Genomic DNA, 56,446 nt, shown 5'->3' on the forward strand with positions numbered 1-56,446 from the left:
CCACGCTGTTCGGTCACGAAAAAGGTTCGTTCACCGGCGCCATCGCGGCCCAGGCCGGCAAGTTCGAGCAAGCCGATGGCGGCACCATTTTGCTGGATGAAATTTCTGAAATGCCCATGGGGCTGCAGGCCAAGTTGTTGCGGGTGTTGCAAGAGCGGGAAGTGGAGCGGGTCGGTGCGCGCAAGCCCATCAGTCTGGACATCCGTGTGGTGGCGACCACCAACCGTGACCTGGCCGGCGAAGTGGCGGCGGGGCGTTTCCGGGAAGACCTTTACTATCGCCTGTCGGTATTTCCGCTGGCCTGGCGCCCTTTGCGCGAGCGCACGGCCGATATCCTGCCGCTGGCCGAGCGCTTGCTGGCCAAGCACGTCAACAAAATGAAGCATGCGGCCGCCCGGTTGTCGCCCCAGGCCCAGGCTTTCCTGATTGCCTACCCCTGGCCCGGTAACGTGCGAGAGTTGGATAACGCCATTCAGCGGGCCTTGATCCTGCAGCAGGGCGGTTTGATCCAGCCGGAAGATTTCTGCCTGAGCGGGCCGGTGGCCTGTGCGCCGTTGCCTGCGCTGTCGCCTTCATCGGCACCGACGCTCGTTCCCCCGATGGAAGTGGAAGGGGAGTCGGCGGGCGCCTTGGGAGACGACCTGCGTCGTCGTGAATTCCAGATGATCATCGATACCCTGCGCGCCGAGCGTGGCCGCCGCAAGGAGGCCGCCGAGCGCCTGGGGATCAGTCCGCGTACCCTGCGCTATAAGCTGGCGCAAATGCGTGACGCTGGAATGGACGTCGAGGCCTACCTCTTCGCCAGTTGAAATCCTTGTGGGAGCGAGCTTGCTCGCGATAGCGGTCGATCAGTCAGATTGATGTTGAATGTGAATGAGGCATCGCGAGCAAGCTCGCTCCCACAGAGGGGCGCGCATTTGTTTCTTTCGGCCATGGAGCTGGCACCCTTGTTGCTAACACCTGTATACCCGCTGAGTAAGTGTCAAAAAAATGCGGGCCGCCAGAGAGAGTAGACCATGAGCCAAGGTATTGAATTTAATCGGTTGATGCTGGACATGCGATCCATGCAGATGGACGCCATGGCCCAGCCCAAATCGGTCGCGGTCCCACAGGTGGGCGGCAGCAGCTTTTCCGACATGCTCGGTCAGGCCGTCAATAAAGTGAACGATACGCAGCAGGCATCGAACCAATTGGCCAGTGCTTTCGAAATTGGCAAAAGTGGTGTCGACCTGACCGACGTAATGATCTCTTCGCAGAAAGCCACTGTCTCGTTCCAGGCGTTGACCCAGGTTCGCAACAAACTGGTCCAAGCCTATCAAGACATCATGCAGATGCCGGTCTAAGGAAACTATTGAGTCATGGCAGAAGCAGCCGCTGATAACGTTCCGGCCAAGGCCACTCCGATAGACGGCAAACCGCCGCTGTTCGGTCTGTCCTTCCTGGAAAACCTCTCCGAGATGACCATGTTGCGTCAGGTGGGCCTGTTGGTGGGTCTGGCTGCAAGCGTGGCGATTGGTTTTGCCGTGGTGCTGTGGTCCCAGCAGCCGGACTACCGTCCTTTGTACGGCAGCCTGGAAGGCCTGGACGCCAAGCAAGTCATGGAAACCCTGGCTTCCGCCGACATTCCTTACACCGTTGAGCCTAATTCCGGTGCCTTGCTGGTCAAGGCCGATGACGTCGCTCGTGCGCGCCTCAAGCTCGCCGCCGCCGGCGTGACGCCTACCGATGGCAATATCGGTTTCGAGATTCTCGACAAGGATCAGGGCCTGGGCACCAGCCAGTTCATGGAGGCGACCCGTTATCGTCGCGGCCTGGAAGGCGAGCTGGCACGCACCATCTCCAGCCTGAACAACGTCAAGGGTGCCCGCGTGCACCTGGCTATTCCGAAAAGTTCGGTGTTTGTGCGCGATGAGCGCAAGCCAAGTGCTTCGGTCCTGGTGGAACTGTACTCGGGCCGCTCCCTGGAGCCAGGCCAGGTGCTCGCCATCATTAATCTGGTGGCGACCAGCGTACCTGAGTTGAGTAAGTCGCAAATCACTGTGGTCGACCAGAAAGGCAACCTATTGTCTGATCAGGCGGAAAACTCCGAACTGACCATGGCCGGCAAGCAGTTCGATTACAGCCGCCGCATGGAAGGCATGCTGACCCAGCGGGTGCACAACATCCTGCAACCGATCCTGGGTAATGATCGCTATAAGGCAGAGGTTTCGGCCGATCTGGATTTCAGTGCCGTCGAGTCGACGTCCGAGCAGTTCAACCCGGATCAACCGGCGTTGCGCAGCGAACAATCGGTGAACGAACAGCGTACCGCCAGCAATGGCCCGCAAGGTGTGCCGGGGGCCCTGAGCAACCAGCCTCCGTCGCCGGCCAGCGCGCCGCAGACCACTGGTGGCGCCACCGCGGCCGCCGGCATGGTGCAACCGGGCCAGCCACTGATCGACGCAAATGGCCAGCAGATCATGGACCCGGCCACCGGCCAGCCGATGCTGGCGCCGTATCCGGCCGACAAGCGTCAACAGTCGACCAAGAACTTCGAGCTTGACCGTTCCATCAGTCATACCAAGCAACAGCAGGGCCGTTTGAATCGCCTGTCGGTGGCTGTGGTGGTGGACGATCAGGTCAAGGTCAACCCGGCCAACGGCGAAACCAGCCGTGCACCGTGGAGCGCCGACGAATTGGCGCGCTTTACCCGATTGGTGCAGGACGCGGTGGGTTTCGATGCCAGCCGTGGCGACAGCGTCAGCGTGATCAACGTGCCATTCTCCTCGGAGCGCGCTGAAGTCATTGCCGATATTCCGTTTTATTCGCAACCCTGGTTCTGGGATGTGGTCAAGCAAGTATTGGGTGTGCTGTTCATCCTGATCCTGGTGTTTGGCGTGCTGCGCCCGGTGCTCAACAACATTACCGGTGGCGGCAAGAACAAGCAGTTGGCTGGCTTGGGTGATGTAGAGCTGGGAGGCATGGGCGGCCTGGATGGCGAATTGGCCAACGATCGCGTCAGCCTCGGCGGGCCGCAGAGTATTCTGCTGCCAAGCCCGAGCGAAGGCTATGACGCTCAGTTGAACGCCATCAAGAGTCTGGTGGCAGAAGACCCGGGTCGTGTGGCCCAGGTCGTGAAAGAGTGGATTAACGCAGATGAGTGATAATCGAGCCGCTGTTGCCAAATTGTCCCGGGTCGACAAAGCCGCGATTTTGCTGCTGTCCCTGGGGTCGACCGACGCCGCCCAAGTGCTGCGCCACATGGGACCCAAGGAGGTCCAGCGTGTGGGCGTAGCCATGGCGCAGATGGGCAATGTGCACCGTGAGCAGGTCGAACAGGTCATGAGCGAATTCGTCGACATCGTCGGCGATCAGACCAGCCTGGGCGTCGGTTCCGATGACTACGTGCGCAAGATGCTGACCCAGGCGTTGGGTGAGGACAAGGCCAACGGTCTCATCGATCGGATTCTGCTGGGCGGCAATACCAGCGGCCTGGACAGCCTCAAGTGGATGGAGCCGCGCGCCGTTGCCGACGTGATCCGTTACGAGCACCCGCAGATCCAGGCGATCGTGGTGGCTTACCTTGACCCGGACCAGGCTGGCGAAGTGCTGGGTAATTTCGACCATAAAGTGCGGCTGGACATCATTCTGCGGGTGTCTTCGCTCAACACCGTGCAGCCAGCGGCCCTGAAAGAATTGAACCAGATTCTCGAGAAGCAGTTCTCGGGCAATTCCAATGCCTCGCGCACCACCTTGGGTGGCATCAAGCGTGCGGCGGATATCATGAACTTCCTCGACAGTTCGATCGAAGGTCAGTTGATGGATTCGATCCGCGAAGTCGACGAAGACCTGTCCGGTCAGATCGAAGACCTCATGTTCGTGTTCAACAACCTGTCGGACGTCGACGACCGTGGCATCCAGGCACTGTTGCGCGAAGTGTCCTCCGATGTGCTGGTGCTGGCCCTCAAGGGTTCGGACGAAGGCGTCAAGGAGAAGATCTTCAAGAACATGTCCAAACGGGCGGCCGAACTGTTGCGCGACGACCTCGAGGCCAAAGGCCCGGTGCGCGTCAGCGACGTGGAAACCGCACAGAAGGAAATCCTCACCATCGCCCGCCGTATGGCCGAAGCCGGAGAGATCGTTCTCGGTGGCAAGGGCGGCGAAGAGATGATCTAAGGTCGTTATGTCCGCCAAGAGTGATGAGTCACCCAGCGACTTGATCCGCGCCCGGGACGTCGGTGGTTTCGACGTCTGGTCGCTGCCCAGCTTCGATCCCCACGTGCCCGAGCCTGAACCTGCGCCGGTGGAAGAACTGCCGGAGATGGAGGAGGTGCCGCTGGAGGAAGTCCAGCCACTGACCCTCGAAGAAGTCGAAAGCATTCGCCAGGAGGCCTACAACGAAGGCTTCGCCGTGGGTGAGAAAGAAGGTTTCCACAGCACCACGCTCAAGGTCCGTCAGGAAGCCGACGTGGCGCTGACGGCCAAGCTGCGTGCGCTGGAATCGCTGATGCACAACCTGTTCGAGCCCATCGCCGAGCAGGACACCCAGATCGAGAAATCCCTGGTGGGTTTGGTGCAACACATCGCCAAACAGGTGATCCAGCGTGAATTGGCCATCGATTCGAACCAGATCGAACACGTCATGCGCGAAGCCCTCAAGCTATTGCCGCTAGGCGTAGGCAACGTGCGGTTGTACATCAATCCCCAGGATTTCGAGCTGGTCAAAGCCTTGCGCGAGCGTCATGAAGAAACCTGGCGCATCGTCGAGGATGCTGCGTTGCTACCGGGTGGTTGCCGCGTGGAGACCGAGCACAGCCGTATCGACGCGACGGTGGAAACCCGCATCAGCCAGGTCATGGCCAAGCTGTTCGATCAATTGCACGAGCAGGCCCTGCACCCGGCCGCTGCCGATTTGAGCCTGGAGTTGCCGGACGAACCTTTGATCGCCGCTGATAACGATCTGGGCGACGCTGCACCGGATATTTCTGAACTGAATGTTCCTGCACTGGACGGTCGCGATGCGCCTTGAGCGAACCAGTTTCGGCAAGCGCCTGGGCAGCTACGCCGAGGCCACCGAACTGGCCGGCCAGCCGATCCTGGAAGGGCGCCTGCTGCGCATGGTCGGCCTGACTTTGGAGGCCGAAGGCCTGCGGGCCGCCATGGGCAGTCGCTGCATGGTGATCAACGACGACAGCTATCACCCGGTGCAGGTCGAAGCCGAAGTCATGGGTTTTTCCGGCAGCAAAGTATTTTTGATGCCGGTGGGCAGTGTCGCCGGCATCGCACCTGGCGCGCGCGTGGTGCCCCTGGCCGATACGGGGCGGCTGCCCATGGGGATGGGCATGCTCGGGCGTGTGCTGGACGGGGCTGGGCGTGCCTTGGACGGCAAGGGCGGGATGAAGGCTGAGGACTGGGTGCCGATGGACGGCCCGACGATCAACCCCCTCAAGCGCGACCCCATCAGCGTACCGCTGGACGTGGGCATTCGTTGCATCAACGGTTTATTGACAGTGGGACGCGGCCAGCGTCTGGGCCTGTTCGCCGGTACCGGGGTGGGCAAGAGTGTGCTGCTGGGCATGATGACCCGTTTCACTGAAGCCGACATCATCGTAGTGGGGCTGATCGGCGAGCGGGGTCGCGAGGTGAAGGAATTCATCGAACACATCCTGGGCGAAGAAGGGCTCAAGCGTTCGGTGGTCGTGGCCTCGCCGGCGGACGACGCGCCGTTGATGCGGTTGCGGGCCGCCATGTACTGCACCCGTATCGCCGAATATTTTCGCGACAAGGGCAAGAATGTCTTGTTGCTGATGGATTCACTGACCCGTTTCGCCCAGGCCCAGCGGGAAATCGCCCTGGCCATTGGCGAACCACCGGCTACCAAGGGTTATCCACCTTCGGTGTTCGCCAAGCTGCCGAAACTGGTGGAACGCGCCGGTAACGCGGAAAAGGGCGGCGGTTCGATCACGGCGTTCTATACCGTGCTGTCTGAAGGCGACGACCAGCAGGATCCGATTGCCGACTCCGCGCGGGGCGTGCTCGACGGTCACATTGTGTTGTCCAGGCGCCTGGCCGAGGAAGGGCATTACCCGGCCATCGACATCGAGGCGTCCATCAGCCGGGTCATGCCGTCGGTCATCAGTGCCGAGCACATGAAGCGGGCCCAGCAGTTCAAGCAGTATTGGTCGCGCTATCAGCAAAGCCGTGACCTGATCAGCGTCGGCGCCTATGTGCCTGGCGGTGATCGTGAGACCGACACCGCCATCAATCTTTATCCGGCCATGGCCGTTTACCTGCGCCAGAGTCTGAACGACAACATCGGCATGGGCGCCAGCGAAGCGCACCTGCAGAGCATCTTCACCCCGGTTGCAGGCACGTAACCGGCCATGGCCACGAGTCGTGCGGCGCGCCTGGCACCGGTGGTGGACATGGCGGAAAAAGCCGAGAAAACCGCTGTCCAGCGGTTGGCGTATTTCCAGGGGCAGGTCAAGGTTGCCGAGAGTAAACTGGCGGACCTTGAAAACTTTCGCCTCGAATATCAAGAACAATGGATCGCCCGTGGCAGCCACGGAGTCTCCGGGCAGTGGCTGCTGGGTTACCAAGGGTTTCTTGCACAGTTGGGCACCGCTATCGACCAGCAGCGGCAAAGCCTGGTCTGGCACCAGAACAACCTGGAAAAGGCCCGCCAGAGCTGGCAGGAAGCTTTCGCCCGGGTCGAAGGGCTGCGCAAATTGGTGCAGCGCTACATTGATGAAGCGCGGCAACTGGAAGACAAGCGTGAGCAGAAACTGCTGGATGAGTTGTCCCAGCGTCTGCCGCGTCAGGATCCGTATTGATCATGAGTCGGGGTTTTGTCGGTTGAATGAGCCAAAACCTTGCTCAGACCTCTACCAGATGCTAAACCTTGTACACGTATGTCCATGACAAGGAAGCCAACTATGTCAGTTGTTACCGAAGTATCCGACGATGGGAAAAAACTGACGATTTCGGTCGAAGGTCGATTCGATTTCGGACGGCATCAGGAATTTCGTGAGTCCTACGAGAGGCTTAATACAAAGCCCGATTCCATTGTGGTGGACCTGAAGAAAGCCACTTACCTGGACAGTTCTGCCTTGGGCATGCTCTTGCTGTTGCGCGATCATGCCGGTGGCGACGATTCGGATATCCGGGTCGTCAACAGCAGCAGCGACGTCAAGAAAATCCTCGCGATCTCCAACTTCGACAAGCTGTTCGACATCAGTTGATCACCATGCAATCGTCGGAACCGCTGACGGTCCTGATTGCCGAAGACAGTGCCGCTGACCGACTGCTGTTGTCGACTATTGTCCGCCGCCAGGGCCATCACGTGCTCACCGCGGCCGATGGCGCCGAGGCGGTCGAAGTCTATCTGGAGCAGCGCCCGCACCTGGTGTTGATGGATGCGATGATGCCGGTGATGGATGGCTTCGAGGCCGCACAAAGAATCAAACAGTTGGCCGGGGACCAGTTGGTCCCGATCATTTTCCTCACGTCATTGACCGAAAGCGAAGCCTTGGCCCGTTGCCTGGAGGCCGGCGGTGACGATTTCCTGGCCAAACCCTATAACCAGGTGATCCTGGCCGCCAAGATCAAGGCCATGGACCGCTTGCGTCGATTGCAAGCCACCGTCGTGGAGCAGCGTGACCAGATCGCCCGGCACCATGACTACCTGCTTAACGAGCAGCGGGTCGCCAAGGCCGTGTTCGACAAAATCGCCCATTCCGGCTGCCTGAGCGCGCCGAACATCCGTTACCTGCAATCACCCTATGCCCTGTTCAATGGCGATTTGCTGCTGGCCGCGTTCAACCCGGCCGGTGACATGCACATCCTTTTGGGGGATTTCACTGGCCACGGCCTGCCGGCGGCGGTCGGCGCGATGCCGCTGGCGGAGGTGTTCTACGGGATGACCGCCAAAGGCTACGGCCTGGCGCAGATCCTGCGGGAGATGAATGCCAAGCTCAAACGTATCCTGCCGGTGGATATGTTCTGTTGCGCGACGCTGCTGTGCCTGAGCTTCGAGCGTTGCACGGTGGAGGTCTGGAACGGCGGCATGCCCGATGGTTACCTGCATGACAGCCTCACTGGCGTGCGTACGCCATTGCCGGCGCGGCACCTGCCATTGGGCGTGCTCAAGCCGCAGTTATTCGATGACCGCACTGAAGTGCATCCGATGGCGCTGGGGGACCGGGTATTCCTGTTGTCCGACGGTGTGATCGAGACCAGTGACGACCACGACCAGCCGTTTGGCGTGGAGGGGTTGCAGCAGGTGTTCGCGGCGAACCGTGAGCCTGACCGTCTTTTCGAAGATATTCAGCAGGCGCTCCGAGACTTTCGCGGCGAGGCCCGGGACGATTTCAGCATGGTGGAGGTGCGTCTGGTCGCCCCAGGGCAACTCAACCCGCCGCCGCCGGTCTATTCCGATAGCGGACAATCCAGCCCGCTGGACTGGTCGGTGACCTTCGAGTTTCGAGCGCAGACCCTCAAGCGGTTTAACCCCATGCCGTACCTGCTGCAGTTGCTGCTTGAGGTTCATGGGCTCAGAGCCCAGAGTGGTGCCCTGTACAGCGTAATGTCCGAACTCTATTCCAATGCGCTGGAGCATGGGGTGCTGGGGCTCGATTCGAGCATCAAGCATGACGCGTCGGGTTTTGCGCAGTACTACAGGGAACGCAATGCGCGCCTGGATGAGCTGAGTGATGGTAACGTGCGGGTGCATTTGCACGTCACGCCCCACGGCGACGGTGGACGCCTGGTCGTCGAGGTGGAAGACAGCGGTCAGGGTTTCGATGTGGCCCGGGTGCTGGCGCGGCCATTGGACAGTGATCGGTTGTCGGGACGCGGCGTGAGTCTGGTACGCCAGTTGAGCCATCAGGCTTGTTGGTCCGACGATGGTCGTAGTGCACGCGTGGAGTTTTTCTGGGAGGCTCTGGCATAATCGGGCCATTCTTGATCAGGGAGCGAACAAGTGAGTGAGATTCATCTGGACCGCGATGTGCTCAGCACATTGAAGGAAGTCATGGAGGATGGCTATCTGGAGTTGCTGGATACGTTCCTCAACGATTCCGAAGCCCGCCTGCGGGTGCTGCATGAAGCCCGGGACGCTGAAAAACTAAGCGCCACGGCCCACAGCTTCAAAGGCAGCAGCAGTAATATGGGCGCCATCCGCCTGGCCGAGCTGTGCGCAGAGTTGGAACAGCGTGCCAAGCAGCCGTCATTGGGCGGTATCGAGAAATTGGTCAGCGAAATCGACAGCGAGTTTGCCCATGTGCGAAACCTTTGCAGGGAAGAGCGCGAAGGCTTTCACTGCTGAGAACTGAGCGTCGTGCAGCCGTTGGCCCGTCCCTTGCATTGTCCTCTCCACCTGTACCTATGATTCCAGTGCAGCGGAGATCTTTTTATGCCCGTTATGCCCAATACACTGCTCCAGGCCAATGCCCAGGCCAAGCCCCAGGCGACTGTCAATTCACCGGCAGTCACCCCTGAGCGCGGGGATAAAGCCTCCAACTTCGCACAGGTCTTCGCCCAGCAGGCGCCCGCCAAATCATCGGCGGCCCCGGAGCCGGCGGTGAAACAGGTTCGCGACAAGTCTTCCGACAACACCGTCAAAAAGGAGGCCGGCAACGAAACCGCTGCCGCCCCGGAACCGACGGTTGCCGATAGCGGCAAACCCTTGCCCGCAGACAAGCCGGCCACTGCCGACGATCAGGCCGCCAGCGACGACAGCGGCGAAAAGGCTGAAACTCCGGTAGCGGAGGCTGTGCCTGTCGATCCGACACTTGATCCTGCGTTGCTCCCGGGCGTGGTTGCGCCAGTCGCTACCGTTGAGCCGGAGCCTGCGCCTATGGTGGTCACGACTGAGCCCCAAGTCGCCGTTGCGGTGTCGGGCCCGGTTGCTCCCGCGCCAGTTGCGGCCCCGGTGGTCGATCCAGCGTTCGACCCTCAAGCTGATCCACTCGATGCATTGCCGGCTTTGCGGTTGGCGATGGAGCAGGGCGGTCACGTTTCCGCTTCCAGCCAGGCGCAGTCCAAAACCGCCGCCGCCGCGGCATCGCTCGACGGTGAGCCGACTTCGGCCCAGACCTTCGCCGCGGGCATGGCGAACATGCTCGCTGTGCAAGCCGATCAGAACAGCACCGAATCTGGCAGCCAGGGCGGCGACACGGCGTTCAGCGGCTTGATCAGCGACGGCCTCAAGGACCTCACCGCCGCTTCCAGTGACACCCGCGTGGACGACTTCGCCAACCGCCTGGCGGCGCTGACCCAGGCTGCCACGCCAAAAACGGCCAACGCGGTGCCGGTCAACCAGCCTATCGCGATGAATCAGAGCGGTTGGACCGAAGAAGTGGTCAACCGGGTGATGTATCTGTCCAGCGTCAATCTCAAGGCGGCCGATATCCAGTTGCAACCCGCCGAGCTCGGGCGCCTGGATATCCGGGTGAACATGGTTCCGGACCAGCAGACCCAGGTCACCTTCATGAGCGCCCATCCTGGCGTGCGCGAAGCCCTCGAAGGCCAGATGCATCGCCTGCGGGACAGTTTTGCCCAGCAGGGCATGGGCCAGGTCGACGTCAGCGTGTCCGATCAGTCTCGCGGCTCGCAGAACCCGGATCAGCAAGCGCAGCAGCAGGCCCAGGCCGGTCGTATTACGTCGAGTGGTGGACGGGTGGATTCGGCAGATGAACACCTGCCAGCCAGCATCGCTGAGGTGGCAGCCAGCACCACCAGCGTCATTGGCTCCAGCGCAGTCGATTACTACGCCTGATCCAGCGCTGTAACTCCTGTGGGAGCGGGCTTGCTCGCGAAAGCGGTTTGTCAGTTGACGATGATGTCGACTGCTACTCAGCCTTCGCGAGCAAGCCCGCTCCCACATTGGTTTAGGGCGTCTTGGAGTTCGCATCCTGCCCTCGATCCTTATTCCCAAACATTTCTGGCATAACACTTGCTCCTGCCTTGCCGTGCAACAGTGAAAACCCCGATTAGTGACGGATTATTGGCATGGCGAAGAGTGAAGCAGCAGCTGTAAAAGACCCTGCAACCAAAGGCAAGCTCAAGCTGATCATCATGATCGTGGTGGGTTTGCTCCTGGCGATCGGTGTGTCCGTGGGGGCGACCTGGTATTTCATGCACAGCGCTCAAAGCAAGCCTGCGGCAGTGGTCGAAGCCGCGCCGGTGGGTAAGCAGCCGGCGGTTTTCGAACCCATGGCGCCGGCCTTTGTGGCCAACTACACCCAGAATGGCCGCCAACGCTACATGCAGGTGAGCATTACCCTGCTCGGTCGCAACCAGGCTGACCTGGAAGCGCTGCGGGTGCACATGCCGCTGATCCGCAACAATCTGGTCATGCTGTTTTCCGGACAGAATTTCGACACCCTGGCCACTCCGGTCGGCCAGGAAATGCTGCGTCAGAAAGCCACTGCCAGCGTGCAGGAAGTGGCTCAGAAAGAGCTCGGCAAAGTGGTGATCGAACAGTTGCTCTTCACTAACTTCGTATTGCAGTAGGAGCACGACATGGCCGTGCAGGACCTGTTGTCCCAGGACGAAATCGACGCGCTGTTGCATGGTGTCGACGATGGCCTGGTGCAGACCGAAAACGCTGCTGAACCGGGCAGCGTCAAAAGCTACGACCTGACCAGCCAGGATCGCATCGTTCGCGGACGGATGCCGACCCTGGAAATGATCAACGAGCGTTTCGCCCGGTACACCCGTATCAGCATGTTCAACATGCTGCGCCGCTCGGCTGATGTGGCCGTCGGTGGCGTGCAGGTAATGAAGTTCGGTGAATACGTGCACTCGCTGTACGTACCCACCAGCCTCAACCTGGTGAAAATCAAGCCGTTGCGCGGCACGGCGCTGTTCATCCTCGACGCCAAGCTGGTGTTCAAACTGGTGGACAACTTCTTTGGCGGTGACGGTCGTCACGCCAAGATCGAAGGGCGTGAGTTCACCCCGACCGAGCTGCGGGTGGTGCGCATGGTGCTGGAGCAGGCCTTCGTCGATCTGAAGGAGGCCTGGCAGGCGATCATGGAAGTGAACTTCGAGTACATCAACTCGGAAGTGAACCCGGCCATGGCCAACATCGTCGGCCCGAGCGAAGCCATCGTGGTCTCGACCTTTCACATAGAACTCGACGGCGGTGGCGGCGACCTGCACGTGACCATGCCGTACTCGATGATCGAGCCGGTGCGCGAAATGCTCGACGCCGGTTTCCAGTCGGACCTCGACGATCAGGACGAGCGCTGGATCAACGCCTTGCGCCAGGACGTGCTGGATGTCGACGTGCCGATCGGTGCGACGGTCGCCCGCCGCCAACTGCGCTTGCGGGACATCCTGCACATGCAGCCGGGGGACATCATCCCCGTCGAAATGCCTGAAGACATGATCATGCGCGCCAATGGCGTGCCGGCCTTCAAGGTCAAGATGGGCTCTCACAAAGGCAACCTGGCGTTGCAGGTGATCGAGCCGATCGAACGCCGCTGAGCGGTGTCGAACGCCTAAGTTTTAACGCGTTTTAACGTTTAACTGATTTTTGCCCGCCGAGGACACATGATGGCTGACGATATGAATACCCAGGATGACCAGGCGCTGGCCGACGAATGGGCTGCGGCCCTGGAAGAAACCGGCGATGCCGGGCAAGCCGACATCGACGCCTTGCTGGCGGCCGACACCGGCGCTCACGCGTCCAGCCGCCTGCAGATGGAAGAGTTCGGCAGCGTGCCGAAAAGTCATGAGCCGGTAACGCTCGACGGCCCCAACCTGGATGTGATCCTTGACATCCCAGTGTCGATTTCCATGGAAGTGGGCAGCACCGACATCAACATTCGCAACCTGCTGCAGCTCAACCAGGGTTCTGTGATCGAGTTGGACCGCCTGGCCGGTGAGCCATTGGACGTGTTGGTCAACGGCACCCTGATCGCCCACGGCGAAGTAGTGGTGGTCAACGAGAAGTTCGGCATTCGCCTGACGGACGTGATCAGCCCGAGCGAACGCATCAAGAAGCTGCGCTAAGTGAAAGGTTTCTTCGCAGCAGCCTTGATGCTGCCGTTCAGCGTGCTGGCGGCCGAGCCGGTTGCCACGGCGGCCGCTGCACCTGTAGTGGGCAGCAGTGGTGTGGCTGGGCAATTGGCGCAGTTGGTGCTTGGCCTGTTGCTGGTGCTGGGCTTGATCTTCTTTCTCGCCTGGCTCTTGCGGCGCGTGCAACAGGCGGGGCCGGCTGGCAAAGGGCAGGTCATCGACATCGTCGGTTCCCGCGCGCTTGGCCCGCGCGACCGGCTGGTGCTGGTGCAGGTCGGCAATGAGCAGATTTTGCTGGGCTTGAGCCCGGGCACCATTACGGCGTTGCACGTCCTCAAGGAGCCAGTGCAGGTGCCCTCCGCCGAGCAGGCCAGTCCCGAATTTGCGCAGCGTCTCATGGAGCTGCTGGGTAAAGATCAGAAGGATAAAAAGTAATGCCGTTGCGCATTCTGTTGGCGTTGGCCCTGATGCTGGCCGCACCGTTGGCGTTCGCCGCTGATCCGCTGTCGATTCCGGCGATTACGCTGGGTACCAACGCCGAAGGGGCTCAGGAGTACTCGGTCAGCCTGCAGATCCTGCTGATCATGACTGCGCTGAGCTTCATTCCGGCGTTCGTCATGCTGATGACCAGTTTCACCCGGATCATCATCGTCTTTTCGATCCTGCGCCAAGCCTTGGGCCTGCAGCAGACGCCGTCGAACCAGATCCTCACTGGCATGGCGCTGTTCCTGACCATGTTCATCATGGCCCCGGTCTTCGACCGGGTGAATCAGGATGCACTGCAACCGTATCTGGCGGAAAAACTTACCGCCCAGGATGCCGTGGCCAAGGCCGAAGTGCCGATCAAGGATTTCATGCTGGCCCAGACCCGCAGCAGCGATCTGGAATTGTTCATGCGCCTGTCCAAGCGCACCGACATCGCCAGTCCCGATCAGGCGCCCTTGACTATTCTGGTGCCGGCGTTCGTGACATCCGAGCTGAAAACCGCGTTCCAGATCGGTTTCATGATTTTCATCCCGTTCCTGATCATCGACCTGGTGGTCGCCAGCGTGCTGATGGCCATGGGTATGATGATGCTGTCGCCGCTGATCATTTCCCTGCCATTCAAGATCATGCTGTTCGTGCTGGTGGATGGCTGGGCGCTGATCATCGGTACCCTGGCGGGCAGTTTCGGCGGTGTTTAGACCATTTGTGCGGGTAGGACGATATGACGCCTGAAGTAGCGGTAGACCTGTTCCGTGAAGCGCTCTGGCTGACCACCATGATGGTCGCCATCCTGGTGATCCCCAGTCTGCTGGTGGGGTTGCTGGTGGCGATGTTCCAGGCCGCCACCCAGATCAACGAGCAGACCTTGAGCTTCCTGCCGCGCCTTCTGGTGATGCTGGTCACCCTGATCGTCGCCGGTCCCTGGATGGTGCAATCCTTCATGGAATACATCCAGCAGTTGTACGGCAGTATTCCGCAGTTGATCGGCTGAGCGTATGTCGATGCTCGCGTTGACGGACACCCAGATCAGTACCTGGGTGGCTTCGTTCATCCTGCCGCTGTTTCGCGTCACTGCGGTACTGATGAGCATGCCGGTCTTCGGCACGACCCTGGTACCGGGCCGCGTGAGGCTCTATTTCGCCTTGGCAATCACCGTGGTCATCGCGCCCGGGCTGCCGCCGATGCCGCCAGTCAATGCCCTTGATCTCAGCGCGCTGATGCTGGTGGCCGAGCAGATCCTCATTGGCGTCTTGATGGGGTTCTCGCTGCAGCTGTTTTTCCAGGCATTCGTGGTGGCCGGGCAAATCATTTCGATCCAGATGGGCATGGCCTTCGCATCCATGGTCGACCCGACCAATGGCGTGACGACGGCGGTGATCGGGCAGTTCCTGACGATGCTGGTGACGCTGTTGTTCCTCGGCATGAACGGGCATCTGGTGGTATTCGAGGTGTTGACCGAGAGTTTTACCACCTTGCCGGTGGGCAGTGCGTTCCTGATCAATCATTTCTGGGAGATCGCCGGCAAGCTCGGCTGGGTCCTGGGGGCGGCGATGGTGTTGGTATTGCCTGCGATCACCGCGTTGCTGGTGGTGAACATTGCCTTTGGCGTGATGACCCGGGCGGCGCCGCAACTGAACATTTTTTCCATCGGTTTCCCGCTGACCCTTGTGCTGGGCATGGTGATCTTCTGGGTCAGCATGGGGGATATTCTCAACCAATATCAGCCGCTGGCCACCCAGGCCTTGCAGCTGTTACGCGACATGGCACAGGCGCGCTGAACCATGGCTGAGAGCGAGAGTGGTCAGGACAAGACAGAAGACCCCACGGAGAAGCGCAAGAAGGAGTCCCGGGAAAAGGGTGAGATCGCCCGTTCCAAGGAACTCAATACGCTGGCGGTGATGCTGGCCGGGGCGGGCGGGTTGCTGATTTATGGTGGCGGCTTGGCCTTGGACCTACTGGAAATCATGCGGCTGAACTTCTCTCTGCCCCGCGAGGTGCTGCTCACTCCGGGCACTATGGGGCAGTATCTCCTGCACTCGGGCAAAATTGCGATTCTAGCGGTGCAGCCGGTACTGATCTTCTTGCTGTTCGCCGCCATTATCGGTCCGATTTCCCTGGGCGGCTGGTTGTTTGCCGCCGGTAGCCTGGCCCCCAAGTTCAGTCGGATGAATCCGGCCGCTGGCCTCAAGCGTATGTTTTCTACCACGGCGCTGATGGAGCTGCTCAAGGCTTTTGGAAAATTTCTGCTGGTCCTGTTCGTTGCATTGACCGTGTTGCAGTCCGACATCGACGACCTGCTGCGCATCGCCCATGAGCCGCTGGAGCAGGCCATCATCCATAGTGTGCAACTGGTGGGTTGGAGCACGTTGTGGATGGCCTGCGGCCTGATCCTGATCGCCGCCATCGACGTGCCGATCCAGCTGTATCAGAGCAAGCAGAAGCTGATGATGACCAAGCAGGAAATACGCGACGAGTATAAGGATCAGGAGGGTAAGCCGGAGGTCAAGCAGCGCATTCGCCAGTTGCAGCGTGAGGTGTCCCAGCGGCGGATGATGGCGGCGATTCCCGACGCTGATGTGGTTATTACCAACCCGACTCACTATGCCGTGGCGCTCAAATACGACCCCGACAAAGGCAACGCCCCGGTGTTGCTGGCCAAGGGCAGTGACTTCCTGGCGTTGAAAATCCGTGAGATCGCCGTGGCCAATGAAGTGATGCTGCTCGAATCCCCGGCCCTGGCGCGGTCGATTTACTACTCCACTGAACTCGACCAGGAAATCCCCGGTGGCCTGTACCTGGCCGTGGCCCAGGTGCTGGCCTACGTCTACCAGATCCGCCAACACCGCGCGGGTAAGGGCAAGCGCCCCGAGCCGCTCAAGGACTTGCCGATCCCGCCGGATTTGCGGCGGGATTCTTGAGGTCGGCTAATCCGTAGGATTATTGCGCTTGGAGTGCAGATGCTATGCACCTGTTAGTTCTGACAGTAGACGATCGTTCTCGCTGACCCTCTAATGAACTCGAGATATCTCCAGCTTTCCTCCTCATGATGCTTCTGTCGGCGAGAGAGGCAGTTGCGGAGTCAAGCTATCGAGGGCATGAACATGGCAGCGGGCGAATACAAAAAACTTGAAGGCATGAAGTTGGAGTTCGTTTCGGGAATGCTGGAGGCAAATGGCGGTGAACGAGCCATCAGCTGTTCGTTCACGTTCGACATGACGCTCGATTTCACGCGTTTCGTGAAAATGGCGAATGGGTATATCCCGGGATATCTGGAGCATGACATCAACGCCATTCGGCCCGAGTTGGATGGGTTGGCCTATCACATCTCCTACAATTATTTCGCTGACGCGGCCGGCAATATTGGCAGTAACGAAGCGCTGTTCCGTGTCTTTGGTCATCCCGACTATTACCTGAACGATTGGTCAAGTGGCGGGCTGGAAAAGCGCTATGGCAAACCCGCTTTCCAGATCATCGACGGGCGGTTGCGGATAAACGCGCGCACTGATTTTCGATGGGAAGATCCCAAGCAGTTGATCGAAATCGCCGATCTGCCAATCATTCGGTTTCAATGGGCACTCAACCTGATGGAAGGCCATTGGTATTCGCCTGAGAGACCGTCGTCTGATATCAAGGCGCCGTCCACCGTAGCGGTGCTTATGTATGCCAATGAAGACCTTGTTGAAGTCGAGGGTTTCCAGATGTACAGGGGCACCCGCTACCTAAGAGGCCGGGCGTTGGATTTTGGCCCTATTAAGCCGGAACAGATTCTGACGGCGCAGTGATCGAGCGAATACCGAGGCCGCAATGACGGTGTTGGAAGTCTTTGCGGTCGCAGGTCTTCCCCTCACGACAAAAGTTGGAAGGCTTCTTGCAATACCCCGTCTGCGCCCGTCCGGGGCGTCAAAAGTTTGCTTCACAGGCACGGGGAATATTGGTGGATCGCTCTCAGTTACTCAGCACCGCGCGCAGCAACGTAGCAGATCTCAGCCGGGGCAATCTGGGTGTGCCGATCTTGCTGCTGGTCATGCTCGCCATGATGATGCTGCCGGTGCCGCCGTTCCTGCTGGACGTGTTCTTCACGTTCAATATCGCCCTGTCGATCGTGGTGCTGCTGGTGTGCGTCTACGCCTTGCGGCCGCTGGATTTCGCGGTGTTCCCGACCATTCTGCTGGTGGCGACGTTGATGCGCCTGGCGCTGAACGTGGCATCGACCCGGGTGGTCATGCTCCACGGCCAGGAAGGTCACGCCGCCGCCGGTAAGGTGATCCAGGCCTTCGGCGAGGTAGTGATCGGCGGTAACTACGTGGTTGGTATCGTGGTCTTCGCCATTTTGATGATCATCAACTTCGTCGTGGTGACCAAGGGTGCCGGGCGGATCTCCGAGGTGAGCGCACGTTTTACCCTCGATGCGATGCCCGGCAAGCAAATGGCGATCGACGCGGACCTCAACGCCGGCCTGATCGACCAGGGCCAGGCCAAGCTGCGTCGCCTGGAAGTGGCCCAGGAAGCCGAGTTCTACGGCTCCATGGACGGTGCCAGCAAATTCGTACGCGGTGACGCCATCGCCGGCCTGCTGATTCTGTTCATCAACCTGATCGGCGGCATGGCCGTTGGTATCTTCCAGCACAACATGACCTTCGGCGACGCCGGCAAGGTTTACGCCCTGTTGACCATCGGTGACGGTTTGGTGGCGCAATTGCCATCACTGTTGTTATCCACAGCTGCCGCGATCATGGTGACCCGCGCTTCGGGTTCCGAAGACATGGGCAAGCAGATCGGCCGGCAGATGTTCGCCTCGCCCAAGGCCCTGGCGGTTGCCGCCGGCCTGATGGCGGTGATGGGCCTGGTGCCCGGCATGCCACACTTTTCCTTCCTGAGCATGGCGGCCCTGGCGGCGGGCGGCGCCTACCTGTTCTGGAAGAAGCAGAACGTGCAGAAGGTCCAGGCCCTGCAAGAGGTCAAGCGCCAGCAGGAACTGCTGCCATCGCCGGCCCGCGCCATGGAAACCAAGGAACTGGGCTGGGACGACGTGACGCCCATCGACATGATCGGCCTGGAAGTCGGTTACCGCCTGATTCCATTGGTCGACCGCAACCAGGGAGGCCAGTTGCTGGCGCGGATCAAGGGCGTGCGCAAGAAGTTGTCCCAGGACTTGGGCTTCCTGATGCCCACCGTGCATATCCGCGACAACCTCGACCTGGCGCCGAGCGCCTACCGCTTGACGCTGATGGGCGTGATCCTGGCCGAAGCCGAGATCTACCCGGATCGCGAGCTGGCGATCAACCCGGGGCAGGTCTATGGCTCGCTCAACGGCATCACCGCCAAGGATCCGGCTTTTGGCCTGGAAGCGGTGTGGATCGAAATCAGCCAGCGGGCCCAGGCTCAGTCCCTCGGCTACACCGTGGTGGACGCCAGCACCGTCGTGGCGACCCACTTGAACCAGATTCTGTACAAGCACTCCAGCGAGCTGATCGGCCACGAAGAAGTCCAGCAACTCCTGCAAGTACTGGCCAAAGGCTCGCCAAAGTTGGCCGACGAGCTGGTGCCGGGTGTGGTGTCGTTGTCGCAATTGCTCAAGGTGTTGCAGGCGCTGTTGGCCGAACAGGTGCCCGTACGCGACATTCGCAGCATTGCCGAGGCCATCGCCAACAACGCGTCCAAGAGTCAAGATACCGCCGCCCTGGTGGCTGCGGTTCGGGTCGGCGTATCCCGCGCAATCGTCCAAAGCATTGTAGGCACTGAGTCTGAGCTGCCTGTGATCACTCTGGAACCAAGGTTGGAACAGATATTGCTCAATAGTCTTCAGAAGGCAGGACAAGGCTCGGAAGAGGGTGTTCTGCTGGAGCCAAGCATGGCCGAGAAGCTGCAGCGTTCGCTGATCGATGCAGCCCAGCGGCAGGAGATGCAAGGCCAACCGGTGATCCTGCTGGTGGCCGGCCCGATTCGCGCGATGCTCTCGCGATTCGGTCGCCTCGCGGTCCCGGGGCTGCATGTGCTGGCGTACCAAGAGATACCGGACAACAAGCAAGTGACCATCGTTGCGACAGTAGGGCCCAACGGCTGAGGTAGTGGTTTATGCAAGTGAAGCGTTTTTTCGCCGCCGATATGCGTCAGGCCATGAAGCTGGTTCGTGACGAGCTGGGCGCTGAAGCAGCCATCATTGGCAATCGCCGGATCGCTGGCGGTGTCGAGTTGACGGCGGCCCTGGATTACAAATTGTCGGCGCTGGCCCCGCGCGTTCCAAACATGGAGCTTGAGGATGAGCTGCGCAAGACCCAATCGCGTATCGCCAGCGCCCAGGCCGAATTGAGCCTGCGCAGCAGCGAAGGCCAGGCTAGCGCGGGCACCAATCGTCAATTGTTCGCCGGTCAGCCGCTGACGGCCGGCCTGCCGTTGACCGCTGCCGAGCCGCTGATCGAGCAGGCCCAGGTCGAGCCACGTCGTCCGGCGCCGGCTCCGGCCGCGCCAAGCAGTGGTATCGACCCGCGTGCCCTGGACTCGATGCGCTTTGAACTCAACAGCCTGCGTGAACTGATGGAAGTTCAGCTCGGCTCCCTGGCCTGGAACCAGCTGCAAGGCAGCCGTCCAGCCCAGGCCAACCTGTGGCGTCGCCTGCAACGCATCGGCCTGTCCGGCCCGTTGTCCCGGGACCTGCTGGCGCTGATCAACGGTATCGAAGAACCTCGCCAGGCCTGGCGCATGTTGCTGGCGCACCTGGCGCGGATGATTGCTACACCGGAAGTCGAACCGCTGGAAGAGGGTGGCGTGATTGCGATGGTCGGCCCTGCCGGCATGGGCAAGACCACTACCCTGGCCAAGCTCGCGGCCCGTTATGTACTCAAGTACGGCGCCCAGAGTATTGCCCTGGTCAGCATGGACAGTTTCCGTATCGGCGCCCAGGAACAACTCAAGACCCTGGGCCGGATCCTCAATGTGTCGGTGACCCATGTGGATCCAGGTCAGTCCCTGGCCCAGGCACTGGAACCGCTGCTGCGCAAACGCGTCGTGCTGATCGATACCGCCGGCCTGCAAGCCAGCGATCCGGCCCTGCGCATGCAGCTAGAAAGCCTGGCCGGGCGCGGCATCCGGTCAAAAAATTATCTCGTGTTGGCAACCACCAGCCAAAAACAGGTTCTAACCGCCGCTTACCACAGCTACAAACGCTGCGGGCTAGCCGGCTGCATCCTGACTAAGCTGGACGAAACGGCAAGCCTGGGCGAGGTGTTGAGCCTGGCGATCGGTCATGAACTACCGGTGGCCTACCTGACCGACGGACCGCGGATCCCGGATGATTTGCATCTGCCGCGCCGTCATCAACTGGTCAGTCGTGCCGTGAGTGTGCAAATGCAGGAAGAACCCAGCGAGGAAGCCATGGCTGACATGTTCGCTGACATCTACCACAGCCCGACCAAACAGGTCGGCTGAGGTAATCATGAATATTTTTTGTACCTACATCGATGGTCTGCCATGCATTGTTCCGAATGTGAACGCGCAGCCAGTAATGTGGCCTCCGTCTAAGTAAGACAAGGTAAAGAACGAACATGGGCAGCATGCATCCCGTACAGGTGATCGCGGTGACCGGCGGCAAAGGTGGCGTCGGGAAGACTAACGTGTCAGTGAACTTGTCCCTGGCTCTGGCAGAGCTTGGCCGACGGGTCATGCTGCTGGACGCCGACCTGGGCCTGGCGAACGTCGATGTGTTGCTGGGGCTCACGCCCAAGCGCACGCTGGCGGACGTCATCGAAGGTCGCTGCGAACTGCGCGACGTGCTGCTGCAGGGGCCTGGCGGTATTCGCATCGTGCCGGCGGCCTCTGGCACCCAGAGCATGGTTCATCTGACCCCGGCCCAGCACGCGGGCCTCATCCAGGCCTTCAGCGACATCGGTGACAACCTCGATGTGCTGGTGATCGACACCGCGGCCGGTATCGGTGACTCGGTCGTCAGTTTCGTCCGCGCCGCCCAGGAAGTGCTGCTGGTGGTCTGCGACGAACCGACGTCCATCACCGACGCCTACGCCCTGATCAAGTTATTGAACCGTGACTACGGCATGAACCGCTTCCGCGTCCTGGCCAACATGGCCCAGAGCCCGCAGGAAGGGCGCAACCTGTTTGCCAAGTTGACCAAGGTCACCGATCGCTTCCTGGACGTCGCCCTACAATACGTCGGCGCCGTGCCGTACGACGAAAGCGTACGCAAGGCCGTCCAGAAGCAACGTGCCGTTTATGAAGCTTTCCCCCGTTCCAAATGTGCGCTGGCGTTCAAGGCAATCGCCCAGAAGGTCGATACCTGGCCACTGCCGGCCAACCCTCGCGGGCATCTGGAATTTTTCGTCGAGCGTCTTGTGCAACAAACAGCAGGGCCCGTGCTATGACTGCCAGCGGTTACAACCATCTCTACAAAAAATCGGCACGGGACGCCCAATACGAACTGATTGAGCGTTATGCGCCACTGGTCAAGCGTATCGCCTATCACTTGTTGGCGCGGTTGCCGGCCAGTGTCCAGGTCGAGGACTTGATCCAGGCGGGCATGATCGGCCTGCTCGAAGTATCGAATAAATACGATGCGAGCAAGGGCGCCAGTTTCGAGACGTATGCCGGTATTCGCATCCGTGGCGCGATGCTCGATGAAGTCCGCAAGGGCGATTGGGCACCGCGTTCGGTGCACCGTAATACCCGTATGGTCAGTGACGCGATTCGCGCTATTGAAGCTAAAACCGGGCGTGACGCTAAAGATCACGAGGTTGCGGCCGAACTCCAGTTGAGTCTCGATGATTATTACGGGATTTTGAACGATACCTTGGGCAGCCGCCTGTTCAGTTTCGACGACCTGCTGCAGGACGGCGAACATGAAGGGCTGCACGAGGATGGCGCGAGTGCTCACATGGAGCCATCGCGTGACCTGGAAGATGAACGTTTCCAGAGCGCGCTGGCGGATGCGATTGCCAATTTGCCGGAGCGTGAGCGACTGGTCTTGGCGCTGTACTACGACGAAGAGCTGAACCTCAAGGAAATCGGTGAGGTCCTGGGGGTCAGCGAATCGCGGGTCAGCCAGTTACACAGCCAGTGCGCGGCCCGTTTACGGGGGCGTTTGGGGAGTGGCGAGCGCGCTGACAGCAGTGTGGGGACACTGCGAACGAGGCTGGTCTGGCAAGCACTGCGCCAGTCTCCATTCGCTGTGCTCCAGACCGTTGTTGAGTGTTGTGCCGGATTGATTGAAATGGCGCGTTCAGGTGCTGGACGCGTTTAAGACTGCTTGGAGGTCGAATTGGACAAGAACATGAAAATCCTCATCGTTGATGACTTCTCAACGATGCGGCGGATCATAAAAAACCTGTTGCGTGACCTTGGGTTCACCAACACGGTCGAGGCCGACGATGGCACCACTGCCATTCCGGTTCTCAACAGCGGGAGCATCGACTTTCTGGTGACTGACTGGAACATGCCCGGCATGACCGGTATCGACTTGCTGCGCCATGTGCGCGCCGACGAAAAACTCAAGCATCTTCCAGTGCTGATGGTGACTGCCGAAGCCAAGCGCGAGCAGATCATCGAAGCGGCTCAGGCCGGTGTAAACGGCTATGTGGTCAAACCCTTCACGGCCCAGGCGTTGAAAGAGAAGATCGAGAAAATCTTCGAACGCATCGGTTAACCGCGCCACGGGGGAGCTATGGATAACGAATCTTCAATGGGCGATTTTGAATCGACCCTGAAAAAACATGCCCGCGAACTGGTCGACAGCCTTGAAAAAGGTCGTTTTGGCGATGCGGTTCAAATGATCCATGAGCTCAACCAGACCCGTGACCGTGGTCTGTATCAGGAAGTGGGCAAGCTCACGCGTGAATTGCACAGCGCCATTGTCAATTTCCAGATCGACCCGAACATGCCCCAGGCCGAGGAAGTCTCGCAGATCACCGACGCCACCGAGCGTCTGGGTTATGTGGTCAAGCTGACCGAGGCCGCAGCCAACCGCACCATGGACCTGGTGGAAAGCGCAACGCCGCTGGTCAATGGCCTGAGCGAGGAAGCCCAGGCCTTGAGCACCGACTGGGGCCGGTTCATGCGGCGCGAAGTCGGCGCGGAAGAGTTTCGGGACCTGGCCCGTCGGGTCGACGGTTTCCTGACGCGCAGCAGCACCGATAACCGCGCGGTGGCAAGCAATCTCAACGACATTCTGCTGGCTCAGGACTATCAAGACCTGACCGGTCAGGTGATCAAGCGCGTGACCCAATTGGTCACCGAAGTCGAAAGTAATCTGCTCAAACTGGTGTTGATGGCCAGCCAGGTCGACCGCTTTGCAGGCATCGAACACGACCGTGAAGCGATCCTTGCTGAAAAAGATCCACAAAAACATCTCTCGCAGGGTGAAGGTCCGCAGATTCATGCCGATAAAAGAGAAGACGTTATGTCCGGTCAGGACGATGTGGACGATTTGCTGTCCAGCCTTGGATTCTGAGTTTTAGCCCTGTTTTAGGAGCAGCCATTAATGAGCTTCGGCGCCGATGAAGAGATCCTTCAGGATTTCCTGGTTGAGGCCGGCGAGATTCTAGAGCAACTGTCTGAACAACTGGTCGAGCTGGAAAGCCGACCGGATGATGCGGACTTGCTCAATGCAATTTTTCGCGGTTTCCACACTGTAAAAGGAGGCGCCGGCTTCCTCCAGCTCAATGAGCTGGTGGAGTGCTGCCACATTGCCGAGAACGTGTTTGACATCCTGCGCAAGGGTGAACGCCGCGTTGATTCGGAACTGATGGACGTGGTGCTTGAAGCGCTGGATGCGGTCAATAGCATGTTCAGCGAAGTGCGTGAGCGCTCGCCGATCACTGCGGCCACGCCTGAGTTGCTTGCCGCGCTGGCACGCCTGGCGGAGCCGCAATCGGCTGACGAACCCGCTCCGGCTGTCGAGGCCGCCGTTGAAGAACCGGTCGCCGAGGAATCGGGCGACATCACCGATAACGAATTTGAACAGTTGCTGGACTCGCTGAACGCCGTCAAGGCCCAAGCCGAGGCCCCGACAGCGCCGGTAGCTCCTGCTGCGCCCGCCAATGCGACGGCTGCCGCCAGTGATGAAATCACCGACGACGAGTTCGAGTCGTTGCTCGATCAGCTTCATGGCAAAGGCCAGTTCGCTCCCGATGCAGCCGTCCCTGCGGCGGCCCCGGCCGCCCCGAAAGCGGCGGGCGATAACTCCGACATCACCGACGACGAATTCGAAGCCTTGCTCGATCAGTTGCACGGCAAGGGCACGTTTGCCGTTGACGCGCTGGATTCGGCGATTGCTTCCGCGCCGAAACCGGCCAAGCCTACCGCCGCCGCGGCGGGCAGCGATCTGATCAGCGACCACGAATTCGAATCGCTGCTCGACGAACTGCATGGCAAAGGCAAGTTCACTGAAGTCGGTACGGCTGCCGCAGCGTCTGCTGCCGCCACTGCTGCGCCGGTGGCCAAGGCTGCGCCAAAACCTGCTGCCAAAGCCCCCGAGCCCAAGGCGGAGACACCCAAGCCTGCTCCGGCCGCTGCCCCCGCAGCCGCTCGAGCTCCAGCGGCTCCACCCGCGGAAAAACCGGCCAGCGAAGCCGAGACGACCGTTCGGGTCGACACTGCGCGCCTGGACGAGATCATGAACATGGTCGGCGAACTGGTGCTGGTGCGTAACCGTCTGGTGCGCCTGGGCCTCAACAGCCAGGACGAAGCGATGTCCAAGGCCGTGTCGAACCTCGACGTGGTCACGGCCGATTTGCAGACAGCGGTCATGAAGACCCGGATGCAGCCGATCAAGAAAGTCTTCGGGCGCTTCCCGCGCCTGGTTCGTGACCTGGCTCGCCAGCTCAAGAAAGAAATCAACCTGGAACTGGTGGGTGAAGAAACCGACCTGGACAAGAACCTTGTCGAGGCCCTGGCCGACCCGCTGGTCCACTTGGTGCGCAACGCGGTCGACCACGGCATCGAGTCGCCGGAAGAACGCGAAGCGTCGGGCAAGGTGCGTAGCGGCAAGGTGATACTGGCCGCCGAGCAGGAAGGCGACCACATCCTGCTGTCGATCTCCGACGACGGCAAAGGCATGGACCCGAACGTGCTGCGTTCCATCGCGGTGAAACGCGGTGTGATGGACAAGGATGCCGCCGACCGCCTGAGCGACACCGAGTGCTACAACCTGATCTTCGCCCCGGGCTTCTCGACCAAGACCGAGATTTCCGACGTGTCGGGCCGTGGCGTGGGCATGGACGTGGTGAAAACCAAGATTTCCCAGCTCAACGGTTCGATCAACATTTACTCGACCAAGGGCCAGGGCTCGAAGATCGTCATCAAGGTCCCGCTGACCCTGGCGATCATGCCGACCCTGATGGTGATGCTGGGCAACCAGGCGTTCGCCTTCCCACTGGTCAACGTCAACGAGATCTTCCACCTCGACCTGTCGCGCACCAACGTGGTGGACGGCCAGGAAGTGGTGATCGTACGGGACAAGGCACTGCCGCTGTTCTACCTCAAGCGCTGGCTGGTCAGCTCTGCGGCTCATGTGGAGCAGGGCGAAGGCCATGTGGTGATCCTTTCGGTGGGCACCCAGCGGATCGGCTTCGTCGTCGACCAGTTGGTGGGCCAGGAAGAAGTGGTCATCAAGCCGTTGGGCAAGATGCTCCAGGGCACCCCGGGCATGTCCGGCGCCACCATCACCGGCGACGGCCGCATCGCGTTGATTCTCGATGTGCCAAGCATGCTCAAGCGTTACGCCGCTCGGCGTATTTGATTCTGGAGGGGCGTGGCCCAGGGCCGCGCCTCGTCTAACGGAGTGTTTATGGTAGTTAAAGTCCTGGTGGTGGACGATTCGGGGTTTTTTCGCCGCCGCGTCTCGGAAATTCTTTCGGCGGACACGAGTATTCAAGTCGTCGGTACGGCGACCAACGGCAAAGAGGCAATCGATCAAGCGCTGGCGCTCAAGCCAGATGTGATCACCATGGACTACGAGATGCCGATGATGGATGGCATCACGGCCGTGCGGCATATCATGCAGCGCTGTCCGACCCCCGTATTGATGTTCTCGTCCCTGACCCATGAAGGCGCCCGGGTGACCCTCGATGCGCTGGACGCCGGGGCCGTGGATTTCCTGCCGAAGAATTTCGAGGACATTTCGCGCAACCCCGACAAGGTTCGGCAGTTGCTGTGCGAGAAGGTCCACAGCATTTCCCGCAGCAACCGACGTGTCGGTGCCTACAGCGCGCCTGCGCCTGCGCCGGCTCCTGCGCCCAGCCCTGCGCCAGCCCCTGCTTCGTCGGGCGGTTTCAATCCAGCACCGGTGCGCAGCGCTCCGGCCCCCGCGCCCGCTCGCCCGGCCCCTGCGCCAGCCGCCAGCACGTCGTCGCCGGCCCCCAAGCGCAAAGCCTACAAGCTGGTCGCCATTGGTACGTCCACCGGTGGCCCGGTGGCGCTGCAACGGGTCCTCACACAGTTGCCGGCCAATTTTCCGGCCCCCATCGTGCTGATCCAGCACATGCCCGCGGCCTTCACCAAGGCCTTCGCCGAGCGTCTGGACAAGCTGTGCAACATCAGCGTCAAGGAAGCCGAGGATGGCGATATCCTGCGTCCGGGCCTGGCATTGCTGGCGCCGGGCGGCAAGCAGATGATGATCGATGGCCGCGGCGCGGTGAAAATCCTGCCGGGCGACGAGCGTTTGAACTACAAGCCTTGCGTGGACATTACCTTCGGTTCCGCAGCCAAGTCCTACGGTGACAAAGTTCTGGCGGTGGTGCTCACCGGCATGGGCGCTGACGGTCGCGAAGGTGCGCGGCTGCTCAAGCAGGGTGGCAGTGCAATCTGGGCCCAGGACGAAGCCAGCTGCGTGATCTACGGCATGCCGATGGCCATCGTGAAAGCGGACCTCGCCGATGCGGTGTACGGGTTGGACGACATTGGTAGACACCTGGTCGAGGCGTGCCTGTAATGGATGTGCTCAGCCTGATCGGCATCGTCATGGCGTTCGTCGCCATCATTGGCGGTAATTATCTGGAAGGCGGTCATCTGGGGGCGTTGGCCAACGGCCCTGCGGCGTTGATCGTGCTGGGTGGCACCATCGGCGCCGCGTTGCTGCAGTCGCCCATGAGTGCGTTCAAGCGCGCCATGCAAGTGCTGATCTGGATTCTATTCCCACCTCGCGTGGACTTGGCCGGCGGTATTGATCGGGTGGTGAACTGGAGCCTGACCGCGCGCAAGGAAGGCTTGCTGGGGCTGGAAGGGGTGGCCGATGCCGAACCCGACAGTTACTCGCGCAAGGGCCTGCAATTGCTGGTGGACGGTGCCGAGCCAGAAGCCATCCGCAGCATCCTGGAAGTGGATTTTTACACCCAGGAAAGCCGCGACATCGAAGCGGCCAAAGTTTTCGAAAGCATGGGCGGCTACGCGCCAACCATCGGCATCATCGGTGCGGTGATGGGCTTGATCCATGTGATGGGTAACCTGGCCGATCCGTCGCAACTGGGCAGCGGTATCGCCGTGGCTTTCGTCGCGACGATCTATGGCGTGGCGAGTGCCAACCTGGTGCTGCTGCCGATCGCCGCCAAGCTCAAGGCCATCGCGTTGCGCCAGTCGCGTTATCGCGAAATGTTGCTGGAAGGGATCCTGTCGATCGCCGAAGGGGAAAACCCGCGTTCCATTGAGTTGAAGCTCCAGGGCTTCATGGACTGATGGAGGATATGGAACATGGCACGTCGCAGGCATCGTGAAGAACACGTCAACCATGAACGCTGGCTCGTTTCCTACGCCGACTTCATCACGCTGCTGTTCGCTTTTTTCGTGGTCATGTATTCGATTTCGTCGGTCAACGAAGGCAAGTACAAAGTCATTTCCGAGGCGTTGATCGGGGTTTTCACCGATTCCGACCGAGCCCTCAAGCCCATCCCCATTGGCGATGAGCGGCCCAAGACCACGACGCCGGCCAAGCCGCTGGTCAGGGATGCCGAGCAGGTTGATGCCGGTATCGCGGGCGGTAGCGATCCGCTGAAAAGCATCGCCGACGACATCAGCGCGGCGTTCGGCGACCTGATCAGCTCCAACCAGATGACGGTGCGCGGCAATGAGTTGTGGGTCGAGATCGAACTCAACTCCAGCCTGTTGTTCGGCAGCGGCGATGCCATGCCCAGCGACATGGCGTTCAATATCATCGATAAGGTGGCGGCGATCCTGAAGCCGTTCGACAACCCGATCCATGTCGAAGGCTTCACTGACGACCAACCCATCCGCACCGCGCAGTACCCGACCAACTGGGAGCTGTCCTCGGCCCGTTCGGCGAGCATCGTGCGCATGTTGGCGATGCAGGGTGTGAACCCCGGTCGCCTGGCGTCGGTGGGCTATGGCGAGTTCCAGCCGGTGGCTAATAACGCCACGGCCGAGGGGCGTGCGCGAAACCGTCGCGTAGTGCTGGTGGTGTCGCGAAACCTCGATGTGCGTCGCAGCCTGACCGGTACCGGTACGGCCAATACAAAGCCGGACGCCGCCTTGAAGCGGGCTGGCACACAAACTGCACCGACCTCGGGCAAGTCGCCGGGACGACAGAGTGCCGTCAATTCTCCGTCACCCGATTTATAACCGAGCTATTTCTCGGTCGAGCCTGTTTCGGCCGGGAGGAACGATCCGAATGAGAGTCTGGGCAGTCGCCAATCAAAAAGGGGGTGTGGGTAAAACCACCTCTTCCATCGCTTTAGCCGGATTGCTGGCCGAGGCGGGCAAGCGCGTGGTCATGGTCGATCTGGACCCCCACGGCTCGATGACCAGCTATTTTGGTTACGATCCCGACAGCCTGGAGCACAGCAACTACGACCTGTTCCTGCACAAGGGCGTCGTGCCTGAAGGCCTACCGGGGCAATTGCTGTTGTCCACCAGCGACGAGCGGATTTCCCTATTGCCGTCGAGCACTGCCCTGGCCACCCTGGAACGGCAGTCGCCGGGACAGAGCGGGCTGGGCCTGGTCATCGCCAAGAGTCTGGCGCAGCTGTGGCAGGATTTCGATTACGCGATCATCGACAGCCCGCCGCTGCTCGGTTTGCTGATGGTCAACGCCTTGGCGGCCAGCCAGCAACTGGTGATCCCGGTGCAGACCGAGCACCTGGCGGTCAAGGGCCTGGAACGCATGGTCAATACCCTGGCGATGGTCAACCGCTCGCGCAAGCAATCGCTGGCCTTCAGCATCGTGCCGACCCTTTTCGACCGTCGTACCCAAGCCTCCCTGGGGACCCTGCGCGTGCTGCGGGACATGTACCCGGATGACATCTGGCAAGGCTACATTCCCGTCGATACCCGCCTGCGGGACGCCAGTCGCGCCGGTTTGACCCCTTCTCAATTCGACGGCAAAAGCCGTGGTGTGCTGGCCTACCGGGCGCTGCTCAAGCACCTGCTGGCCCAACAGCTTGTTTCACAGCAGGTGGCTTAAGGTGACGAGGTTTCCCACAGGCATTGCGCTTGCTTGCGAGCGCTCAAGTCCTAGCGCATTCATGCCGATAACCTCTTTAAGCGGCGCAGTATTCCTATGAGCCGCCCGATCAAGACAACCTCGCGTCCGCAAATGGCCTTGCAGTCCTACCTGGACGGGCTGTTGCAGGAAGCGACCGAAGAACTGCCACCGGAACCGAGCGTGATCGAGGCGTTGCCCGAGATCGTTGAAGCCGAAGGTGTGCTGGATGAATTTCAGGCGGCCGTGCTCGAAGAGCAGGCCCGTGATGCACAGAAGTCTGTGCTGGCCGCGGCGATCGAGGCACCGTTGAGCAAGCCTCAGGTGGCGGTGATGGAAGTGCCCGCGCCGATCCTGGCGCCGGTCTCGACCGTGGCACCGTTGCTGCAAGGTCTGGTGACGCCGGTGGTGGAGATCCACCTGCCGCCCAGCAACACGCCGCCGCCGGTGCCGACCGATGACCGGCCTGCCTGGGCCGCCGAACCGTTCGAGTGTTTGTTGTTCGATGTGGCCGGGTTGACCCTGGCGGTGCCGCTGGTATGCCTGGGATCGATTTATTCCCTGGCCGGGCAGGAATTGACGCCGTTGTTCGGCCAGCCGGAATGGTTCCTCGGGATCCTGCCGAGCCAGGCCGGCAACCTGAAGGTGCTGGATACCGCGCGATGGGTGATGCCGGACCGTTATCGCGATGATTTTCGCCAGGGCCTGCAGTACGTGATTTCAGTGCAAGGTTACGAATGGGGTTTGGCGGTGCATCAGGTCAGTCGCTCGTTGCGCCTGGACCCGAACGAGATCAAATGGCGCAGCCATCGAGGGCAACGGCCATGGCTGGCCGGTACGGTGATCGAACACATGTGCGCCTTGCTGGACGTGTCCGAGCTGGCCGAGTTGATCGCCAGCGGCGGGGCAAAACACCTGGGCGGCACCAAGCCGGTCCAGAAACCGAAATAAGACAACCGGTGGCGTACAACGTCACGGGACAGAACACACGCCGCCACAGGCGGTTATTCGAGGGGTCAGGGTATGAATGATAAGGCGTCGTCTCTCAAGGGTTCCGAAGATCCGATTTTGCAATGGGTAACCTTCAAGCTCGATAACGAAACCTACGGCATCAACGTGATGCGCGTTCAGGAAGTGCTGCGCTATACCGAGATCGCCCCGGTACCGGGTGCCCCCAGCTACGTGCTGGGCATCATCAACCTGCGTGGTAACGTGGTGACGGTGATCGATACTCGCCAGCGTTTTGGCCTGAGCTCCACCGAGGTCAACGACAACACCCGTATCGTGATCATCGAAGCCGACAAGCAAGTGGTCGGTATCCTCGTCGACAGCGTCGCCGAAGTGGTTTACTTGCGTCAGTCGGAAATCGAAACCGCGCCTAATGTCGGTAACGAAGAGTCGGCGAAGTTCATCCAGGGTGTCTGCAACAAGAATAATGAGTTGCTGATCCTGGTTGAATTGGAAAAAATGATGAGCGAAGAAGAGTGGTCGGAACTGGAGAGTATCTGATTGATTCTTGAGGTAGCAGTCATTGTCCTGTTCCTTTTTTGGGCAGGCACGCTGGCGATGTTTGTGACCTACATACGTGGCCAGCGGCAGATCGCCGCTCAGCAGGCCCAGGGGGATGCGCTGCGCGATCAGCGCATCAGGGACCTGGCCAAACGCGTCGACGATTACCAGAACGGCACCGTGCGCATGGGCGAAGCCATCCATGAGCTGCGTGCCGTGGTCGCGCCGTTGCCGGACAAACTGGGTCAACTGGAACAGCGTGACCCTTCCACCTTGTCCTTCGCCCAGGCCGCCCGCCTGGTTGGCATGGGCGCCAGCGTCGACGAACTGACCCAAGCCTGCGGCTTGACCCAGGCCGAGGCGGAGTTGATGAGTAAGTTGCACAAGGGCGGCTAAGCGCTTTTGCCTAAATCCAGTGGGAGCGAGCTTGCTCGCGATAGCGGTGTGACAGTCAACGAAGGTGTTGAATGTGCAACCGCCTTCGCGAGCAAGCTCGCTCCCACAGGTTTTTCTGGCGAACCAATCTTTTCAGCCCAGCACCTGTGGCGAGGGGATTTATCCCCGCTCGGGTGCGCAGCAGCCGCCTAAAAATGGGGTCGCTGCGCAACCCAACGGGGATAAATCCCCTCGCCACAGATCAGTAATCGTCGCCGCGGTCGGTCACATCCTTCTCGACACTCGGCGCATTCGGGTCATGCCCCTGAGGGAATTTGCCCTTGAGGTTCCAGGCGAAGGCGATGATCTCGGCAATCGTGCGGTACAGCTCCTCCGGAATGCTGTCGCCCAATTCCATTCGGGCCAACAGCTTCACCAACTCCGCGTTTTCATAGATTGGCACTTCGTTTTCCCGGGCGATCCGCAGGATCTCCTCGGCCAGGGCTTCGTCGCCCTTGGCGGTGAGGGTCGGGGCGTGGTGGCCGTCGTACTTGAGGGCGATGGCTTGGCGGGCTTGGGTGTCGGTGCTCATGCGGTTTCATCCACCCAGCGTTGTTCCAGGCGAGTCTTGGGGCCTTGGGGCGGGGTGCCGAGGTGGCAGTCCAGGTCGCCGACGTTCAGGCCACAGGTCACGAGGCGTTCACGCAGCGCTGTCAGGTTGCTTTCGATCAGGCTTGCGGTGTACGGCCGTTCGGCCCACAACTGGCTCGACAGGCTGCCGCTGAGCAGTTGCGCCTGAACCTGCAGCGGCCCCAACGGTTCCATGTCGAATGCCAGCTCGACCCGCCAGAGTTGCTGCTTCGGCTCGCGTTCTTCCCGGCGTTCGTGTGGCTGCTCCCGGGGCGGGGTTTCCTCGCGCTGGAACTTGACCTGCAAGGGCACGATGTCCTGCAGGTTACGCATTGGGATTTCCAGTTGCCAGGTGCTCATCAGCCGACCGTCGTCGGTCAGGCCGGTCTGTTCCAGGCTCGACAGCTGATGGCTTTGCAGGCGCGACACGGCGGCGGCCGCCAGGCGCAGCAGGTGTTCCAGATCGCCTTCTTCGTCCTGGCCTTTCAACAGGCGCGAGGGCAGGGGGAAACTGGTGGGTTGTGGCTTGGCGCTGACCTGGCCGAGGGTTCCCAGGGCGTTACGCACAAAACTGGGCAGCACCTGGGCCAAGGTGTTGGCGGCGATGATGGCGGTGAGGTTGGTGGACGCGGGCAGGGCCGGCGTCAGTTGGGCGATCAGTTTCAGCAGGTCGCCTTTCATGTCCGGTGCCGGGCCCGGCGGCTGCCCAGCCAGCAATTTGCTTTCCAGAAACGCGCCGCTGGCGATCATGGCCTGGGCCAACCCCTTGGGCGTGCTCAGTTGCTGGACATCCGGCAGGCCCGCCAACAGGCGCGTCACCGCTGCGCGTAGCTCGACGCCGGTTTCGTCGGTGGTCGGCAGGCTTTGCAGGACGGTGATCAGGCTTTCCAGCGAGCCCTGTCGGCTCATTTGCGTGACCAACTGCTGGCTCACCGCCAACTGCTCCTGGCGGTTGCTCAATGGAATGAATTTCAACGTCTGGGCATCTTGCACCTGGGCACTCAGCAGCGTGCCGATGCGCAGCGGTTGCGGGCTGTCGATGTCCAGGGTACTGCCGGCCTGGGCGGTGTTGAGCAGACTCACCAACGAGCGATACACCGCCGGCTGCCCCGGCAACTGCGGCAGGGCCTGGCTGGTGAGTACCTTGCCTTGCAACAGGGTGCCGACCGGCAACTGTGCGGTGTCGATCCGGGTCAGGGTGGCGATGCTGGAAGCGACAGCCTGCTGCACGGTGACAGCCAGGTTGCTGGCGGACGGTTGGGTCACGGCCAGGCTGGTGCCTTGTGGCAACGGCTGGGTGCTGGTGGCCTGCACGGTGGTCTGGCGGCCGCTCTCCAGGGTGACCTTGAGCAACAGCTGGAAGGTCTGGTCGGCTTGCTTGAGCGACAGCACTTCAGCCTGGGCGGTCTGGCCGGAGCCGATCAGGCCTTCGACCGGCGTCAGCAGCTTGAGCAGCTCGCCGGTGACTGCGGGCATACGAGTCGTTGCCGTGGCCTGGGGCAGCGGCGCAATGTTCATGTCGCCTGTCATCTACGGTACTAACCTTCGGGAAATAAGCCCTCTTTAGAGTAGGGCATCACATGTATAATGCCGCCCGTCTTTCCGGGAGTGGCGAAAACCTTGCAATTGTTTGACGCAGCTCTGTGGAACAGGCCGTCAAAGCATCTATGCTGCACCTCTTTAACGGCCGCTGCACCGCCGACTTGAACCGTATAAGGCCCGCGATCCCTTGACCAGTCCTCTCCTGCAAACCGTTGGCCTCGCTTGTGAGCGAGACTTGCGGCTGCTTTTCGAAAATCTCGAATTGAGACTTTCCAGTGGCGATATGGTGCAGATCAGTGGTCCCAACGGCAGCGGCAAGACCAGCCTGTTGCGCCTGGTGGCCGGGTTAATGCAGCCGACCGCCGGCCAAGTGTTGCTCAATGGCCAGCCCTTGCAGAGCCAGCGCAGCGAACTGGCCCGCAACCTGCTCTGGATCGGTCATGCCGCCGGTATCAAGGATTTGTTGACCCCCGAAGAAAACCTCAGCTGGCTCTGTGCGCTGCATCGGCCGGTCGGGCGCGAGGCGATCTGGCAGGCGTTGGCGACCGTAGGGTTGCGTGGTTTCGAAGACGTGCCCTGCCACACTCTGTCCGCCGGTCAGCAGCGCCGCGTGGCCCTGGCCCGGTTGTATCTGGACAGCCCGCCGCTCTGGATACTCGACGAGCCATTTACCGCCCTGGACAAGCAGGGTGTGGCCCAACTTGAAGAACACTTGGCCCGCCACTGCGAAAAGGGCGGTATGGTGCTGTTGACCACCCACCACACGCTGGCCCGGATGCCGTCCGGTTATCGCAACATTGATCTGGGGAACTGGGCCGTATGAGTGTGTTTGGCCTGTTGCTTGCCCGCGAGGCGCGCCTGTTGTTCCGCCGCCCGGCCGAACTGGCCAACCCGCTGGTGTTCTTCGCGATCGTCATTGCGCTGTTCCCGCTGGCGGTCGGTCCTGAGACTCAATTGTTGCAAACCTTGTCGCCAGGGTTGGTCTGGGTGGCAGCGCTTTTATCGGTCCTGCTCTCTCTGGACGGGCTTTTCCGCAGTGATTTCGAAGACGGTTCCCTGGAACAGTGGGTCCTTTCGTCGCACCCCCTGGCCCTTCTGGTTTTGGCCAAGGTACTGGCACACTGGGTTTTCTCCGGACTGGCGCTGGTGCTGCTCTCGCCACTGCTGGCAATGATGCTGGGATTGCCCGGCGCGTGCATGCCCGTGTTGCTGGTGTCGTTGCTGCTGGGCACGCCGGTGCTGAGCCTGCTCGGTGCGGTGGGCGCGGCGTTGACGGTGGGATTGAAGCGCGGCGGCCTGTTGCTGGCCCTGCTGATTCTGCCGTTGTATATCCCGGTGTTGATCCTCGGCAGTGGCGCCTTGCAGGCGGCGCTGCAAGGCATGCCGGCAACCGGTTATCTATTGTGGCTTGGCAGCCTGACCGCCCTGGCGATAACCCTGACACCCTTTGCAATAGCCGCTGGCCTGAAGATCAGCGTCGGCGAATAATAATGACGCCTGGTCAAGAATTGACCACTTCTGCGGAAGTAAAGGCAGACCCGGCGGTTCGTGATGGCGAGCCGCAACCGTGATGGAAACAGCAATGAACTGGACCTGGTTTCATAAGCTCGGCTCACCCAAGTGGTTCTACGGCATCAGCGGCAGACTGCTGCCCTGGTTGAGCCTCTTCGCTCTGCTGCTGATCGGCTCCGGCGTGGTCTGGGGCCTGGCCTTCGCGCCCCCGGACTACCAGCAAGGCAACAGCTTTCGCATCATTTACATACACGTTCCCACGGCGATGCTGGCCCAGTCCGTCTACGTGATGCTGGCCGTGTGCGGTGTGGTCGGGCTGGTGTGGAAGATGAAGCTGGCCGACGTGGCCCTGCAATGCGCCGCCCCGTCGGTGCCTGGATGACCGCCGTGGCGCTGGTCACCGGCGCGATCTGGGGCAAGCCGACCTGGGGCTCATGGTGGGTCTGGGATGCCCGACTGACGTCGATGTTGATCCTGCTGTTCCTGTACTTCGGTCTTATTGCGCTGGGCAACGCCATCAGTAATCGTGACAGCGCCGCCAAGGCCTGCGCGGTGCTGGCGATTGTCGGCGTGATCAACATCCCGATCATCAAATATTCGGTGGAGTGGTGGAATACCCTGCACCAGGGCGCGACCTTCACCCTCACGGAAAAACCGGCGATGCCGGTGGAAATGTGGCTGCCGCTGTTGCTTACCGTATTGGGTTTCTACTGTTTCTTCGGCGCGGTGCTATTGCTGCGCATGCGCCTGGAAGTGCTCAAGCGCGAATCCCGGGCCAGCTGGGTCAAGGCCGAAGTACAGAACAGCCTGGAGATCGCTCGATGAGTTTCGCTTCATTCGGCGATTTCCTCGCCATGGGTCATCATGGCCTGTATGTCTGGTCAGCCTATGGCATTTGCCTGGCGGTGCTGGCCCTCAACGTGGCGGTGCCGATCGTGGCCCGCAAGCGGTATCTGCAACAAGAGGCGCGTCGTCTGCGCCGGGAGAACGGTCAGTGAATCCGCTGCGCAAAAAACGTCTTGTCATCATTCTTGCGATCCTGGTGGGTGTCGGTGCCGCGGTCGGCCTGGCCCTGAGCGCCCTGCAGCAGAACATCAACCTGTTTTACACCCCGACCCAGATCGCCAATGGCGAAGCGCCCAAGGACACGCGTATCCGCGCCGGTGGCATGGTGGAGAAGGGCTCGTTGGTGCGGTCCGGGGATTCCCTGGACGTGAAATTCAACGTCACCGATTTCAGCAAGACCGTGACCATCAGCTATCGCGGCATCCTCCCGGACCTGTTCCGCGAAGGGCAAGGCATCGTCGCCCTGGGCAAGCTCAATGCCGATGGCGTGGTGGTGGCCGATGAAGTGCTGGCCAAGCACGACGAGAAATACATGCCGCCGGAAGTGACCAAGGCTTTGAAAGACAGCGGCCAGTCGGCGCCCGCTCCCGTGAAGGAGGGTTGATCGATGACTGCTGGCATTTTTATTCCCGAGTTGGGCCACCTGGCGATGATCCTGGCCTTGTGCTTTTCCCTGGTGCAGGCCGTGGTGCCGCTGCTCGGTGCCTGGCGCGGCGACCGTCTGTGGATGAGCCTGGCCCAGCCAGCGGCGTGGGGGCAGTTCGCCTTTATGCTGTTTGCCTTCGGTTGCCTGACCTATGCCTTCATGGCCGATGATTTTTCCGTGAAGTACGTCGCCAGCAACTCCAACAGCGCCTTGCCCTGGTATTACAAGTTCAGCGCGGTGTGGGGCGCCCATGAAGGCTCGCTGTTGCTCTGGGCGTTGATCCTCGCCGGCTGGACCTTGGCGGTCTCGGTGTTCTCCCGGCAGTTGCCCCAGGTGATGCTGGCCCGCGTGCTGGCGGTGATGGGCATGATCAGCACCGGTTTCCTGCTGTTTTTGATCGTCACCTCCAATCCGTTCGAGCGCATCCTGCCTCAGATGCCGATGGATGGCCGCGACCTCAATCCCTTGCTGCAGGACATCGGCCTGATCGTTCACCCGCCGATGCTCTACATGGGCTACGTCGGCTTCTCCGTGGCCTTCGCCTTTGCCATTGCCGCGTTGCTGGGCGGTCGTCTCGATGCTGCGTGGGCGCGCTGGTCGCGCCCGTGGACCATCGTCGCCTGGGCCTTCCTCGGCGTCGGCATCACCTTGGGCTCATGGTGGGCCTACTACGAACTCGGCTGGGGCGGCTGGTGGTTCTGGGACCCGGTGGAAAACGCCTCTTTCATGCCCTGGCTGGTGGGCACTGCGCTGATTCACTCCTTGGCGGTCACGGAAAAACGTGGCGTGTTCAAGAGCTGGACCGTGCTGCTGGCCATCGCGGCATTCTCGCTGAGCCTGTTGGGAACCTTCCTGGTGCGTTCCGGCGTACTCACTTCGGTGCATGCCTTTGCGTCTGATCCCGAGCGCGGGGTGTTCATCCTGATGTTCCTGATGTTCGTGGTGGGCGGTTCGCTGACGTTGTTCGCCCTGCGCGCGCCCGTGGTGAAGAGCCAGGTCGGCTTCAACCTCTGGTCCCGGGAAACCCTGCTGCTGGGCAATAACCTGGTGCTGGTGGTGGCCGCCTCGATGATTCTCCTGGGCACCCTCTACCCGCTGGTGCTCGACGCGTTGTCCGGGGCCAAGCTGTCGGTGGGCCCGCCGTACTTCAACGCGTTGTTCATTCCACTGATGGCGATCCTGATGGTGGTGATGGCAATCGGTATGCTGGTGCGCTGGAAAGACACCCCGGTCAAGTGGTTGCTGGGCATGTTGACCCCGGTGCTGTTGGGCACCGCCGCCCTGGCCGTGGTGGCTGGCGTGGCCTATGGCGATTTCAACTGGGCAGTGCTGGCAACGTTCGTGCTGGCGGCCTGGGTGTTGCTGGCCGGCGTACGGGATATCTTCGACAAGACCCGTCACAAAGGCCTGATCAAGGGCCTGCCCACCCTGACCCGAAGCTACTGGGGCATGCAGATCGCCCACCTGGGCATCGCCGTCTGCGCCATGGGCGTGGTGCTGTCCAGCCAGAACAGCGCCGAGCGCGACCTGCGCCTGGCACCGGGAGAATCCATGGACTTGGGCGGCTATCAGTTCGTTTTCGAGGGCGCCAAACATTTTGAAGGCCCGAACTTCACCTCCGACAAAGGCACCGTGCGGGTCATTCGCGACGGCCGGGAAGTGACCGTATTACACCCGGAAAAACGCCTCTACACCGTGCAGAACTCGGTGATGACCGAAGCCGGGATCGATGCCGGTTTCACCCGCGACCTCTACGTGGCGCTGGGTGAGTCCCTGGGCGACGGCGCCTGGGCGGTGCGGGTCCACGTCAAGCCGTTCGTGCGCTGGATCTGGTTCGGTGGCCTGCTCACCGGCCTGGGTGGGGTGTTGGCGGCGCTGGATCGGCGCTATCGAGTCAAGGTGAAAACCCGGGTGCGTGAGACCCTGGGCATGACGGGAGCCGCTGCATGAAGCGTTGGTTGATGCTGGTCCCGTTGGCGCTGTTTCTGTTGATGGCGGTGTTTTTGTACCGGGGGCTTTACCTGAACCCGAGCGAGCTGCCATCGGCGATGATCGGCAAGCCGTTCCCGGAGTTTTCCCTGCTCTCGGTGCAAGGCGACAAAACCCTGACCCGTGCCGACCTGTTGGGTAAGCCGGCGCTGGTCAACGTGTGGGGCACCTGGTGCATTTCCTGCCGGGTCGAGCACCCGGTGCTGAATAAACTGGCCCAGAACGGCGTGGTGATCTACGGCGTCAATTACAAGGACGTCAACGCCGATGCCTTGAAGTGGCTGGCCGAGTTCCACAATCCGTATCAACTGGACATTCGCGATGAAGAGGGCTCCCTGGGCCTGAACCTGGGTGTCTATGGCGCGCCGGAGACGTTCTTCATCGACGCCAAGGGCATTATCCGCGACAAGTTCGTCGGCGTGATCGACGAGCAGGTCTGGCGCGAGAAACTGGCCGCCAAGTACCAGGCACTGGTGGACGAGGCCAAGCCATGAAGCGCTGGTTAGCGGCCGCCATCCTCGGGTTAAGCCTCGTCGGTGTGGCTCACGCCGCCATCGACACCTACGAATTCGCCAACGACGGCGAGCGCGAGCGCTTTCGCGAGTTGACCAAGGAACTGCGCTGCCCCAAGTGCCAGAACCAGGACATCGCCGACTCCAACGCACCGATTGCCGCCGACCTGCGCAAGGAGATCTTCCGCATGCTCGGCGAGGGCAAGGACAACCAGCAGATCATCGATTTCATGGTGGATCGCTACGGTGAGTTCGTGCGCTACAACCCGGCGCTATCCTCCAAGACCGCGCTGCTCTGGTTCGGTCCCGCCGGGCTGTTGCTCGGTGGTTTCGTTGTCATCGCGGTGATCGTGCGTCGCCGCCGGGTCCAGCGCACAGCGGCCCCGGATACGCTTTCTGTCGAAGAGCGCCAGCGCCTCGACCAACTGTTGGATAAAACCAAGCATGATTGATTTCTGGCTCGCCGCAGGTCTGCTTCTTCTGGTTGCCCTGAGTTTTCTGTTGATCCCTGTACTGCGCGGTCGTCGCGCCCAGCTGGAGGAGGACCGCACCGCGCTCAATGTGGCGTTGTATGAGGAACGCGTCGCCGAGTTGCAGACCGAGCGGGAGGAGGGCGTGCTCAACGCGGCGCAACTGGACACCGGTCGCGCTGAAGCCGCCCGTGAACTGCTCGCGGACACCGAGGGCGCCGATGTGCCACGGGAGTCGCGGCTGGGCAAGCCGTTGCCGTTGCTCGCCGCTGTGCTGGTGCCCTTGTTGGGCCTGGGGCTGTATCTGCATTTCGGCGCCAGCGACAAGGTCGAATTGACCCGTGAATTCGCCCAGGCGCCGCAGTCGATGGAAGAAATGACCCTGCGCCTGGAACGTGCGGTGGCGGCGCAGCCGGATAACGCCGAGGGTTTGTATTTTCTCGGCCGTACCTACATGGCCCAGGATCGGCCCGCCGATGCAGCGAAGACCTTCGAGCGCACCGTGGCGGTGGCCGGGCGACAGCCCGAGCTGCTGGGGCAATGGGCCCAGGCGCAGTATTTTGCCGATGGCAAGAAATGGTCGGACAAGGTCCAGGCCCTGACCGATGAAGCGTTGAAACTCGATCCGAAGGAAGTCACCAGCCTCGGCCTGTTGGGCATTGCCGCGTTCGAAGGCGAGCGCTACCAGGAGGCGATCGATTACTGGGGGCGTCTGCTGGCGCAACTGCCGGAAGGTGACAAATCTCGTGACGCACTGCAGGGCGGTATCACCCGGGCCACCGAGAAGCTTCAGGCCAGTGGCGGCAAGGTCGCCCAGGCCCCGGTGGCCAAGGCTACCGCATTGCTCAAGGTGCGCGTCGAGCTGGCGCCGGCCCTCAAGGCCAAGGTGCAGCCGGGCGACACTGTGTTCATCTTCGCCCGCGCCGCTTCCGGCCCGCCGGCGCCGCTGGCGGCCAAGCGCATGACCGTTGCCGATCTGCCCGCCACGGTGGAGTTGGGTGACGCGGACGCGATGATGCCGCAGCTGAAACTGTCGAACTTCCCTGAAGTCCAACTGGTGGCGCGCATCTCGCGGGCCGGTCAACCGACCGCCGGCGAGTGGATCGGCCGCAGCCAGCCCCTGGCGAGCAGCACCACGGCGCAGCAACAACTGACCATCGACAGCCCGGACAAATAACAGGAATTCGCACCATGACCGCCATCGCTCGTATCACCCTGCTCACCCTCGTCCTGGGCTTGAGCGCTTGTGCGGTCCAGCGCCCGCCGGAGCCTTCGGCGCCGCTGCCACCCATTCCACCTTCGGGCCCGACCACCAAGCCGGCCCCTTCGACTCCGCCGGGCAAGCCTGTTACCCCGAACAAGCCGGCCAAACCGGTGCCTCGCACCTCCGCCAGTTTCGCCCCGCCGCCAGGTGGCAACAGTCATTGGGATGCCAAGCTTGGGGTCTATGTGCTGGATAACCAGCCCAACACCTTCTATCGCCAGCGCACCTACTACCGTTGGAACAATGGCTGGAGCCGCTCTGTCAGCCCGAACGGTCCGTGGGAAGAAACCACCATCGAAGGCGTACCGGGTGGGTTGGGGCGGCAGTTTCACTAACAAGGGGTGATGAGCCCTTGTGGCGAGGGAGCTTGCTCCCGCTGGGGCGCGCAGCGGCCCCAATCCTAGCCAGTTACCCAGTTGGTTCAGAGTGAACCCATAGAGGGGGCCGCTTCGCAGCCCAGCGGGAGCAAGCTCCCTCGCCACAGGGACCGAGTTCGGCAGTCAAGGTTCGACCTGTCATGTCCGTCGTCGTAGAATGCGCGCCTTTGCGAGCCTTCATCGGCCAACCGCGTATTTATCGGAGCACCTGACCATGACGACTACCCCGACCGGCGACTACCTGGAAACCCTCTACGAAGGCTACGGCCAGCGCTTTCGCATGGACAAGCTGCTGCACGAAGTGCGCACCGAGCACCAGCACCTGGTGATCTTCGAGAACCCGCGCATGGGCCGGGTGATGGCGCTGGACGGTGTGATCCAGACCACCGAAGCCGACGAGTTCATCTACCACGAGATGCTGACCCACGTGCCTATCCTCGCCCACGGCGCGGCCAAGCGGGTGCTGATCATCGGTGGCGGCGACGGCGGCATGTTGCGTGAAGTGACCAAACACGTCGGCGTCGAGCACATCACCATGGTGGAAATCGACGGCACCGTGGTGGACATGTGCAAAACGTTCCTGCCCAACCACTCCAAGGGGGCCTACGACGACCCGCGCCTGAACCTGGTGATCGACGACGGCATGCGGTTCGTCTCCACCACCCAGGAGAAATTCGACGTCATCATTTCCGACTCCACCGACCCGATCGGCCCCGGTGAAGTGTTGTTTTCGGAGAACTTCTACCAGGCCTGCCATCGCTGCCTGAACGAAGGCGGCATCCTGGTGACCCAGAACGGCACGCCGTTCATGCAACTGGGCGAAGTACAGACCACTGCCGGACGCCTGCGTGGCCTGTTTGCCGATTGGCATTTCTACCAGGCCGCCGTGCCGACCTACATCGGCGGCGCCATGACTTTTGCCTGGGGCTCGACCGACACGGCCTATCGCAAGCTGTCCCGCGAGACCCTGCGCGAGCGGTTCATCGGCAGCGGCATCGTCACCCGTTACTACAACCCCGAGGTTCACATCGGTGCGTTCGCCATGCCGCAATACGTGTTGCAGGCGATCAACAAGCCAAGTAACGACTGACTTTTTGCTGTGGCAAGGAAGCTCATGTGGCGCAGAGCCTATGTGGCGAGGGAGCTTGCTCCCGCTGGGTCGCGCAGCGGCCCCAAACCCTGGACAGCTACGCAGTTGTTTCTGAGTGGACCCAGGGAGGGGGCCGCTACGCAGCCCAGCGGGAGCAAGCTCCCTCGCCACAACAGTGCCCAGCTTGAATGAGTGGGTACTTTTGTGTTTCCAGATGTTCATTGGACAAATTTTTCACAAAACCTTGCGGACAATCTCCCGCGCTCTATCGCCGGCGGTTATTTAATGGCAATGCCTTAGCCGTTCGTGCAACATTTGCGCTCTCGCGCAAGCCCCGGGGCCGGCATTGGCCAACAGAGGGTGCGCCGTTGTTCTTTTTGTCACTTCAACTCCAATAGGTCCTCAAACGACATGGCAATTCCTGACGCCCTGAGTCAGCAGCGCACCACGCATCGCCTGCTGCAACCGACCGTCAAATCGCACCTGGCCTACACGTTGCTTTGTGCCCTGGTGATGATGGTCATGTTCAGCCTGCTGCGCGTGGCGCTGCTGGTCTATAACCGCGAAATGATCCTCGACACCCCGGCGGCGACCTTCATTGAAGCGTTCTCCAATGGTCTGCGTTTCGACTTGCGCCTGGTGGTCTACCTCAGCATTCCGTTGCTGCTGGCATTGTTCAGCGCCCGGGCCATGGCGGCCCGCGGTTTCTTTCGTCTCTGGCTGACCGTCACCTCCAGCATCGCGCTGTTCCTGGGCCTGATGGAGATGGACTTCTACCGTGAATTTCACCAGCGCCTCAACGGCCTGGTCTTCCAGTATGTGAAGGAAGACCCGAAAACCGTGATGAGCATGCTCTGGTACGGTTTCCCGGTGGTGCGTTACCTGCTGGCTTGGGTCGGCGGTACGCTCATCCTGAGCCTGGCGTTCAAGGGCGCCGACCGCGCTACTCGCCCGCGCGGGCCTTTCAGCGGCGGCAGTATCGGTACGCGCCAGATCGCCCCGTGGTACGGCCGTGTGGCGGTGTTCATGGTTTGCCTGCTGGTCGCAGTGGCTGCCGCCCGTGGCACCCTGCGCCAAGGGCCGCCCCTGCGTTGGGGTGACGTCTACACCACCGATTCGAACTTCGCCAACCAGTTGGGGCTCAACGGTACGTTGTCGCTGGTGGCGGCGGCCAAGAGCCGGATGTCCGAAGACCGTGACAACATCTGGAAGGCTACCCTCGAGCAGCCGTTGGCACAACAGACCGTGCGCGACATGCTGGTGATGCCCGACGACAAACTGGTGGACACCGAGACTGCCGCCGTGCGCCGCGACTACACGCCACCGGCCGACAAGACCCTGCCCATCAAGAACGTGGTCGTGATCCTCATGGAAAGCATGGCCGGCCACTCGGTGGGCGCCTTGGGTGCGCCTGGCAACATCACGCCTTACCTGGACAAGCTGTCCAAGGAAGGGCTGTTGTTCGACCGCTTCTTCTCCAACGGTACCCACACCCACCAGGGCATGTTCGCCACCATGGCGTGCTTCCCGAACCTCCCGGGTTTCGAATACCTGATGCAGACCCCGGAAGGCAGCCACAAGCTGTCGGGCTTGCCGCAATTGCTCAGTCCACGCGGCTTTGATGACGTGTATGTCTACAACGGCGATTTCGCCTGGGACAACCAGTCCGGCTTCTTCAGCAGCCAGGGCATGACCACGTTCATCGGGCGTAACGATTTCGTGAACCCGGTGTTCTCCGATCCGACCTGGGGCGTGTCCGACCAGGACATGTTCGACCGTGGCCTGATCGAGCTCAAGGCCCGGGAAAACGGCAAGCCGTTCTATGCCTTGCTGCAAACCCTGTCCAACCACACGCCGTACGCACTGCCGACCCCGCTGCCAGTGGAGCGGGTCACCGACCGTGGCAGCCTGAACGAACACCTGACCGCCATGCGCTACTCCGATTGGGCGCTGGGGCAGTTCTTCGAGAAAGCACGCAAGGAGCCTTACTTCAAGGAAACGCTGTTTGTCGTGGTCGGCGATCATGGTTTCGGTAACGAACGCCAGATCAGCGAAATGGACTTGGGCCGCTTCAATGTACCGATGTTGCTGATCGGTCCGGGCGTCCAGGAAAAGTTCGGCCAGCGCAGCCACACCGTGGGGACCCAGGTCGATATCGTTCCGACCATCATGGGCCGCATCGGCGGCCAGGTGCGTAACCAGTGCTGGGGCCGCGACCTGTTGAACCTGCCCGAAGGCGACACGGGTTTTGGTGTGATCAAACCGTCGGGCAGTGACCAGACCACCGCGATCCTTCATGGGGACACTGTCCTGGTGCTGCCGAGGGAAAAGGACATGGCGCCGAAGATGTACCGCTATGAACTGGGTGCCAACCCGCATGCGGAAATCATCCCGGACGCACCGGAGTTCGCGCAGATGAAACTCAAGCTTGAATCATTCCTGCAGACCGCCACCAAAAGCCTGTTGGACAACACCGCCGGCGTGGTTGACGGCAAGCCGGACTGAGGTTCGGCGAGCATAAAAAAAGAGGCCTGGAGAGGCCTCTTTTTTTTTGCTCGCTTAGTGGTTTATATCTTGCCCAGTAATAGCAGGACCAACAGCACCACCAACACTACACCGATGATACCGGATGGACCGTAACCCCAACTTCTGGAGTGCGGGAAGACCGGCAGGCCACCGATCAGCAGGAGGATCAGGATAATGATGAGTATTGTGCCCATTGTTGATTTCCTTATTGGTCAGTTCTGGAGTGATGCAACTTTCAACTACCAGCACGCATGCGTTAAATCCGGGCGGCTTAATATGTCCGACCGTAACGTCCTGTAAAAAATTCAAAGTTTTTTAGTGCTTGAAGAGGCCCTGCTTATCGCGGTTTGTGAAGAGGGGGTTTTCCCCGTTCGGCATGACCCACAAAAAGCATTTCTCAATCAAAACTTCCTACGGTTTGCCCCCGCCATTCAGCACTCTGATGGAGCGTGGGTCCGGCCAGGTCCTTCGCTACACTCGGCCCATCTCTCCCGGAACAACAAGGCTGTTTCCTATGCAAAATCGCATGATGATCACCGGTGCCGGCTCTGGCCTGGGTCGCGAAATCGCGCTGCGCTGGGCCCGTGAAGGTTGGCGCCTGGCCCTGTCGGATGTCAGTGAACCTGGCCTTAAGGAAACCCTCAAGTTGGTGCGAGAAGCCGGAGGCGAGGGCTTCGTCCAGCGTTGCGATGTGCGCGACTACAGCCAACTGACCGCGTTCGCCCAAGCCTGTGAAGAGAAGTTTGGCGGCATCGACATTATCGTCAACAACGCCGGCGTGGCTTCGGGCGGGTTCTTCAGCGAACTCTCCCTGGAAGATTGGGACTGGCAGATTGCGATTAACCTGATGGGCGTGGTGAAGGGCTGCAAGGCGTTCTTGCCGCTATTGGAGAAAAGCCGGGGCAAGATCATCAACATCGCCTCTATGGCAGCCTTGATGCAGGGGCCGGCCATGAGCAACTACAACGTGGCCAAGGCTGGGGTCGTAGCATTGTCGGAGAGCCTCCTGGTCGAGCTGGCACAGCAGGAGATCGGCGTTCACGTGGTATGCCCGTCGTTCTTCCAGACCAATCTGCTGGACTCCTTCCGTGGCCCGACCCCGGCCATGAAAGCCCAGGTGGGCAAATTGCTGGAAAGCTCACCGATCAGCGCCGCCGACATCGCCGACTACATCTACCAGCAGGTCGCCGAGGGCCAGTTCATGATCCTGCCCCATGAGCAGGGCCGGATGGCGTGGGCGGTCAAGCAAAAGAACCCGCAGTTGCTGTACGACGAAATGACCGTCATGGCCGACAAGATGCGCGCCAAGGCTCGACAGAACCCGAGTTGACCTGGGTGCCCGGTGTCCTCAGGATGGCGCCACTCGGCCTTCCTGATGGACATTCCCATGCTCAATTACCTGTGGTTCTTACTCGCCGCGCTATTTGAAATCGCCGGTTGCTATGCCTTCTGGATGTGGCTGCGCCAGGGCAAGAGCGCTTGGTGGATCGCCCCGGCGCTGCTTAGCCTCACGCTGTTCGCGCTGTTGCTGACTCGCATCGAAGCCACCTACGCCGGTCGCGCCTACGCCGCCTACGGTGGTATCTATATCATTGCTTCGATCGGCTGGCTGGCGGTGATTGAACGCGTGCGGCCGCTGGGTTCCGACTGGATCGGTGTAGCGCTCTGTGTGCTGGGGGCCAGTGTGATTCTGTTCGGCCCGCGGTTCTCGGCCTCTTGAAAAAAAGCGGTTCGACAAGGTTTTGCAGGAAGTTTCCTTCAGTCGGCAGAGCTTTGCTTGTAGGGGCTTACTGAATTCTTGCGCCTGCCTTGAGAACACGAAACAGGCCGGGCATGGTCAAGGTCCAGACAATCTTAAGGATAAGAACCATGCTTGTACTAAGCCGCGCAGTGGGTGAGTTGATTTCCATCGGAGATGATATTTCCGTCCGGGTGCTGTCGGTCAGCGGCAGCACCGTGCGTTTTGGCGTGGAGGCGCCTCGTCATATCGATGTTCATCGCTTTGAGATTTACGAAAAGATCCAGAGAAAAAAAGCCAACGCCGCTCGCAAGGCGTGTTCAGTCGAATAGATGCTTGGGCACATCGTGCTTGAGCATCAGTTGACACTGCTCGCTGTCGGGGTCGAAGACGATCAGCGCCTGGCCTTTGGTCAAGGCCTGTCTGACCCGCAATACCCGCGTTTCCAGGGGCGTGTCGTCGCCATTGTCGGTGCCGTCGCGGGTCACGAAATCCTCGATCAGGCGGGTGAGCGTGTCGACTTCGAGTTGGTCGTGGGGAATCAGCATGGTGTACCTCGGCTAGACAATAGCGCGATGCTACGGCCAATGGGCTTTTGCGGCTAGCCTGTGGTCTTTCGGTCACTGCACATCCTTGTGGGAGCGGGCTTGCTCGCGAAAGCGGTGGGTCAGTTTGTATCAACGCTGCATGTACCGACGCCTTCGCGAGCAAGCCCGCTCCCACAGTTGGATTGCGATACACCCGCGCGAGCCATGTTGTTAGCTGGATCAGCTATCCGACCGCTGCCCAATCAAGCTGTCCACCGACGGCACCCGGGTATCGCTTTCCATCTGCGTATCGTGTTCGATCTGGTGACTGAAGCGGTCCAGCGAACCCTGGGCCGGTTGCGCGTCGCTGGCGAACACCGGTGGGCTGAGGATGTAGGCGCCGAGCAAGCGGCTGAGGGCGGCCAGGCTGTCGATGTGGGTGCGTTCGTAGCCGTGGGTGGCGTCGCAGCCAAAGGCGAGCAGGGCGGTGCGGATGTCGTGGCCGGCGGTGACGGCCGAATGGGCGTCGCTGAAGTAGTAGCGGAACAGGTCACGGCGGGCCGGCAGATCGTTCTCCTTGGCCAGTTTCAGCAAGTGCCGCGACAGATGATAGTCGTAGGGGCCACCGGAGTCCTGCATGGCCACGCTGACCGTGTGTTCGCTTGAGTGCTGGCCGGGTGCGACTGGCGCGATGTCGATGCCGACGAACTCACTGACGTCCCAAGGCAGCGCGGCTGCCGCACCACTGCCGGTTTCCTCGGTGATGGTGAACAACGGGTGACAGTCGATCAGCAGCTCTTCGCCACTGTCGACAATCGCCTTGAGCGCCGCCAGCAGCGCCGCGACCCCGGCCTTGTCGTCCAGGTGCCGGGCGCTGATGTGGCCGCTTTCGGTGAACTCCGGCAAGGGATCGAAGGCCACGTAATCGCCGATGCCGACACCCAGGGTTTCGCAATCGGCGCGGGTGGCGCAGTAAGCGTCCAGGCGCAGTTCGATGTGGTCCCAACTGATGGGCATTTCATCCACCGCGGTGTTGAACGCGTGCCCGGACGCCATCAACGGCAGGACGCTGCCACGAATCACCCCGGTGTCGGTGAACAGGCTGACCCGGCTGCCCTCGGCAAACCGACTGGACCAGCAACCCACCGGGGCCAGGGTCAGGCGACCGTTGTCCTTGATGGCTCGCACGGAGGCGCCGATGGTGTCCAAGTGGGCAGACACGGCTCGGTCGGGGCTGCTCTTGCGGCCCTTGAGGGTGGCGCGGATCGTGCCGCGCCGGGTCATTTCAAAAGGAATGCCCAGCTCTTCGAGCCGCTCGGCGACGTAGCGCACGATGGTGTCGGTGAAGCCGGTAGGGCTGGGAATCGCGAGCATTTCCAGCAGGACTTTTTGTAGGTATTCGAGATTCGGTTCTGGAATTTTGCTGATCATGGAAACTCCTGATGGGTTGAGCACATCGATGGTTTCGATGAGAGTGTCCGACTGTTGAATGATGGTGCCTGAACTGGCCTCATCGCGAGCAAGCTCGCTCCCACAGAGGTCCTACGGTGAACACAAAATGTGTAAACACCAGAAACCCCATGTGGGAGCGAGCTTGCTCGCGATGGGGGCTGTTCAGGCACTACACCTCTACTAGGCCACCGCCTGGCTATGGGGAAACAACAGATCCACAAAGCGTTCGGCGGTGGGTTGCGGTTCGTGGTTGGCCAGGCCGGCGCGTTCGTTGGCTTCGATGAACACGTACTCGGGCTGATCGGCCGCTGGCACCAGCAAGTCGAGGCCGACCATGGGGATGTCCAGCGCCCGGGCGGCGCGTACCGCCGCGTCGGCGAGGGTGGGATGAAGGATCCCCGTGACATCTTCCAGGACACCGCCGGTATGAAGGTTCGCCGTACGCCTTACAAACAGGTGTTTCCCGGCCGGCAGGACGCTGTCGTAGTCAAACCCCGCTGCACTCAGCGTGCGTTGGGTCTCGGCGTCCATCGGGATCTTGCTTTCCCCGCCCGTGGCGGCTTGTCGTCGGCGGCTCTGGGCTTCGATCAGTGCGCCGATGGTGTGCTGGCCATCGCCGATCACCTCCGCCGGACGGCGTATCGCGGCGGCCACCACTTCGAAGCCGATCACCAGGATTCGCAGGTCGAGCCCTTCATGGAAGCTCTCCAACAACACCCGGCTGTCAAACTGCCGGGCCGCTTCGATGGCGCTCTGCACTTCTTCAATCGTACGCAAATCCACCGCCACGCCTTGGCCCTGTTCACCGTCCAGCGGCTTGACCACCACTCGCTCGTGCTCATCGAGAAACGCCAGGTTGTCGTCGGCATTACCCACCAGTTGCTGGGCCGGCAGGTTCAGGCCGGCGTTTTTCAGCACCTTATGGGTCAGGCTTTTGTCCTGGCACAAGGTCATGCTGATAGCGCTGGTCAGGTCGCTCAAGGATTCGCGGCAACGCACCCGCCGGCTGCCGTGGACCAAGGTGAATAACCCGGCCTCGGCGTCGTCCACCTGCACTTCGATGCCCCGACGGTGCGCTTCCTCGACAATGATTCGCGCATACGGGTTGAACGACGCCTCGGGTCCAGGCCCCAGGAACAGCGGCTGGTTAATACCGTTCTTGCGCTTGATGGCGAAGGTCGACAGGTTGCGGAAACCGAGTTTGGCGTAGAGGTTTTTCGCCAGCCGATTGTCGTGCAGGACCGAGAGGTCGAGGTAACTCAAGCCACGGCTCATGAAGTGCTCGACGAGATGGCGCACCAGCACTTCGCCAACGCCGGGGCGTGAACATTGCGGATCCACGGCCAGGCACCAAAGGCTGCTGCCGTTTTCCGGATCGTTGAAGGCTTTCTGGTGGTTCAGGCCCATGACGCTGCCGATCACCGCGCCAGTGTCGTCATCTTCGGCCAGCCAGTACACCGGGCCACCCTCATGTCGAGGGGTCAAACGGTGCGGGTCGATGGGCAACATGCCTCGGGCCTGGTACAGCTGGTTGATGGCTTGCCAGTCGGCCTCGTTCTGGGCCCGGCGAATCCGAAAACCGCGAAACACCCGCGTGGCCTGGCGATAGTCGCTGAACCACAGGCGCAAGGTGTCGGACGGATCGAGGAACAGTTGCGCCGGTTCCAGCCCCAGCACTTGCTGGGGCGCGGCGACGTACAAGGCAATGTCCCGTTCGCCGGGCTGTTCGTTGAGCAGTTCCTGGGCCAGGCTCGCCGGGTCCGGGAAGGTGTGACCGATCAGCAATCGGCCCCAGCCGCAACGCACCGCGATCGGGTCCGCGCCCAATGCGCTGCCATCTTCGGCCAGGCGTGCCTGCAGGCGCTCATAGGACGGCGCCTGGCCGCGCAGAAGGCGTTGGTTGTGAACGGTTGCATTAGGTTTCATCAATCAGATTCCTTGCTCGCTGAGCCACAGGTTCAGCGCCGCCAGTTGCCACAGCCGCGAGCCGCGCAACGGCGTGAGCTGGCCGTTGGGGTCGGTCAGCAGGCGGTCGAGCATGGCCGGGTTGAACAGGCCGCGATCCTGGCTCGGATCCAGCAGCAGTTCGCGGACCCAGGCCAGGGTATTGCCTTCCAGGTGCTTGAGGCCCGGCACCGGGAAATAGCCTTTCTTGCGGTCGATGACCTCGCTGGGTATCACCCGCCGGGCGGCCTCCTTGAGGACCTGCTTGCCACCGTCGGGCAGCTTGAATTTCGCCGGGACCCGCGCCGAGAGTTCCACCAGCCGATAGTCGAGGAACGGCGTACGCGCTTCCAGGCCCCAGGCCATGGTCATGTTGTCGACGCGCTTGACCGGGTCGTCCACCAGCATCACCGTGCTGTCCAGGCGCAGCGCCTTGTCCACGGCAGCATCGGCCCCCGGTTGGGCGAAATGCTCCTTGACGAAGTCACCGGCGGCATCGTTGGCGGTCAGCCATTTAGGCTGCACGGTGGCGGCATATTCTTCGTAGCTGCGATCGAAGAAAGCGGCGCGATAGGCCGCGTATGGATCGCTGGCGCCGTCCACCTGCGGATACCAGTGATAGCCGGCGAATAGCTCGTCGGCGCCCTGGCCGCTTTGCACCACTTTGCAGTGCTTGGCCACTTCCCGGGACAACAAGTAGAAGGCGATGCAGTCGTGGCTGACCATCGGCTCGCTCATGGCACGAAACGCCGCTGGCAATTGCTCGATGATTTCTTTTTCGTCGATGCGCAATTGGTGATGGCGGGTGCCGTAGTGTTTGGCGATCAGGTCCGAATACTGGAATTCGTCACCGCGTTCGCCGCCGGCATCCTGGAAACCGATTGAAAAGGTCGACAGGTCCTCGACACCCACTTCCCGCAACAGCCCCACCAGCATGCTCGAATCCACGCCGCCGGACAGCAGCACACCCACATCCACGGCGGCGCGCTGACGAATGGCAACGGCTTCGCGAGTGCTGTCGAGCACGCGGTCGATCCAGTCTTCCAGGTTCAGGTTCTGTTCATCGGCCCGTGGGCCGTAGGGCAGCGTCCACCAGGTTTTCTGCTCGGTGGTACCGTCGGCTTCGATCCGCATCCAGGTGGCGGGTGGCAGTTTTTCAACGCCGGCCAGCAGGGTGCGTGGTGCCGGGACCACCGCATGGAAATTCAGGTAATGATTGAGGGCCACCGGGTCGAGCATCGGGCTGATGTCACCGCCCTTGAGCAGCGCCGGCAATGCTGAGGCGAAGCGCAAGCGTTGGCCGGTGCGCGACAGGTACAGCGGCTTGACGCCGAGGCGATCGCGGGCGATGAACAACCGCTTGGCATCGCGTTCCCAGATGGCGAAGGCGAACATGCCGTTGAGCTTGGGCAACAGCGCTTCGCCCCAGGCGTGGTAGCCCTTGAGCAGCACTTCGGTGTCGCCACCGGAATAGAAGGCGTAGCCCAGGCCTTCGAGCTCGGCGCGCAGTTCCGGGTAGTTGTAGATCGCGCCGTTGAAGGCCAGTGACAGGCCCAACTGATTGTCGACCATGGGTTGGGCCGAACCGTCGGACAGGTCCATGATTTTCAGGCGTCGATGGCCCAGGGCAATCGGGCCCTGGCTATGAAAACCCCACGCGTCAGGGCCGCGAGGGGCCAAGTGATGGGTAATTCGCTCTACGGCCGCAAGGTCCGCAGGTTGTTGATCGAAACGTAACTCACCAGCTAATCCGCACATAAGTCCTTACCGGTTTTTCCGTTGGGGAGGGGTCAAGCTGCACGCGCCGACATGGCGGGTACCCTGAAACTGACCGAGGGGATGGCTGTGAGTTTTAGATCGATGCGTTATAAGCAGGCGGGTGGGGTTGGGTTGAATGTTGCGCGGCCCCTTGTGGGAGCGAGCTTGCTCGCGATAGCGGTGGATCAGTTGGCCTCTGAGTTGACTGACACACTGCTATCGCGAGCAAGCTCGCTCCCACAGGGTTTGTGGCATGTCTCAAGAAGTCGGTGCTAAGCCTTCCCCCGAATCAACCCGCGTAACGCAAACCGGTTCGGATGGCAGGCCTCAGCCACGCTTCGGGGCAGTGGCAGGGGTTCGTTATCCAGCCAGGCGGCGATCAGTTCGCCCGACAGCGGCGCGGTGATCAGGCCCCGGGAGCCGTGGCCGCTGTTGATGTACAGGCCATCGAACCACGGGCAGGGGCTGTCCGGCACTTGGCGAGCGTCCTTGCGCAGGGCCGAATATGCTTCGATGAATGCCTGGCTGTCAGCCAACGGGCCGACAATCGGCAGGTAATCCGGGCTGGTGCAACGGAATGCCGCACGGCCTTCGAGGTGGTGCGGATCCAGCTCGCTGGCGTTGAGGCGATCCACCAGGTCCAGGGAGATTTCTTCCAGCATCTGCAGGTTGCCGGCGTGCTCGGCGGCGGTAGGGGTCAGGTCGTCGCTCTTGAAATCGAAACTGGCGCCCAGGGTGTGCTCGCCCAGTCGCGGTGGGGCCACGTAGCCTTCGGCGCACACCACGGTCGTCAGGTCCTGGCTGCGGACGGTCTGGGGCAGACGGGTGATCTGCCCGCGAATGCGCTTGAGCGGCAAGTCGGCGGCCGGTTCGAAACGTTTGATTTCGGCGGCGCTGGCGAGGATCACCACGGGCGCGCTGGCCAGGCAACGTTCGCCGTCCCAGGCCTGCCATTGCTCGTCGACCCGGCGCAGTTGCAGCACTTCATGATGGGGCTGCACGTCAATCGCCGGCCCCGAGGCTTGCCAGCGACACAGCGCCGGGGGATGGACCCAGCCGCCTTCGGGATAGAACAAACCGCCACAGGCCAGGCCGATGCCGGCCCGTGACTCGGCCTGTGGCTGATCGAGCGAATGCAGCAAGTCTTGTGGAAATGCCTCGGCCAGCTGCGCCTGGCGCTCGGCTTCCTTGGGGTTGAAGGCCAGTTGCAAGACTCCGCAAGCGTCCCAGTCAACGCCGCGTTGCAGCTGCTCCAGCACGCGCCGGGTGTAGCCGAAACCGCTGAGGATCATCTGCGACAACGCCGTGCCGTGGGCCGAAAGCTTGAGGTACAGCACGCCCTGGGGGTTGCCGGAGGCTTCCTCGGCCAATCCGGCATGACGTTCCAGCAGCGTCACCTGCCAGCCCCGTGCGGCGAGGCTCGCCGCGCTGGCGCAACCGGCCAGGCCGCCGCCGATCACCAGTGCCCGGCGCTCGCCGGTCAACGGAGCGGGGCGCGCGTACCAGGGTTTCGCCGTGAGCGGCGCCGGTACCTGCTCCGGCCAGCCGAGAAATACACCGCGCAGGATTTCCCATTTGTGGCCGATGCCCGGCGTGCGCTTCATCTTGAAACCCGCCGCGTTCAACAACCGCCGCACCCAACCGGTGCTGGTGAAGGTGCTGAGGGTGGCGCCGGGCGCCGCCAGCCGTGCCAACTCGGCGAACAATTCGGCGGTCCACATCTCGGGGTTCCTGGCCGGCGCAAAGCCGTCCAGAAACCAAGCGTCGACTTGCCCATCCAACTGCGGCAACTGCTCCAGGGCATCGCCGATCAACAAGGTCAGCGTCACCCGTCCATCCGCCAACGTCAGGCGCTGGAAACCCTGGTGGATCGCGACGTACTGCTCAAGCAATTGATCCGCCTGAAGGGCCAGCTGCGGCCATAGCGCCAGGGCCCGGCGCAGGTCCTGTGGGCTCAAGGGGTATTTCTCGACACTGACAAAATGCAGCCGCGCCCGGGCTGGGGCGCATTGCTCGAACAGCTGCCAGGCGCAGAGGAAGTTCAAGCCGGTGCCGAACCCGGTTTCGCCAATCACCAGTCGTCCGTCCTCCGGCAGCGCAGCAAAGCGCTCGGCCAGGTTGTTCTGCTCAAGGAACACGTAACGGGTTTCTTCCAGGCCCGACTGGTCGGAAAAGTACACGTCGTCGAACACCCGCGAACGCGGGCGACCCTGGTCATCCCAGTCGAGTTGGGCGTGGTGCTGTGCGGGTGTCATGGCAGGCTCGGTCGAAACAAGGTGGCCATTCTAGCCGATCGGTATCCGCTTGCTTGACCCATCGCAATAGAGCGCTGTTCTGGATGGAATCTGCTGCACCAGGCTGCGTCCAATCCGCTAGTCTTGCCCCATTCCTGGAAGGAGCTGCCCATGTTTGAATCCGCTGAAATCGGTCACGCCATTGATAAAGACACCTTTGAGGCCGAGGTGCCGGCACTGCGTGAAGCGCTGCTCGAGGCTCAATTCGAGTTGCAGCAGCAGGGCCGGTTTCCGGTCATTGTGCTGATCAATGGCATCGAAGGCGCGGGCAAGGGCGAGACGGTGAAGTTGCTCAATGAGTGGATGGACCCGCGGCTGATCGAAGTGCGCACCTTCGACCAACAGACTGACGAGGAACTGGCGCGGCCACCGGCCTGGCGTTATTGGCGGATGCTGCCGGCCAAGGGGCGCATGGGGATTTTCTTCGGCAATTGGTACAGCCAGATGCTGCAAGGGCGGGTTCACGGCGAGTTCAAGGACCCACGGCTCGACCAGGCCATCAACGCGGCAGAACGCCTGGAAAAAATGCTCTGCGATGAAGGCGCGCTGATTTTCAAGTTCTGGTTCCATCTGTCCAAGAAGCAGATGAAAGCGCGGCTCAAGGGGCTCAAGGATGACCCGCTGCACAGCTGGCGCATCAGTCCGCTGGATTGGCAGCAGTCCCAGACTTATGACAAGTTCGTCCAGTACGGTGAGCGGGTGCTGCGCCGCACCAGTCGCGATTACGCGCCGTGGCATGTGATCGAAGGCGTGGACAGCTGTTATCGCAGCCTCACGGTGGGAAGGATCCTGCTCGAAGGATTGCGCCAGGCCCTGGACCGGCCGAAGGTCAAGCCGGAAAAGGTCAGTGTGGCACCGTTGCCGGCGTTGGACGATCAGGTGACGCTGATTGGCAGCCTGGACATGACCCTGCGCCTGGACAAGGCCGATTACGAGGAACAACTGATTACCGAGCAAGCGCGGTTCGCCGGTTTACTGCGGGATAAACGCATGCGCCGCCATGCCTTGGTGGCGGTGTTCGAAGGCAACGATGCGGCGGGCAAGGGCGGCGCGATCCGGCGGGTCGCGGCGGCCCTCGACCCGCGCCAATACAGCATCGTGCCGATTGCCGCGCCCACCGAAGAGGAGCGCGCCCATCCCTACATGTGGCGGTTCTGGCGGCATATTCCGGCGCGGGGCAAGTTCACCGTGTTCGACCGTTCCTGGTATGGCCGGGTGCTGGTGGAACGGGTCGAAGGGTTTTGCAGCCGGGCCGACTGGCTGCGGGCCTACGGCGAAATCAACGATTTCGAGGAGCAGATTGCCGACGCCGGCGTGGTGGTCGTCAAGTTCTGGCTGGCCATCGACAAGGAGACTCAGCTGGAGCGCTTCCAGGAACGTGAGGAGATCCCCTTCAAGCGTTTCAAGATCACCGAGGACGACTGGCGCAACCGGGATAAGTGGGACGCCTACCGGGCGGCGGTGTGCGACATGGTGGACCGTACCAGCACCGAGATTTCTCCCTGGACCCTGGTAGAGGCCA

At 61.3% G+C, this 56,446-nt stretch carries 56 protein-coding genes and 2 pseudogenes (2 of these 58 cut by a window edge); 50 read left to right on the forward strand and 8 right to left on the reverse strand.

Features of this window, described 5'->3' with window-relative positions; translation table 11 throughout:
- The 34 genes and pseudogenes from fleR to CD58_RS08075 form a co-directional block, all read left to right on the forward strand.
- Positions 1-809, forward strand: partial view of a sigma-54-dependent response regulator transcription factor FleR gene (gene fleR, locus CD58_RS07910; RefSeq protein WP_025212497.1) — the 3' portion only. It extends 586 nt beyond the left edge of the window; 809 of the gene's 1,395 nt are visible here — the last part of the coding sequence; its start codon lies off the left edge, out of view; its stop codon occupies positions 807-809.
- A 207-nt stretch (positions 810-1,016) separates the two neighbouring features.
- Entirely contained in the window at positions 1,017-1,343 is a 327-nt protein-coding gene (gene fliE / locus CD58_RS07915) for a flagellar hook-basal body complex protein FliE (RefSeq protein WP_025212498.1), read from the forward strand.
- 15 nt (positions 1,344-1,358) lie between these two features.
- Positions 1,359-3,143 carry a flagellar basal-body MS-ring/collar protein FliF gene (gene fliF, locus CD58_RS07920; RefSeq protein WP_025212499.1) on the forward strand — a complete coding sequence of 595 codons (1,785 nt, stop codon included), beginning with the start codon at positions 1,359-1,361 and terminating at the stop codon, positions 3,141-3,143.
- Positions 3,136-4,155, forward strand: coding sequence for a flagellar motor switch protein FliG (fliG, locus tag CD58_RS07925; RefSeq protein WP_003184041.1), 1,020 nt, complete (start codon positions 3,136-3,138; stop codon positions 4,153-4,155). Before fliF ends, fliG begins: the two co-directional genes overlap by 8 nt.
- Positions 4,156-4,162: 7 nt before the next feature.
- A complete protein-coding gene (gene fliH, locus CD58_RS07930) occupies positions 4,163-5,008 on the forward strand; it encodes a flagellar assembly protein FliH (RefSeq protein WP_025212500.1) in 846 nt (281 codons plus the stop codon).
- Positions 4,998-6,356 (forward strand): flagellar protein export ATPase FliI, encoded by a 1,359-nt coding sequence (fliI, locus tag CD58_RS07935; protein ID WP_025212501.1) that lies wholly within the window; start codon positions 4,998-5,000, stop codon positions 6,354-6,356. Before fliH ends, fliI begins: the two co-directional genes overlap by 11 nt.
- Before the next feature lie 6 nt (positions 6,357-6,362).
- Positions 6,363-6,812: a flagellar export protein FliJ gene (gene fliJ, locus CD58_RS07940; protein ID WP_025212502.1), complete on the forward strand. Its 450-nt coding sequence runs from the start codon at positions 6,363-6,365 to the stop codon at positions 6,810-6,812.
- A gap of 102 nt (positions 6,813-6,914) precedes the next feature.
- Entirely contained in the window at positions 6,915-7,220 is a 306-nt protein-coding gene (locus CD58_RS07945) for an STAS domain-containing protein (protein ID WP_025212503.1), read from the forward strand.
- A gap of 5 nt (positions 7,221-7,225) precedes the next feature.
- Positions 7,226-8,929, forward strand: coding sequence for an ATP-binding SpoIIE family protein phosphatase (locus tag CD58_RS07950; RefSeq protein WP_025212504.1), 1,704 nt, complete (start codon positions 7,226-7,228; stop codon positions 8,927-8,929).
- A 30-nt stretch (positions 8,930-8,959) separates the two neighbouring features.
- Positions 8,960-9,304 carry an Hpt domain-containing protein gene (locus tag CD58_RS07955; RefSeq protein WP_025212505.1) on the forward strand — a complete coding sequence of 115 codons (345 nt, stop codon included), beginning with the start codon at positions 8,960-8,962 and terminating at the stop codon, positions 9,302-9,304.
- An 87-nt stretch (positions 9,305-9,391) separates the two neighbouring features.
- Positions 9,392-10,756: a flagellar hook-length control protein FliK gene (locus tag CD58_RS07960; RefSeq protein WP_025212506.1), complete on the forward strand. Its 1,365-nt coding sequence runs from the start codon at positions 9,392-9,394 to the stop codon at positions 10,754-10,756.
- A gap of 233 nt (positions 10,757-10,989) precedes the next feature.
- A complete protein-coding gene (gene fliL / locus CD58_RS07965; RefSeq protein ID WP_025212507.1) occupies positions 10,990-11,493 on the forward strand; it encodes a flagellar basal body-associated protein FliL in 504 nt (167 codons plus the stop codon).
- A 9-nt stretch (positions 11,494-11,502) separates the two neighbouring features.
- Positions 11,503-12,471 (forward strand): flagellar motor switch protein FliM, encoded by a 969-nt coding sequence (gene fliM, locus CD58_RS07970; protein WP_003184019.1) that lies wholly within the window; start codon positions 11,503-11,505, stop codon positions 12,469-12,471.
- Positions 12,472-12,540: 69 nt separating this feature from the next.
- Complete coding sequence (gene fliN, locus CD58_RS07975; protein WP_003199107.1) at positions 12,541-12,999, forward strand: flagellar motor switch protein FliN; 459 nt, start codon at positions 12,541-12,543, stop codon at positions 12,997-12,999.
- Between the two features lie 27 nt (positions 13,000-13,026).
- Positions 13,027-13,440 (forward strand): flagellar biosynthetic protein FliO, encoded by a 414-nt coding sequence (fliO, locus tag CD58_RS07980; protein WP_038436779.1) that lies wholly within the window; start codon positions 13,027-13,029, stop codon positions 13,438-13,440.
- A complete protein-coding gene (gene fliP / locus CD58_RS07985) occupies positions 13,440-14,189 on the forward strand; it encodes a flagellar type III secretion system pore protein FliP (RefSeq protein WP_025212509.1) in 750 nt (249 codons plus the stop codon). The genes fliO and fliP overlap by 1 nt, the downstream gene beginning before the upstream one ends.
- A 23-nt stretch (positions 14,190-14,212) precedes the next feature.
- A complete protein-coding gene (gene fliQ, locus CD58_RS07990) occupies positions 14,213-14,482 on the forward strand; it encodes a flagellar biosynthesis protein FliQ (protein ID WP_025212510.1) in 270 nt (89 codons plus the stop codon).
- A 10-nt stretch (positions 14,483-14,492) separates the two neighbouring features.
- The gene (gene fliR, locus CD58_RS07995) at positions 14,493-15,269 is read left to right on the forward strand and encodes a flagellar biosynthetic protein FliR (protein WP_419178823.1); all 777 of its coding nucleotides are present in this window, start codon (positions 14,493-14,495) and stop codon (positions 15,267-15,269) included.
- Positions 15,270-15,272: 3 nt separating this feature from the next.
- Positions 15,273-16,409, forward strand: coding sequence for a flagellar biosynthesis protein FlhB (gene flhB, locus CD58_RS08000; protein ID WP_025212512.1), 1,137 nt, complete (start codon positions 15,273-15,275; stop codon positions 16,407-16,409).
- Positions 16,410-16,592: 183 nt separating this feature from the next.
- A complete protein-coding gene (locus CD58_RS08005) occupies positions 16,593-17,273 on the forward strand; it encodes a hypothetical protein (protein WP_025212513.1) in 681 nt (226 codons plus the stop codon).
- Between the two features lie 152 nt (positions 17,274-17,425).
- The gene (gene flhA, locus CD58_RS08010; protein WP_025212514.1) at positions 17,426-19,555 is read left to right on the forward strand and encodes a flagellar biosynthesis protein FlhA; all 2,130 of its coding nucleotides are present in this window, start codon (positions 17,426-17,428) and stop codon (positions 19,553-19,555) included.
- An 11-nt stretch (positions 19,556-19,566) separates the two neighbouring features.
- On the forward strand, positions 19,567-20,916 hold the full coding sequence (gene flhF / locus CD58_RS08015; protein WP_025212515.1) for a flagellar biosynthesis protein FlhF: 1,350 nt from the start codon (positions 19,567-19,569) through the stop codon (positions 20,914-20,916).
- A gap of 116 nt (positions 20,917-21,032) precedes the next feature.
- Positions 21,033-21,863 (forward strand): flagellar synthesis regulator FleN, encoded by an 831-nt coding sequence (gene fleN, locus CD58_RS08020; RefSeq protein WP_003184001.1) that lies wholly within the window; start codon positions 21,033-21,035, stop codon positions 21,861-21,863.
- Positions 21,860-22,600 (forward strand): annotated as a pseudogene (locus CD58_RS08025) (RNA polymerase sigma factor FliA); the annotation flags it as partial. The gene fleN and the pseudogene CD58_RS08025, both read left to right, overlap by 4 nt.
- Positions 22,601-22,768: 168 nt before the next feature.
- Positions 22,769-23,140, forward strand: a complete 372-nt coding sequence (locus CD58_RS08030; RefSeq protein ID WP_003183998.1) for a chemotaxis response regulator CheY — start codon at positions 22,769-22,771, stop codon at positions 23,138-23,140.
- A gap of 18 nt (positions 23,141-23,158) precedes the next feature.
- Positions 23,159-23,944 (forward strand): protein phosphatase CheZ, encoded by a 786-nt coding sequence (locus tag CD58_RS08035; RefSeq protein ID WP_025212517.1) that lies wholly within the window; start codon positions 23,159-23,161, stop codon positions 23,942-23,944.
- 30 nt (positions 23,945-23,974) lie between these two features.
- Complete coding sequence (locus tag CD58_RS08040; protein ID WP_025212518.1) at positions 23,975-26,233, forward strand: chemotaxis protein CheA; 2,259 nt, start codon at positions 23,975-23,977, stop codon at positions 26,231-26,233.
- 48 nt (positions 26,234-26,281) lie between these two features.
- The gene (locus tag CD58_RS08045; protein WP_025212519.1) at positions 26,282-27,424 is read left to right on the forward strand and encodes a protein-glutamate methylesterase/protein-glutamine glutaminase; all 1,143 of its coding nucleotides are present in this window, start codon (positions 26,282-26,284) and stop codon (positions 27,422-27,424) included.
- Positions 27,424-28,164, forward strand: a complete 741-nt coding sequence (locus CD58_RS08050; RefSeq protein WP_025212520.1) for a flagellar motor protein — start codon at positions 27,424-27,426, stop codon at positions 28,162-28,164. Before CD58_RS08045 ends, CD58_RS08050 begins: the two co-directional genes overlap by 1 nt.
- Positions 28,165-28,179: 15 nt before the next feature.
- The gene (gene motD, locus CD58_RS08055) at positions 28,180-29,064 is read left to right on the forward strand and encodes a flagellar motor protein MotD (RefSeq protein ID WP_025212521.1); all 885 of its coding nucleotides are present in this window, start codon (positions 28,180-28,182) and stop codon (positions 29,062-29,064) included.
- 49 nt (positions 29,065-29,113) lie between these two features.
- Entirely contained in the window at positions 29,114-29,905 is a 792-nt protein-coding gene (locus CD58_RS08060; protein ID WP_025212522.1) for a ParA family protein, read from the forward strand.
- Between the two features lie 96 nt (positions 29,906-30,001).
- Positions 30,002-30,874: a CheW domain-containing protein gene (locus tag CD58_RS08065; RefSeq protein ID WP_025212523.1), complete on the forward strand. Its 873-nt coding sequence runs from the start codon at positions 30,002-30,004 to the stop codon at positions 30,872-30,874.
- A 72-nt stretch (positions 30,875-30,946) separates the two neighbouring features.
- Complete coding sequence (locus tag CD58_RS08070; protein ID WP_003183968.1) at positions 30,947-31,432, forward strand: chemotaxis protein CheW; 486 nt, start codon at positions 30,947-30,949, stop codon at positions 31,430-31,432.
- On the forward strand, positions 31,433-31,828 hold the full coding sequence (locus CD58_RS08075; protein WP_025212524.1) for a DUF2802 domain-containing protein: 396 nt from the start codon (positions 31,433-31,435) through the stop codon (positions 31,826-31,828).
- A 241-nt stretch (positions 31,829-32,069) separates the two neighbouring features.
- Here the strand turns inward: CD58_RS08075 and CD58_RS08080 are convergent, their stop codons facing one another.
- Both CD58_RS08080 and CD58_RS08085 read right to left on the reverse strand, forming a co-directional pair.
- Positions 32,070-32,399, reverse strand: a complete 330-nt coding sequence (locus CD58_RS08080; protein WP_025212525.1) for an EscU/YscU/HrcU family type III secretion system export apparatus switch protein — start codon at positions 32,397-32,399, stop codon at positions 32,070-32,072.
- A complete protein-coding gene (locus CD58_RS08085; protein ID WP_025212526.1) occupies positions 32,396-33,967 on the reverse strand; it encodes a flagellar hook-length control protein FliK in 1,572 nt (523 codons plus the stop codon). Before CD58_RS08085 ends, CD58_RS08080 begins: the two co-directional genes overlap by 4 nt.
- A 199-nt stretch (positions 33,968-34,166) precedes the next feature.
- Between CD58_RS08085 and ccmA the strand changes: the two genes are divergently transcribed.
- The 12 genes and pseudogenes from ccmA (at position 34,167) to CD58_RS08145 (ending at position 45,190) form a co-directional block, all read left to right on the forward strand.
- Positions 34,167-34,802, forward strand: a complete 636-nt coding sequence (gene ccmA, locus CD58_RS08090) for a cytochrome c biogenesis heme-transporting ATPase CcmA (protein WP_025212527.1) — start codon at positions 34,167-34,169, stop codon at positions 34,800-34,802.
- Positions 34,799-35,467 carry a heme exporter protein CcmB gene (gene ccmB / locus CD58_RS08095; RefSeq protein WP_003199151.1) on the forward strand — a complete coding sequence of 223 codons (669 nt, stop codon included), beginning with the start codon at positions 34,799-34,801 and terminating at the stop codon, positions 35,465-35,467. The genes ccmA and ccmB overlap by 4 nt, the downstream gene beginning before the upstream one ends.
- 94 nt (positions 35,468-35,561) lie before the next feature.
- Positions 35,562-36,316, forward strand: a pseudogene (locus tag CD58_RS08100) (heme ABC transporter permease).
- A complete protein-coding gene (ccmD, locus tag CD58_RS08105) occupies positions 36,313-36,489 on the forward strand; it encodes a heme exporter protein CcmD (protein ID WP_025212528.1) in 177 nt (58 codons plus the stop codon). The pseudogene CD58_RS08100 and the gene ccmD overlap by 4 nt, the downstream one beginning before the upstream one ends.
- Positions 36,486-36,941 carry a cytochrome c maturation protein CcmE gene (gene ccmE / locus CD58_RS08110; RefSeq protein ID WP_025212529.1) on the forward strand — a complete coding sequence of 152 codons (456 nt, stop codon included), beginning with the start codon at positions 36,486-36,488 and terminating at the stop codon, positions 36,939-36,941. Before ccmD ends, ccmE begins: the two co-directional genes overlap by 4 nt.
- A gap of 3 nt (positions 36,942-36,944) precedes the next feature.
- Positions 36,945-38,933: a heme lyase CcmF/NrfE family subunit gene (locus CD58_RS08115; RefSeq protein ID WP_025212530.1), complete on the forward strand. Its 1,989-nt coding sequence runs from the start codon at positions 36,945-36,947 to the stop codon at positions 38,931-38,933.
- On the forward strand, positions 38,930-39,466 hold the full coding sequence (locus CD58_RS08120; protein WP_025212531.1) for a DsbE family thiol:disulfide interchange protein: 537 nt from the start codon (positions 38,930-38,932) through the stop codon (positions 39,464-39,466). Before CD58_RS08115 ends, CD58_RS08120 begins: the two co-directional genes overlap by 4 nt.
- Positions 39,463-39,936, forward strand: a complete 474-nt coding sequence (locus tag CD58_RS08125) for a cytochrome c-type biogenesis protein (protein ID WP_014337194.1) — start codon at positions 39,463-39,465, stop codon at positions 39,934-39,936. The genes CD58_RS08120 and CD58_RS08125 overlap by 4 nt, the downstream gene beginning before the upstream one ends.
- Entirely contained in the window at positions 39,929-41,131 is a 1,203-nt protein-coding gene (ccmI, locus tag CD58_RS08130) for a c-type cytochrome biogenesis protein CcmI (RefSeq protein ID WP_025212532.1), read from the forward strand. The genes CD58_RS08125 and ccmI overlap by 8 nt, the downstream gene beginning before the upstream one ends.
- A 14-nt stretch (positions 41,132-41,145) precedes the next feature.
- Positions 41,146-41,553: a hypothetical protein gene (locus CD58_RS08135; protein ID WP_025212533.1), complete on the forward strand. Its 408-nt coding sequence runs from the start codon at positions 41,146-41,148 to the stop codon at positions 41,551-41,553.
- A gap of 256 nt (positions 41,554-41,809) precedes the next feature.
- Entirely contained in the window at positions 41,810-42,685 is an 876-nt protein-coding gene (gene speE, locus CD58_RS08140) for a polyamine aminopropyltransferase (protein WP_025212534.1), read from the forward strand.
- A 411-nt stretch (positions 42,686-43,096) separates the two neighbouring features.
- Positions 43,097-45,190, forward strand: coding sequence for an LTA synthase family protein (locus CD58_RS08145; protein ID WP_025212535.1), 2,094 nt, complete (start codon positions 43,097-43,099; stop codon positions 45,188-45,190).
- Positions 45,191-45,252: 62 nt separating this feature from the next.
- Here the strand turns inward: CD58_RS08145 and CD58_RS29085 are convergent, their stop codons facing one another.
- The gene (locus CD58_RS29085) at positions 45,253-45,405 is read right to left on the reverse strand and encodes a DUF3309 family protein (RefSeq protein WP_003183939.1); all 153 of its coding nucleotides are present in this window, start codon (positions 45,403-45,405) and stop codon (positions 45,253-45,255) included.
- A gap of 320 nt (positions 45,406-45,725) precedes the next feature.
- Between CD58_RS29085 and CD58_RS08155 the strand changes: the two genes are divergently transcribed.
- From CD58_RS08155 to csrA, 3 genes are all read left to right on the forward strand, one after another.
- Positions 45,726-46,541, forward strand: a complete 816-nt coding sequence (locus CD58_RS08155; RefSeq protein ID WP_025212536.1) for an SDR family oxidoreductase — start codon at positions 45,726-45,728, stop codon at positions 46,539-46,541.
- Between the two features lie 57 nt (positions 46,542-46,598).
- Complete coding sequence (locus CD58_RS08160) at positions 46,599-46,931, forward strand: YnfA family protein (RefSeq protein WP_025212537.1); 333 nt, start codon at positions 46,599-46,601, stop codon at positions 46,929-46,931.
- Positions 46,932-47,080: 149 nt separating this feature from the next.
- Positions 47,081-47,281 carry a carbon storage regulator CsrA gene (gene csrA / locus CD58_RS08165; protein ID WP_025212538.1) on the forward strand — a complete coding sequence of 67 codons (201 nt, stop codon included), beginning with the start codon at positions 47,081-47,083 and terminating at the stop codon, positions 47,279-47,281.
- Here the strand turns inward: csrA and CD58_RS08170 are convergent.
- The 5 genes from CD58_RS08170 to mnmC form a co-directional block, all read right to left on the reverse strand.
- Positions 47,270-47,497 (reverse strand): YheU family protein, encoded by a 228-nt coding sequence (locus CD58_RS08170; RefSeq protein ID WP_025212539.1) that lies wholly within the window; start codon positions 47,495-47,497, stop codon positions 47,270-47,272. The genes csrA and CD58_RS08170 overlap by 12 nt on opposite strands.
- 219 nt (positions 47,498-47,716) lie before the next feature.
- A complete protein-coding gene (locus CD58_RS08175; protein WP_025212540.1) occupies positions 47,717-48,907 on the reverse strand; it encodes an osmoprotectant NAGGN system M42 family peptidase in 1,191 nt (396 codons plus the stop codon).
- Positions 48,908-49,108: 201 nt separating this feature from the next.
- Positions 49,109-50,854 (reverse strand): N-acetylglutaminylglutamine synthetase, encoded by a 1,746-nt coding sequence (gene ngg, locus CD58_RS08180; protein ID WP_025212541.1) that lies wholly within the window; start codon positions 50,852-50,854, stop codon positions 49,109-49,111.
- Positions 50,855-50,857: 3 nt separating this feature from the next.
- The gene (locus tag CD58_RS08185; RefSeq protein ID WP_025212542.1) at positions 50,858-52,630 is read right to left on the reverse strand and encodes an N-acetylglutaminylglutamine amidotransferase; all 1,773 of its coding nucleotides are present in this window, start codon (positions 52,628-52,630) and stop codon (positions 50,858-50,860) included.
- Between the two features lie 272 nt (positions 52,631-52,902).
- The gene (gene mnmC, locus CD58_RS08190; RefSeq protein ID WP_025212543.1) at positions 52,903-54,885 is read right to left on the reverse strand and encodes a bifunctional tRNA (5-methylaminomethyl-2-thiouridine)(34)-methyltransferase MnmD/FAD-dependent 5-carboxymethylaminomethyl-2-thiouridine(34) oxidoreductase MnmC; all 1,983 of its coding nucleotides are present in this window, start codon (positions 54,883-54,885) and stop codon (positions 52,903-52,905) included.
- Between the two features lie 150 nt (positions 54,886-55,035).
- On the opposite strand from mnmC, the gene pap reads away from it, so the two are divergent.
- Positions 55,036-56,446: the 5' portion of a polyphosphate:AMP phosphotransferase gene (gene pap / locus CD58_RS08195; protein WP_025212544.1), read on the forward strand. It continues 113 nt past the right edge of the window; the window shows 1,411 of its 1,524 coding nt (coding positions 1-1,411); it begins with the start codon at positions 55,036-55,038; the stop codon falls past the right edge of the window.

The sequence above is a fragment of the Pseudomonas brassicacearum genome (assembly GCF_000585995.1).
GTDB lineage: Bacteria > Pseudomonadota > Gammaproteobacteria > Pseudomonadales > Pseudomonadaceae > Aquipseudomonas > Aquipseudomonas brassicacearum_A.

Coding starts and splice junctions, on each gene's coding strand:
- fliJ (WP_025212502.1), top strand. CDS start 6,363: ATGGCCACGAGTCGTGCGGCGCGCCTGGCACCGGTGGTGGACATGGCG.
- csrA (WP_025212538.1), top strand. CDS start 47,081: ATGCTTGTACTAAGCCGCGCAGTGGGTGAGTTGATTTCCATCGGAGAT.
- CD58_RS07945 (WP_025212503.1), top strand. CDS start 6,915: ATGTCAGTTGTTACCGAAGTATCCGACGATGGGAAAAAACTGACGATT.
- CD58_RS08005 (WP_025212513.1), top strand. CDS start 16,593: ATGGCAGCGGGCGAATACAAAAAACTTGAAGGCATGAAGTTGGAGTTC.
- ngg (WP_025212541.1), bottom strand. CDS start 50,854: ATGAAACCTAATGCAACCGTTCACAACCAACGCCTTCTGCGCGGCCAG.
- mnmC (WP_025212543.1), bottom strand. CDS start 54,885: ATGACACCCGCACAGCACCACGCCCAACTCGACTGGGATGACCAGGGT.
- CD58_RS08065 (WP_025212523.1), top strand. CDS start 30,002: ATGAGCCGCCCGATCAAGACAACCTCGCGTCCGCAAATGGCCTTGCAG.
- fliE (WP_025212498.1), top strand. CDS start 1,017: ATGAGCCAAGGTATTGAATTTAATCGGTTGATGCTGGACATGCGATCC.
- fliG (WP_003184041.1), top strand. CDS start 3,136: ATGAGTGATAATCGAGCCGCTGTTGCCAAATTGTCCCGGGTCGACAAA.
- CD58_RS08160 (WP_025212537.1), top strand. CDS start 46,599: ATGCTCAATTACCTGTGGTTCTTACTCGCCGCGCTATTTGAAATCGCC.
- CD58_RS08115 (WP_025212530.1), top strand. CDS start 36,945: ATGACTGCTGGCATTTTTATTCCCGAGTTGGGCCACCTGGCGATGATC.
- CD58_RS07960 (WP_025212506.1), top strand. CDS start 9,392: ATGCCCGTTATGCCCAATACACTGCTCCAGGCCAATGCCCAGGCCAAG.
- speE (WP_025212534.1), top strand. CDS start 41,810: ATGACGACTACCCCGACCGGCGACTACCTGGAAACCCTCTACGAAGGC.
- CD58_RS08040 (WP_025212518.1), top strand. CDS start 23,975: ATGAGCTTCGGCGCCGATGAAGAGATCCTTCAGGATTTCCTGGTTGAG.
- CD58_RS08050 (WP_025212520.1), top strand. CDS start 27,424: ATGGATGTGCTCAGCCTGATCGGCATCGTCATGGCGTTCGTCGCCATC.
- CD58_RS08125 (WP_014337194.1), top strand. CDS start 39,463: ATGAAGCGCTGGTTAGCGGCCGCCATCCTCGGGTTAAGCCTCGTCGGT.
- motD (WP_025212521.1), top strand. CDS start 28,180: ATGGCACGTCGCAGGCATCGTGAAGAACACGTCAACCATGAACGCTGG.
- fliL (WP_025212507.1), top strand. CDS start 10,990: ATGGCGAAGAGTGAAGCAGCAGCTGTAAAAGACCCTGCAACCAAAGGC.
- CD58_RS08170 (WP_025212539.1), bottom strand. CDS start 47,497: ATGCTGATTCCCCACGACCAACTCGAAGTCGACACGCTCACCCGCCTG.
- CD58_RS08185 (WP_025212542.1), bottom strand. CDS start 52,630: ATGTGCGGATTAGCTGGTGAGTTACGTTTCGATCAACAACCTGCGGAC.
- ccmI (WP_025212532.1), top strand. CDS start 39,929: ATGATTGATTTCTGGCTCGCCGCAGGTCTGCTTCTTCTGGTTGCCCTG.
- CD58_RS08035 (WP_025212517.1), top strand. CDS start 23,159: ATGGATAACGAATCTTCAATGGGCGATTTTGAATCGACCCTGAAAAAA.
- CD58_RS08120 (WP_025212531.1), top strand. CDS start 38,930: ATGAAGCGTTGGTTGATGCTGGTCCCGTTGGCGCTGTTTCTGTTGATG.
- CD58_RS08155 (WP_025212536.1), top strand. CDS start 45,726: ATGCAAAATCGCATGATGATCACCGGTGCCGGCTCTGGCCTGGGTCGC.
- CD58_RS08045 (WP_025212519.1), top strand. CDS start 26,282: ATGGTAGTTAAAGTCCTGGTGGTGGACGATTCGGGGTTTTTTCGCCGC.
- fleN (WP_003184001.1), top strand. CDS start 21,033: ATGGGCAGCATGCATCCCGTACAGGTGATCGCGGTGACCGGCGGCAAA.
- flhF (WP_025212515.1), top strand. CDS start 19,567: ATGCAAGTGAAGCGTTTTTTCGCCGCCGATATGCGTCAGGCCATGAAG.
- flhB (WP_025212512.1), top strand. CDS start 15,273: ATGGCTGAGAGCGAGAGTGGTCAGGACAAGACAGAAGACCCCACGGAG.
- CD58_RS08070 (WP_003183968.1), top strand. CDS start 30,947: ATGAATGATAAGGCGTCGTCTCTCAAGGGTTCCGAAGATCCGATTTTG.
- CD58_RS08085 (WP_025212526.1), bottom strand. CDS start 33,967: ATGACAGGCGACATGAACATTGCGCCGCTGCCCCAGGCCACGGCAACG.
- fliF (WP_025212499.1), top strand. CDS start 1,359: ATGGCAGAAGCAGCCGCTGATAACGTTCCGGCCAAGGCCACTCCGATA.
- fliP (WP_025212509.1), top strand. CDS start 13,440: ATGCCGTTGCGCATTCTGTTGGCGTTGGCCCTGATGCTGGCCGCACCG.
- ccmB (WP_003199151.1), top strand. CDS start 34,799: ATGAGTGTGTTTGGCCTGTTGCTTGCCCGCGAGGCGCGCCTGTTGTTC.
- CD58_RS08080 (WP_025212525.1), bottom strand. CDS start 32,399: ATGAGCACCGACACCCAAGCCCGCCAAGCCATCGCCCTCAAGTACGAC.
- CD58_RS08030 (WP_003183998.1), top strand. CDS start 22,769: ATGAAAATCCTCATCGTTGATGACTTCTCAACGATGCGGCGGATCATA.
- CD58_RS08060 (WP_025212522.1), top strand. CDS start 29,114: ATGAGAGTCTGGGCAGTCGCCAATCAAAAAGGGGGTGTGGGTAAAACC.
- fliI (WP_025212501.1), top strand. CDS start 4,998: ATGCGCCTTGAGCGAACCAGTTTCGGCAAGCGCCTGGGCAGCTACGCC.
- CD58_RS07950 (WP_025212504.1), top strand. CDS start 7,226: ATGCAATCGTCGGAACCGCTGACGGTCCTGATTGCCGAAGACAGTGCC.
- fliO (WP_038436779.1), top strand. CDS start 13,027: ATGCTGCCGTTCAGCGTGCTGGCGGCCGAGCCGGTTGCCACGGCGGCC.
- ccmD (WP_025212528.1), top strand. CDS start 36,313: ATGAGTTTCGCTTCATTCGGCGATTTCCTCGCCATGGGTCATCATGGC.
- fliN (WP_003199107.1), top strand. CDS start 12,541: ATGGCTGACGATATGAATACCCAGGATGACCAGGCGCTGGCCGACGAA.
- fliR (WP_419178823.1), top strand. CDS start 14,493: ATGCTCGCGTTGACGGACACCCAGATCAGTACCTGGGTGGCTTCGTTC.
- CD58_RS08135 (WP_025212533.1), top strand. CDS start 41,146: ATGACCGCCATCGCTCGTATCACCCTGCTCACCCTCGTCCTGGGCTTG.
- fliH (WP_025212500.1), top strand. CDS start 4,163: ATGTCCGCCAAGAGTGATGAGTCACCCAGCGACTTGATCCGCGCCCGG.
- fliQ (WP_025212510.1), top strand. CDS start 14,213: ATGACGCCTGAAGTAGCGGTAGACCTGTTCCGTGAAGCGCTCTGGCTG.
- CD58_RS08175 (WP_025212540.1), bottom strand. CDS start 48,907: ATGATCAGCAAAATTCCAGAACCGAATCTCGAATACCTACAAAAAGTC.
- CD58_RS29085 (WP_003183939.1), bottom strand. CDS start 45,405: ATGGGCACAATACTCATCATTATCCTGATCCTCCTGCTGATCGGTGGC.
- CD58_RS08145 (WP_025212535.1), top strand. CDS start 43,097: ATGGCAATTCCTGACGCCCTGAGTCAGCAGCGCACCACGCATCGCCTG.
- fliM (WP_003184019.1), top strand. CDS start 11,503: ATGGCCGTGCAGGACCTGTTGTCCCAGGACGAAATCGACGCGCTGTTG.